We start from the raw sequence: 44,592 nt of genomic DNA, 5'->3' as shown, positions 1-44,592 counted from the left end.
ATCGGCTTTCTGTACTTTACACACCATACTATATGGTACTGAATATAGTAGACGTAACCTCTTCCTTTTAGTGCTTTTTTCACCATAATCACCTCTACATGTATTTTATCATATGTAGAAACAAAAAAACATGCGAAATCGCTTACTCACGACTAAAGTCACGAGAATGCGCTCATAAACTCTTCAATTAATTGAATAGACGGTAAGGCATCCTTAACAGTAATATAATCCGTTGTATCTTCACTAATCGCTTTGTAAAACCGATCAATTAAATACTTGTGACTAGCACCAAAGTAAAACTTGGCGCCGTCTAATTGCTCGTCTTCAGCTAATAGTTGTTTCTTACCCTCTTGATCCATACGATAGAGACAACTGTCTTTAATCGTAAACCAATCATGTTCAGTTATCACTTCTAGTTCAACGCTTGCGTTTGATACATTAGCATTTGTTGCATGCAAATACCCTTTGGCACCGGATTTAAATTGAAACGATGCACTCACTGTATCTTCCACTTCACTGTTCACGTCTAGTAGTTTGGATAAACTTGCTTTAACGGAGTCAACTGGACCACCTAAGAGTTGAATTAAATCTAGCGTATGAATTGACTGGCTCATGATATTACCATAACCCACTTCAGATTTTTTTACGGCGCCATGGTTTCGATTCATAATAAACCGGTTCTCTGAACCAGGTCACTAAACCTTTAATACCAGTGATAGTGCCAGTTTCTTCTTTATCTAACCAACGCAACAGTTCTAAAAAGGTTTGATTGTATCGATTTTGAAAACAGACACATATCTTAGCATCTAACCGGTCCTCTAATTCCTTTTGTAGCAAGCCTTCTTCGTAACTAATGGAAACAGGTTTTTCAAGAAGGACATGGATACCCTTCTCAACACAGGCTTTTGTTACAGAGTAATGGAGATGATGAGGCAGACAATTATGAATGACATCAAGGTCTTCCTTTTCAAGCATCTCTAAATAATTTGTATAAAAACTGACCCCTTCTACTTTTAGTTGAGTAGCTGGGTCTGTATCACAGACAGCCATTAGATCAGCCTCTTCATGCATTTCTATTGCTTGTATATGAAAAGAAGACACATCTCCTAGTCCTGTGATGCCAACTTTCAAGCGTTTATGATCACTCTTCATTCGTTTCACTCCTTGATCGGTCTGTTAAGTCGTGATTACATCATCTTCAAAGTTATCTACCGAACTTGACTTCTCATAAAAACGAGGGGCATGACTCATGACTCCTTCTTTTGTATAGAAAGGATGCGTTTCATTTAACGGTAAGGAAACTTTTTCACTTGATTGAGACGACGCATATATAGCCATAATCAATTCAAGCGTTTGTTTGCCTTGAATGCCGTCTACAACGAGTGTGTCTTTACCTAAAAGGAACTGAATAACATTGTTGATTTGACCCGTGTGACCTTCGTACGGGAGGTCTTCAAGTGAGTCGTGTAATGCTTTAATCTCATCTATTTTTTGAGTATTTATTTCTGGGAAACCATTTTCTCTTGAAGAAGAAGCGTCTACTTTAAAGGGCGCTGAAATTCGGCCCTCTTGACCTTGGAAAATGAGTTGCTGTTCTTCCCCGTGATGGATAACTGAACTTGTTAGCGTTGCTAAACCGCCTTCATTATATTTAGCAATAGCGATTGATAAATCTTCAACTTCTGCATTGTCATGTGCGACGTTACTCATGACTGCCGTGATTTCATCGGGGCGTCCATTTAACCAGTTAAATATATCCAAATGATGGACAGCGTGATTCAGTGTACAGCCTCCGCCTTCTTTTTCCCACGTACCGCGCCACCATAAATCATAGTAACTGTGACCTCTCCACCAAAATGAATCCACTTGAGTGTGCAAGACGTTTCCAATCACTTTTTGATCTAGCATGGTTTTCAATTTCCACATCGGGTTGGTGAATCTGTTTTGTGAAATAATTGATAGAGTCTGTCCAGTTTCTTCTGATGCTTTATTCATTGCATCGCATTCTTCAAGAGACGATGCCATCGGTTTTTCAACCAACGCATGTGCCCCTGCTTTCATTGAATTGATAGCTATTTCAGCATGGACATAAGGAGGCGTACAAACAGATACCAAATCGATGTCTTCTTTCTCTAACATATCTTCATGATTATCGTAAACTGTCACGTCAAGATTAAATCGTTTAGCTAGTTTCTCAGCTTTTTCTGGATAAATGTCACATAATGAGACGATTCTTACATCATCTGGAAAGGCTAAATACCCTTCGACATGAAGTGGAGCAATCCCACCTGTTCCAACAATGGCTACATTTAACATCATGATAGTCCTCTCTAGTGTGTAGTTGAGCGTATAGATAAAAAAGAGATTGGGTATCCTCTTCTTCCCTTAATATGTTATAAAGCATAATAATCAAACTATTATTTTTTATTTATAACGTTTATCAAGCGGAAAAGTAGTTTATCCAACCTCTTTCTTTTGCTTAAGCAGTAATTATTGAGTTTTTTTATTCACTATCTGATATTAATTTATGAGAAAGATCTTTAATTGTTGGGTAGACTTCTTTGTAGTTTGCGTAAACGGCTTCGTATGTTTTAACAGCTTCTTCGTTAGGTGTCACTTCAGATTTATAGTGAACAAATACTTTAGAACAGTCTTCAAAGTTATCAAACCAGCCTGCTCCAACGGCTGCAATCATTGCGGATCCCATTGCTGGTCCTTGTTCTGTTTCCAAAGTAACAACTGGTGTATTGAAGATATCTGCTTGCATTTGCAACCAGTCAGGATTCTTAGCTCCCCCACCAACAGAGACAATTTGACTGAATTCTTTATTCGAATGCTTTCTCATTAACTCAAGAGAGTCTTTTAATGAGAATGTGATGCCTTCTAAAACAGCTCTCGCGAAGTGATCTCTCGTGTGAGCGATGTCCATTCCTAAGAACGTCCCGCGGATATGACTGTCTGTATACGGTGTGCGTTCCCCTGAAATGTATGGGGCGAACAATAGACCTTCAGATCCCGGTGCAATATCTTTTACCCCTTTTAGCAATTCTTCAAAACTTTCATTAGGAGCAAATGTTTTCTTAAACCAGTTCAAGCTGCTACCTGCTGCTAAAGTCACACCCATTGTGTAAAAAGCGTTTGGTACAACGTGGTTGAAGTAGTGAAGGTTTCCTTTGTAATCTTTATCTCCTGTTTCTTCATAAGATAAGAAAACACCTGATGTTCCAATACTTGCCATGCCTTGGTCGGGTCTAACAATTCCTGCACCAACAGCAGCACTGGGGTTGTCTGCTCCACCAGAAAAGACAGGGACATCTACGTCTAGACCTAATTCTTCACCTAATGCTTTATCTAACATGCCAATTTTATCCTGTGATTGAACCAGTGGTGGGCATATAGATAGAGGGACATCCACTGATTCAGCGACTTCTTTACTCCAACTTCTGCTTTCCACATCTAATAATAATGTTCCGGCTGCATCTGAATACTCCATTTGTTTGTTTCCAGTTAAACGGTAGCCTAGATAGTCTTTAGGCAGCAAGAATGTTTTCACTTTGCTCCAAATAGCTGGTTCATTTTCTTTAACCCAAAGCAGTTTTGGCAGTGTGAATCCTTCCAATGCTTTGTTTTTAGTAATATCAATTAAGTTAGGTACTTTTTCTGTAATCGTGACACACTGTTCCGTTGTACGAACGTCATTCCATAAAATAGCATTGCGTAGAACATCGTCATTCTCATCTAATAGAACGAGAGAATGCATTTGACCTGAAAAACTGATGCCTTCTAATTTAGAAGTTGCATCTGGAGTCGATTTGAAAATAGCTTGCATGACTTCTTTAGCCGCTCTGAACCATTCAGTCGCGTCTTGCTCACTGTGACCACGCTTTGGTGTTAACAATGGGTATTCAGAAGATGCTTCGTCAACAATCTTTCCTTCTTTATTAACTAAAATTCCTTTTAGGCCGCTTGTGCCTAGGTCTAAGCCTAATACATAACTCATCAGAACACGTCCATTTCTTTTTATATGATTTTTAAAGAAAAGAGGAGACTGACCACATGTTAAAGCTCCAATCTGAAATCGATTATTGCTTTGCCATTGGAGTCGGTCCCCTCATTTTATCGTTTTTTAATTAGCTTTTTCCACGTTCACCGTAATTCACTTTGCCTTTTCCTTTTTGGCCTTTACCGTAATGACGAGGTAGAGTCCAGTGATCTCTCGTATCTTCCTCTTCTTCATAACGGAAGTATTCGAAATCAGCGTATTTACCCATACCACTGTTATCGATCACGCTCATACCAACGAATGCGCCAGTAAAGAAGCCGGCTTCTTGAATATATTCGTCAGATAACTTCCATGAATCGAAAGTAGCTGGAATCACTTCCCAGTTTTCGCCATCAAATGAATAGCTGAACTGGTAGTTGTATTGATCGACTTTGACTTTAAACCATACTGCTTCTGCGTCTTCTGGTACTGGAATCACGTCATCCCCTAGTGGGTTATACACGTTATTGCGTTCAGATGCATACAGATCAATGACTTTTCCTTTTTCTTCATGCATAGTCACGTGAAGGTTAGTCCAGTTTTTAGTGTTGTAGTAAGTGACTAAACCGGCTTGTTGTTGGAATGTTTCTGGTTCAAAGAAGACTTTTGTTTCTGCTTCGAATTCAAATGCCTGCCAACGACGAGCAACTAATGCTTGCTTGTGTAAGTTAGAATGTCCACCTGCACCATAAATTCGCAAGTGACCTGGGTTTTCTTTGATCGTTGCAAATTCTGTGTAAGGAATACGCAAGGTTTGCCATTGTTCGCTTAACTCTTCTGAATCGAATTGATCAACAACTGGGAAATCAGGCTCCCATTTTTGCTCAGGTAAATTTGGTGCTGGAACGGATACTTTTGGATAGTTACCATCAATAATGTATGGCCAACCATCTTTCCATTCCATCTTTTGAATAGCTGTCTCACGGCCCAATTGGCTATATCCACGGTCCATCAACAACACGTCACCCGGTGCTTTGGTTAAGCGACTTGTTAAGTGTGCGAAGTACCATTCCCCGCCTTGTGTTTCCACCATTGACCCGTGTCCAGCACGCTGTAGCGCTAGTCTTGGATTATAGTAAGAAGAAATAAGTGGGTTCTCTGGATGATCTTCATAAGGGCCATCAATGTTTTTAGAACGAGCCAATGTGGCATGGTGCTCAAGCATGGTTCCACCTTCTGCAGTAAGCAAGTAGTAGTAGCCATTAATTTTGTAGAGGTGTGGCGCTTCAACTAAACCAACATCTGTTCCGTGGTAAATGATTTTGCGCTCACCGATTAATTTTTGTTGCTCGTGATCGTATTCTTGTAACACAATGCCACCAAAGTCATGGTGACCAATACGGTGATCCCATACCATGTTGACGAACCATTTGCGGCCGTCTTCATCATGGAATAATGACGGGTCGAAACCAGATTGATTCATAAATACTGGATTGCTCCACTCACCATCAATTGTTTCACATGTTGTTAAGTAGTTGGTTACATCTTTATAAATACCGCCCGTTACTTTCACATCTGAATAGATTAAGAAGAATTGACCATCAGAATAACTTAATTGAGGAGCCCATACCCCACCTGAGTCTGGATTCCCTTTCATATCTAACAACTCTACTCTATTCAATGGACGAGCAACTTGACGCCAGTTTTTAAGGTCTTTTGAATGATAAATGACGACTCCTGGGAACCATTCGAATGTAGACACAGCGATATAATAATCGTCACCTACACGAACCATACTTGGATCGGGATTAAATCCTTTTAACACAGGATTTTTAATTGTTGACATATTGACATCCTCCTATTACGAATTAAAATAATTTTAAAAAAGAATAAACATTATTCTTCCTCTTTAACAAAGTTAGCTTTGACATCTTTCACTATACTGAAGTTATACAAAATCCAGAGAAAGGATAAAACTGCTGGGATAGCCAGTAGTAACCACTCTGATATGGTAAGCAGTAAAAAGATGACAATGAATATGACGAAAAAGTTTCCGATAGTTAATTTCATTTTTGTAAAGAAATAATAAGCACTTAGCTTTAATAAATCTTTGTATCGGAAGGAAAACTTCATCTGAATGATGAATACTGGTATCAAATACAGTGTTACCAATGCAGTCAACAAGAAAAATAGATAACCCAATAGAATATATTGGCTTTCTGCTAACGTAAAGTAGTAATTGATATTCACTGAAAATAGGTAGACAATGACTAAATAAGGAAGCCAGACTTTTAATGAGTCTAAAAAATTCTTCTTATAATACCGTCTAAAGTCTTTTCCAGGTTCAGAAAAGTCATCTTCTTCTATGACTCGTATAGTCGAACTAATTAAAGCGCCTATGGCTGGTCCTAAAGGAATAATCCCTACTAGATACCAGACGATATTAGCTAAGGTCGGCTCTAAAAATAAAAAGAAGAAGAACAGTGGGATAAAACTCAAGTTAAACCATAAGGTAATAATAAAGAACCATGATATATTTTGAGAAATTTTATACAACCGGTTATTACCGGCGTATTCATTGTAATCGTTTGACATATAAACTCCCTTTCCTTACACCGTTTTCAATTAGCCATTGAAACCGTGTATGTTGCTCTTCTTATTTTAACTGACATCAGATAAAAGGTTAAGCATATTAGAAGATTTGAAAAGGTGTTTTTAATCAGCTGAACAGTGACTATCCTTTGCCCCACCTTTATTATTGTATCTTTAATCATGCTAGCTGTCTTGGACCATCCTTTTAAACTTATGGATAAAAATCGTGTTTTTGTTCTATATGTGCTAATTCTAACCTATTTATTGTTTGATTTTTCACTATGTAAAGACAAAAGGTCGTCCTCTGATGGCCCCGAGTGAGTTTCACTTGGAAAGCCTGCATCATAAGGATAGCAAAAGTCTACACTCTTACTTATCGCTTATTCGTTCAGAGGACGACCTTTGTCTAAGAAACCGTGTATTCGATAATACAGACAGTCTCTAATTTCTATCTTCCATCAGAAATCTTAGTTAGCGTCTTCTAGATTTGCTTGGAATTCTTGGTATGCGTTGTTGATGATATCTAGATATTGGTCAACGTTTTGGTTTTCCAAATCAGCCATGAATTCATCCCAACGATCCAATTCGAGCTGACCAGTGATGAAGCGTAGAGTGTACGTTTCAGTTGTGTCTCCAAGTGGCGTACCAATCAATGCTAATTGTTCTTGATCAGCTTGAGCTAATGGGTACGCAGGGTTTGGTGTGGCTACTTCACGGGTTTCATTTGTCATATTTTGGAATTCAATTTCTTCTGCGTCCATTACAGATTGTAGTAACGCAGTTGGTCCACCAGAAGCAATGATACCGTTACGGAATCCGTGGTCTTCTTGTAAGTGCTCAGTACCATCAGGGTTTAATCCTAGGTAAGTGATTGGGTCAAGAGGCATAAATCCACCAGGAGCTTCATCTGTCAACTCGTAAGTTACGCCTTCTTCACCCCACCAAGCTAAGTGGTTTCCTTCATCACTGTAATATAACCAGTCAAGGAACTGTAGTAACGCTAAGAAGTCATCACGTTCTGCTACTTCAGATGAAAGCATGAATCCTGCTACAAAACGGCTTCCCCCAACAATCGGGCCAGCTGGTCCTTCAGGAGAGACAATTTTACCAATTTCGTATTCGCCTTCACCGTGAATTTCAGCCATAGATTCTCTTTGTCCAATAACAGTTTGAGAGTTAGCAGAAATAACGTAAGATTCTAGGTTGTTAAATGAGTTTTGAGCAGTTTCATCTTCTTGAGTGAATGATTCAGGATCCATTAAACCTTCGTCAACTAAACCTGCAAAGTACTCAACCATGTCACGGTAACCTTGTTCCATAGGTGCATACTTGAACTCCTCAGCTTCTTCATCGAAGATAACTCCGCCACCGAAGCCCCATCCAGCTACTGTACCAAACGAATGAGAAGCATAGTTTAATAATGCTTGCCCAGTCCATTGGTCATTAAATGGAACGTTTCCAGTTTCGTCACGTAAGATAACTAAAGCGTCTCTTAACTCATCCCACGTAGTTGGATCTTCAATACCATACTCGTCAAATACAGTACGGTTAATCATTAATGTGTAGTCATGACGAACGCTTTCTTCAATACCAGGTAAGATATAGTATTTACCATCTGCTTGACGGTTTTGGTCTAACTCATCTTGTACATCCCACTCTTCAATACGTTGAGACAAATGAGGCATTAAATGTACATAGTCAGAAATTGGTAGTAAAGCGCCTGAACCTACGAATTGAGCTTCTTCACCAGGATAAGCATTGGCAATAATGTCAGGTGCGTCCCCAGCAGCGATTAGAACGGAACGACGCTCAGCAAAGTCAGATAATGGTGCAACAACGTTGTTAAATGTCACGTTAGTTTTTTCTTCCAACATTTGATAGAATGTCCACTCTTCATCAAGTGGGTAGTTCGGGTGGTCACGGTATAAGAATGAGAATTCTAGTGGTTCTTCAGAATAGAATGTATCTCCCACACTGAAGTCTTCCATTGCGTTAACATTTCCAATATCGTCTGCAGTGATTTCTGCACTTTCTTCACCGTTTGTTTCTCCACCAGCGTCAGTTGATCCACCGTCGTCAGTTGAACCGCCTTCAGTGTCCCCTCCACAAGCAATCAATAATGTTGCTGTTGCTAGTGTTAAACCAGCTAATAATTTTTTCTTAAGTGATGATCCCATTTTTTTCCTCCTAATTTTTCCTTATTTTTATAAAAGGTGTGATATCTTTCCTTTGTTGCCGATCAAACTATTCTGTGGCATCGCCCCTTTAGTGTTCCAGAGAGTAGTTTTAGCAATAAGCTACGCAGCCCCATGATAGAAAGGTTAACTCCTATGCATATAGCGTAATCAATCATTATAAGTATATAGTCCTATTCTCATTACGTTGGCTTATTGCAGACAGTGATACAAGGACCTTTCTGTCAAGCGCTTACAACTTTTTTTATTAATCAAGCTGAAAGCATACTTAACTTTCAGCTTGATTGATTTACCAGGATTATTCTTTTACTGATCCTAACATGATTCCACTAACAAAGTATTTCTGTACGAATGGATAGACTAAGATAATCGGTAAGACAGTTAAGAACATCGATACTGAACGAACGTTTGAAGCTATTTGAGTACTTCCAGCTTCAGCTGCAGCTGCTTCTCCTGTTGCCGTTGCACCTGAGATTAAGTTTCTCAAGAACAAAGTAACTGGGAAGAGTGTCCAGTCGTTCAAGAACATGAACGCTTGCCACCATGAGTTCCAATAAGCCACAGCGTAGAACAAGATCATTGTTGCAAGAATAGGTTTAGAAAGTGGTAAAATAATCTTCAAGAAAATACCATAAGTTGACATGCCATCGATTGATGCTGCTTCTTCCAATGCTTCTGGAAGGTTTTCGAAGAATGATTTCATAATTAACATGTTGTAAATACTTAATGCCATAGGCAGAACAACAGCCCACATAGTATTCGTGATGTTTAACGTGTTGTTGTAAAGAATGTAAGTTGGAATAATCCCACCTGCAAAGAACATAGTGAAGACAGCGAATCCAACCCAGAAACTCTTACCTTTCAAGCGTGTTTTAGGTTTTGCCAATACATAAGCTAGCAAGGTTGTTAATACCATTGCAATGGCTGTTCCAACGACAGTGTACAAAATAGTGTTACGGTAGTGAATCCAGAATCGTTGGTTTCTTAAAACGGCTACATATGTTTCGACGTTAAATCCTTTAGGTAGAAGGAAAACTTCACCTGCAGTAATAAAACGTTCACTACTGAAAGATTGTGCGATGATATTTAAGAATGGGATAAAGGTAATCGCCACGATTAAAATCATTACTACTATATTGAAATACCTGAACACTTTATATCCTTTAGTATCGCTTAAATTCATAATGTTTTCCCTCCTCTTACCATAAACTTCTGTTTGTTAAACGTCTAGACAGTAAGTTTGCACCCATAACTAGAATGAAACCAATAACTGCCTGTGCTAAACCTATTGCTGTTGCATAAGAGAAGTTCGCACTTCCTAAACCAATACGGTAAAGGTAAGTTGAGATAACGTCTGCTGTTTCATAAGTTAACGGGTTGTAAAGTAAGAATACTTTCTCAAATCCAACGTTCATAAAGCTTCCGATGTTTAAGATAAGCAATGTAATAATGGTTGGCAAAATACCTGGTAAAGTAACGTGCCAAGTTTGTTTCAATCGTCCTGCTCCATCGATAGCTGCAGCTTCATATAAGTTAGGGTCAATGTTTGTTAAGGCCGCAAGGTATAAAATTGCTCCCCAACCAGTACGTTGCCATACTTCTGATGCTACATAGATAAATCTAAACCATTCTGCACGTTGTAGGAAGATGATTGGATCTCCACCCGCACGCATGATCAATTGGTTAACAATTCCGTTAGCAGATAACATTTCCATAATCATACCTGCAATGATAACCATTGAGATAAAGTGTGGAAGATACGATGCTGTTTGTACGAATCGTTTAAATTTCAAGTTTTTCAATTCATTTAGTAATAGTGCGAAGATAATTGGAATCGGGAAGTTAAATAGTAATGTATATCCTCCGATAATAATCGTATTTCTGAATACTCTCCAGAACGTACGGTCATTCCAAAACATTTCAAAATAGCGTAGTCCTACAAATTCTTCACCGAACATGCTTCCGCCTGGTATAAAACGTCTAAAGGCGATAGCATTACCTGCCATTGGCAAGTATTGAAAAACGAACAAGTAGATGACTGGCAAAATCAAGAATGTATATAATTGCCAATCTTTTTTCAGTGACTTCGTTACACTTTCAAACTTAGATACTCGTGTGTTACGTAACTTTTCTTTGTATTCATCCATACTCATTGTACTTGGCGCAGAAGCAATAGCTGTTTCGGGGTTATTACCGATACGGCCTATTTCTCCTCCTGATGCTTGGCTATCAAAATCCAATGGGATTCCTCCTTTTAATTGCTTTCATTATGCTACTGTCTTACGTCTTATACAGACGTCCCATTTTCCCTCGACTCGTTCTTCAGCTTATCCAACAGGTCCCAGGCGCCCATCATGTACATTATGCCCATAGCACGATCGTACAATCCATAGCCAGGTCTGCTCTCTTCGCCCCATACATGTCGACCATGATCTGGTCTCATGTATCCTTCGAATCCGATTTCATTATACGCTTTCATTATTTCCAAAATTGGAAGCGATCCATCTTGCTCTCTGTGCGATGTTTCAATAAAGTCACCATTGTCATATATTTTAACGTTTCTAATATGTGCAAATGGAATACGGTCTTTAAATGTCCGAATCATATCCGGTATGTCATTAGCCGGATTTGCTCCTAAAGCCCCACTACATAAGGTTAAACCGTTTGACGGGCTGTCAACAATATCCACTATTCGCTGTAAGTTCTCCTTAGACTGAACTATTCTAGGAAGGTCGAATACTGGATAAGGCGGATCATCTGGATGAATGGCCATCTTTATACCGACTTCTTCTGCAACTGGTACGATTTCTTTTAAGAAATATGCCAAGTTTTCGAATAAATCATTTTCAGAAATTGGTTCGTAAGCTTTAAATAGCTCTTCAATTTTACCTAGACGTTCAGGTTCCCATCCAGGAAGAGTTAAATCTTTTGCTGCATGTTTCATCTTTTCGACTAATTCGTAAGGTTCTGCACCATCGATTTTCGCTTTTTCGTAAAACAAAGCCGTTGAACCGTCTGGTAACTCTTTAGCCAAATCTGTTCTTACCCAGTCAAAGACTGGCATGAAATTATAACAAACAACCTTTACTCCACCGACTTTACCTAGGTTACGTAAGGTCTCTTTGTAATTCTCGATGTATTGATCTCTTTCTGGAGTACCTAACTTAATCGATTCGTGAATATTTACTGATTCAACGACATCGATTCCTAAATCATACTCAGCTGCCTGATCTTTTACTTCTTGAATGCGTTCGACAGGCCATACTTCCCCTGGTTGCATGTCATGTAAAGCCCATACAACACTGTGCATAGAAGGTATTTGCCTAATGTCTCCTAATGAGATAGTGTCGTTTCCTACTCCGTACCATCTAAAAGTAGTTTTCAAAAGTCTATTTCCCCCTTCTTTCATCTGACTTGCTTTAACATACTGGCGGGAGGGCTCTCCCGCCGTATGGGTAGTTAACTATAAATGGTTCTTCCGTGTGCGTCTTCTACACCTGACTTACGGTAATAATAGGTGTTCACTTGATCGCGCCACTCTCTTGCTACTCGTTTTTGTTCTTCTAAACGTTCTTTAACGTTTGTGTAAGTCGCTTCATCCACTTCATCTTTCAACGTTTCCCATTGTTCTTGGTAGGATAAAACGGTGTCATACCCTTCAAAGTGAGTATCGTAAATGTGTTGGATAATGGTCTTACCAGATTTCAACTCGTAGCTGTATGGTAGATGGTGGAAGAATAAAAGCAATTCTTCTGGACAGGTTTCTACATTTTCATACATTTCATAATTTTCATCATGGTATTGTCTAGTGTAGCCTGTACCAGATTTGACTGTGCGGTCCACACCTAGTCCATTACGATCTGAGAAGTGGTAAGTTCCCCACATATCATATTCGTAACCATCGATATTTGGTCCGTAATGGTGATTTGGCTGAACCATCCAACCGATGCCTAATGGTGATGTGTACTTCTCATAGGTATCCCAGCTTGTCATAAGGATTGACAACATCGTTTCCTTACCTTTTTCAGTTAAGGAGTACGTCGCATCTATCCACTCGCTAGCAATCTCTTCTGATGAGAGAGTTGGGTCCCAAATGAGTCTACCATATCCGAACAAGTTGGCTTGAGATAATTTATGGCCAGTCCAGTTGGCATCCATTCCTGTGTTAACTACTGCCGTGATTCCATTACGCTCCGGATTATTAGGGTACTTGACTAAAACATCATGAACCGTTGTATTTGGTCCGTCCGCATAAGTGTCAAAATCCAATACTTCCTTCCACATAGGAATCAAGTAACAAATATGTTTTTGCTGACCAGTGTATTCTTGTGCAATTTGGAACTCAAGTACCTGGTTCGTTTCACGTAGCGCTCCAAACATAGGAGACACGGCTTCTCTAACCTGAAAATCCATCGGTCCATTTTTAATCTGCAACACAACGTTATCAGCAAATTCGCCGTCCATTGGAGCAAAGTGGTCATAAGCTGCTCTAGCTCTATCTGTTGAACGGTCACGCCAGTCCTGGTGGTTATCGTAAACGAAACATCTCCAGAACACCGTTCCACCAAATGGTTTCAAGGCTTCTCCCAGCATATTCGCTCCGTCTGCGTGTGTGCGTCCATAAGTAAATGGTCCTGGGCGGTTCTCTGAATCCGCTTTAACAACAAATCCACCAAAGTAAGGGATGTGTTCGTAAATTAACTCAGCTGTTTGTTTCCAAAATGCTTGGACATCTTCGTTCAATGGGTCAGCTGTATCAACCCACTCCACTTCAATTGGTGCAGCATAATTCACACTTAAGTAAAGTATCAGGCCATATGATCTGAATATCTCAGCCAAATGTTTGACTTCTTTAATGTAAGCGTCGGTGATAAAGTAACTTTCCTTTTGGTGAACGTTAACATTATTTATGGTTAATGCATTGATTCCAACTGAGGCAAGCATTTTCGCATAGTGTTTGAACCGTTCATCTTGAAAACGAAACTCATCGTTGTTGAAGAATAATGACCTACCTGCGTAACCTCTTTCAACAGTTCCATCAAAGTTATCCCAGTGATTAATCATGCGGACTTTATTTTTAGGATTAGATAACTTGTCTATACGTGGGTTTTCTTCTTGTTGGAAAGATCTGATTAGATCGAAGAAACCGTAAACCAAACCTTCAGGCTTGTTAGCCGTTACGCTGATTTCATTTCCTTTATCTTCAATCTTAAATCCATCTAGAATAATTTCACTATTATCTGTTACATTTAATGATAACTGCTTATCTCCTTTAGAGAAATGTTCATTATAGTAATTAAATTCATTCCGTAATGTTTTCTCTAAATAATCAGCATTGTCTATCAGAACTTTATTAAATGGCCACGCCTTTAATGTGTCCGGAGATAGCCAACTTAAATCGAAGTCGAATTTGGTGGTCATACTCAATCCCCTTTTTCTATTCTATTATTCGGTATAGAGGTTAATAGCCCTTACAAAAACACATTCGTTATCTTATTGACTAATTATTACGTAAAGCTGTAATATGAAAATAAAGAAAACCTTTACATTTGTTGTTTTGTTATTTGAACTATTATGATACACTGTGTATACCGATAGTTTGTTAGTTGAATTAACTAACTTCTGGTATAACTATATCGAATCTCTTTTTATAAGTCAAGCGGTTTCAAAATCTTTATAAATTATTTTGAACAAGGCATGGCAGAGGTCTTCTTGGTAGGTATCTACCAATAAAATAAATAGTTACATGAATGGATTCAACCACTTTTAGAACATAAATACGACAATTTTAAGAAACGAGGAAAAGATTATGTTTAGAATGAAAAATTCAATTAGAGAAAATAATAGTATATTAGTTTTATCAGAAATCATTAACCGTCCTGAAATCTCCCGTGCGATGATCTCAGAACTAACTGGATTGAATAAGGCAACCGTCTCAGAAATCGTCCGACGTTTAATAGAAGATGATTACGTCATCGAAATTGGACCAGGTAAGAGTACATCTTCTGGTGGAAGACGCCCTATTCTCTTAACAGTCAATAAAAAAGCAGGCATTTCTATTAGCTTTGATGTCAGATACGATCGAATCAGCTACCTGATTACTTTCCTTGACGGGGAGAAAATTGAATATACTATAGAAGAGAAAAATATTGACAAAGAGAATATTGTTGATTTGATTACAGTCGTAGTGGAAAAATATAAAGCTGAATACTTAGATTGTCCCTTTGGTATTATAGGCGTCACTATATCTATTCACGGTATTGTTCATGAAAAACAAATTGATTTTACTCCGTATTTTAATTTGGATGAAATTGATTTAGTTGGTATTTTGGAAGAAAAGACCGGCTTAACGATTCATATTGAAAACGAAGCGAATCTGTCTGCTTTAGCTGAAGCCGCATTTGATTATGAACATCATAATATTGTTTCCTTTAGTGCACACACAGGTATTGGTGCTGGTGTCATCATGAACGATCAGTTATATCGAGGATTCCGAGGAAAAAGCGGCGAGGTTGGACATACGGTACTCTACCCCAATGGAACAGCCTGCCCATGTGGCAACCAAGGCTGCTTGGAACAATACTGCTCCACGACCGCAGTCATTAAAAAGTTTCGTTTATTGAAGGGTAACCCTGATCTCATGTTTGAAGATTTAATTGATGCCTACCATCAAAAAGATTCCTCTACATTAAATATGATTTTGCAGTTCGCAAAAGACTTTGGCATTGGTTTGATGAATGTCATTGGAAACTATGATCCGGAAGTCGTTTATATAAATTCTGAATTGTTGGAAGAAATACCAGAACTCATCAGTTTGCTACAGCATTATTTGAGTATGACTATCTATAAAAAAGTACCCTTAAAACAGTCACTGCTTGGAAGACAAGCTAGTTTATACGGCGCAACTGTGGTCAATTTAAAAGAATTCCTTCATGTCGATAATGTTGAATTCAACATGAATATTGAAAAAGTCTTGGAAGTCTAATTTTGTTTGACCCGCCCTATTGTCGCTTTTGCTATGTGCTCTTTTAGCGATCGTGATAGTCGGGTGGGTTTTTGATTACCATTCGAGTACCCCCTCTTCTTGAGTTGTAACCATTTAGCGTTTTGATTACAACTCGTGAGTTCAAGCTATCCTGGATTGTAATCACCACTTACACATTTATACGCAAAAAACCGTTCCCTCTTATTTATAGAAGGAACGGTTTTTCAATTAGTTAATTCAATGCTTTCTTCAATGTTTCTCTAACTGCTCCTGGACCTTGAATCAGTTCTTTAAAGTAAGCAACAACTTTATCGGCTAAACCGTGCTCGTATAAATCAATGCCAAAAATGTCTGTGCGAGATAAGATAGGCTGAACGATTTCTTCCAAGTTCTCTGTATCGCCTAAATTAACTTGAGCCATAATTGGAGTTAATTCATCCAACAATGGATCCGGACTTAATTCCATTACTTGGCCATCGTTATCGACTTTCATTAAATAACGAAGCCATCCAGCTAGGACAAGCGGAATGAATGTTAACGTCGTTACGTCTTTTTCCGAGTCATCAATATAGGCTTGCATTGTTTTACCATAACGGATAGACAGTTTTTGTGATGTGTCTGTCGCAATACGCTGTGGTGTATCCGGCATGAATGGGTTAGGGAATCTCACATTAATTACTTCATCGATAAAGGCTTTAGGGTCTAATATCTTAGGATCAACCACTACTGGAAGACCTTCATCGTAACCGATTTTTTCTACTAATGCTTTCAATTCTGTATCGTTCATTTCTTCATGAATCGACGTGTGCCCTAATAAGCAACCATAAATGGCAAGCGCAGTGTGAAGTGGGTTCAAGCACGTCGTTACCTTCATCGTCTCAGCTAGGTCTACCGTTTCACGGTCAGTGAAAATGACGCCTGCTTCTTCTAATGGTGGTCGACCATTCGGGAAGGCGTCTTCCACTACCAAGTACTCCGCTTCTTCTGCGTTAACAAATGGTGCAGTATACGTATTTTTTTCAGTGATAATCACGTCTGTATCTTCAAAACCATCTTTTTCAAGAATGCCTTGAACATCAGCATCTGGTCTGGGTGTGATTTTGTCTATCATACTCCAAGGGAAAGCGACCTTTTCTGGGTTTTTAATATAATCCATAAACCCTTCATCGACTAAGCCGTTTTCTACCCACTTTTGAACAAATTCGGTGACCGTTCCTTGTAATAAGGCACCGTTATGAGATGCGTTATCCATAGAAACTAATGCGATGGGATCAGCCTGATGCTTATAGCGCTCATATAAAAGAGCCGCTAATTTACCCATGTAGCTGACTGGTTTAGACGGACCGTTATTAAAGTCTTCTTGAACAGGTGCCATAATGTCTCCGCGACCATTAACTAAGCTGTACCCTTTTTCGGTTATCGTAAAGCTGACCATTTGTAGAGATGGCGCTTTAAAAATATCTTTCAAGCGATTAAACTCATCTTCATTGTCACTGTCCATTCTTAACGATTCGACAACTGAGCCTACTACAGTTTTATCAACCGAACCGTCAGCTTTCAAGGTTACTAATAGACTTAACTCTTCGTATGGACGGTAAGCTTTTTCAATAATCTCGTAGTCAAAACCTTCTCCAACTATGATGCCTGTATCCATTTTACCTTCATTAAGTAGACGGTGATTCAACATCGCAGGAAACGCTCGGAAAATATTGCCAGCTCCTAAATGAAGCCACTTAGGATTTTCCATGGTGTTTTTTGTTATGTCGTCTCGGTTATAGGTCGGTAGAGCATACCCTTTTTCTTCCCACTGACTCTTATTTTGTAATGCTTGATTAGATAATTTCATTTATTTCTCTCCTTTTTTAATTAAATTTAAATCCTTTAAAATCAAATTGACTCCCTGGCAAGAAGATAAATGTTAATGTTCCTCTTCCTATAAGAGGTATTAAAGAAAAACGCGCTTCAGACGTTTCGGTGGTTTGTATAAAGTCTACGACTTGTTCAACACTATTTCCCTCTTCTTCTTCAAAACGAACATGAATTGTATTTTTATCAATTGACGAATGCCCTTCAATTATCAATTCAGTTGCTTCTTGAGTAGAAAAATCCATGTCTTTAAAAACTAAGGAGACGTTATTTCCAATATGTGTCACCTGTTCATCTTTTATATCAAACGCATCTCCATAAATAAAGTCTGCATCGACCGCTTTATTATAAACAAAGGCTCTGTTTTGCTTCTCAAAGTAAAAGCCTTTTAAATGGACCTTCGCTTGCATGACGAAGTATAAAGTCGTCACACCTGTTAGCCGCTTCGGTAGTGTGTATGTTTCTTCTTGATAAGTATTCCAACGTGATTCTTTTTGGTAATGGGCTTCCAGTAACTTCGTGCTCGATTTATCTTTAGGGTCACCTTCCCAAATGTCAATTAGGTAATCCTCATCACTTAAAGCGAAAATAGGTAAGGTGATTCGGTCGGAACCGTATGATCCAAAGTCGATGTCATGGTAGCCAACCACTGTTTCCCCGTCTCGACTAGTAGCCACCCCCCTTTCATTCCCATTCGACAAGTCTCCTCGGAAATTATCGTATAAAGAACCGGATACTAATTCATAGGGGTCTTTGTAAGCCAAGCCCATATCGGTAATGACCATATCAAGCTCAGAAATGAGTTTAACTTTTTCTGTTCCATTTTTACTCGTGCATCTTACACGGAAAGGTCCATCGCCTTTGGCAATAATCGTTGCTTGACTGCCATCTGCTTTGATTTCTGCATGAGTCATGTCGACACCGGCATCATTGACGATACTCCATTCTACATCCTTGTATGTTGCATCTTCTGGGTAAACAACGGCCTTAACAATGGTTCGTTTAACCTCAGGATGCAAATGCTGCCCATGAGAGCTGGTCAATTCTATTTTTCTAACAGGTGTGTCATCCAAGCGACCCGTTTCAATAGGAAGATTAACGTTCGCAGTGTTTACACCAGTTGTTGGCGCATCATCTGCTTTTATTGATCTTAACGCCATGCGGGCTGACTCAAGGCCTTTTGAACGAATGTCTATGTTAATTGAGCCCTCTTCTCCAGTTGCTTGAATGATAGCCATCACTTTTCCACTAAACAAGCGGCGAGATACCCCTTTGTATTGGTCGTAATCCGTACTGTCTCCATTATCTAAACCGACTAAACGACCTGCACCCGTCACGTCAACTGTTACTCTATTGGTCGCATTTTCAACTGAATGGCCGTATTGATCTTCTGCCGTTACCTCTACAAAGATTAAATCTTTTCCATCAGCAATGAGTTCCGTTTTATCTGGATTCAGCTTGATTTTCTTAGCATCTAGAAAAGAATGCCTGATACTACGGCCGATTTCTTGGTTTTGTTCGTCGTAAGCAATAGCTTTCAATTCGCCTGGTTCATAAGCAACCTGCCAACTCGGAATGATGTCATAGTCTTCTTGATGATTGATCAATCGCTCTCCAATTTCTTTATCATTTAAAAAGAGCTTTACTCTAGGGGCATTCGTTGCTACGCGCACATCGATTGTTTGCCCAGGGTTAAAATCCCAATAGGGAAACAGATGGATCATTGGGTTTGTTTTGAATTCAGTCCAAGCTGCTTGGTATATATAATACGTATCTTTTGGAAAAGTTGCTGTATCCAACTGTCCAAAATAAGAGTTTTTAGTATGGTAAGGTGTGGGCTCTCCGATATAATCAAAACCAGTCCAGATGAATTGCCCGAGTGAATAAGGCGTATCTCTGTCTTCAGTTAATAACTGTTCTAGAGAATTCGCCCCCCAGCTGGTCGCACTGTTTCCTAAAGCAGAACATTGTTCATCATCATCAGCAAGAACAGATTGTTTAAGAGGGAAATGGTAAACACCTCGGCTTTGAACAATTGACCCTGTTTCGCTTCCGTAAATAACCCAATCCGGGTGCTCTTTATGTTGTTCTTCATAGTATTTCTCACCATAATTGTAACCAGCAACCTTTATAAAGTCAGCTACCTTTTGCGCATTTTCCCACGGCATATAGTTAGAGCCAATGGTTACTTTCGCATTCTCTTTTGGATCAAATTCTTTAATATAGGAGACCAGTTCTTTAGCAATCTCAAGTCCACGTTCATCTGCGTGCGTATCATAAATTTCATTTCCAATGGTCCACATCATTAAACTAACATGATTTCGGTCTCTCTTGACCCAACTCTTCACATCTTCATATGCCCATTCTTTAAAAAATCGAGCGTAATCATACGTTGTTTTTGGCCGTTCCCACATATCAAATGATTCAGAGACAATTAAAAATCCCATCTCATCTGCCAGTTGCATAAAGGCTTTTGCTGGCATATTATGAGACGTTCGAATCGCATTCACACCCATATTTTTTAGTAGGGTCATGCGTCTTCTCATAGCAGACACATTAAAAGCTGAACCTAAAGCGCCTAAATCATGGTGTTCGCAAACCCCTCTTAATTTCATCGATTGACCGTTTAAAAAGAACCCTTTATCTGGAATCATATCTACTGTTTTAAACCCTATCGCTGTGGTTTGTCTCTCAATGACTCGCTGACTCACCGGATCAACTAATGTCGTTTCCAAATCATATAACTTGGGATGATTGGGACTCCATTCTTCAACATCTAGTTGAGAGAACGTTGTCATTTTAGTTCCTGAACTATTTACTGGTTCTTCACTAGTAGCTATGGTTCTCCCTTTATCAGTAACTTTCTGTACTAAGATAAGGTCGTCTTCTACTTTAACACTTGTCTCAACATCAAGTTGATAAGACGTTGAAGCTACTTTCGTTGTTGTGATATACAAACCATTACTCTCAATATAAGATGGGCCACGTTCACTTAACCAGACATCCCTATAGATCCCTGCACCTGTATACCAACGGCTATTGGGTGATTGGTGAGTCACCTTCACTACCATTTCATTTTCTCCGATAGTCAAAGCTGATGTGATATCAAACTCAAAAGCAGAATAGCCATATTTCCATTCGCCTATCTTTTGGTTGTTCACGAAAATAACGCAGTCCATATACACTCCGTCAAAATAAATACTCACTGACGATGACTGTCCATCATATGTAAATACTTTCTTGTACCAACCAATACTATCTTGATATAAATTTAGCGTGTCTTCAATCAACCAGTCGTGAGGTAATTCGACTGGTAAGAATTCAGTTGGGTAGTCGCCGGATAAGCCCTTTACTTTTGCAAATTGCCATCCGTCAGTAAACACTTTATGTCTATTCATCTTTAAGCTCCCATTCCTAAAAAGCCTCGTTTTCGTTAAATCGTTTACACTTCATTGTTACATATAGTTAGTTTAATTTATACTCAAACAATCTCTTTAAGATTAAGCTTTTTTGTAACCGATGTCAACAGACGGCCCTCTTTATCACTCTAAATGACGTTAATTTCTGAAACAAGGGTATGGTAACTTCTGATCTGTCTATGATAAACTAAAGAAAAAGGATGTGATTGAGCGTGACCATCATAGTGGACGCTGATGCCAGTCCAAAAAAAGATAACATCATAAAATTAGCTGGTCAGTATGACTTAACTGTCCTTCTCGTATCAAGTATTTCTCACTACTCTACTACTGACATGCCTGAATGGGTTAAACGAATCTGGGTAGATAAAGGGAGCGATCTGGCTGATTTTAAAATAGTTGCTTTGGCCAAGGAAGGCGATATTGTGTTGACCAATGATTTCGGTTTGGCCTCTATGCTTCTTCCTAAACGGTGCCGAGTTCTTCATCACGATGGCTATGAATACACAGAAACCATTATCCAGCAACTGATTGATGGGAGGCATTTATCTGCAAAAGAAAGACGGACGAACAAAAGAAGTCGAGTAAAATCTTTGGCCCCTTTTGCAAGTGAAGATCAGCAGCCTTTTGAGGAGTTGCTTGAACGTATTATCAAAGAACAATTAATAGGAGATAATAATCAAGAAGGACGTGACGACATAAGGTGATTACGATTGGATTAACTGGATGGAGCGATCATGATTCTATACAACGAAATAGACAGCGCAAATTAGAGGAATATGCTAGTCATTTCCCAGTAGTTGAACTAGATACTAGTTTTTATGCTATCCCGTCCAAACAAAACATCGCTCAGTGGATTAAAAAAACGCCTAAATCTTTTACTTTTATACCTAAAGCTTACAGCGTCATGACCCTGCATAGATCTTTTGAAGAGGATTTTAATTCTATGGAAGACGTTTTTAGTATTTATACAGAAGCTTTCTCACCAATGATTGAATCTAAAAAAGTCAAAACCTTTCTCTTCCAATTCCCACCGGTTTTTGATTGTACACGAAAGAATGTAAATTATATTCGTTTCGTACGTAAGCATATGGGACGGTTACCTTTATCAGTAGAATTCCGCAATCAAAGTTGGTTTAGTGAGGTCAATAGAGATCATACGTTAAACTTGTTGACCCAGCTGGATATGACACATGTGGTCGTTGACCAGCCGCAAACGCCGAATAATAGCGTGCCTAAAATAATTGCAAATACAAGTAGTGAGCTTAGCTTTGTTAGACTGCATGGACGTAACTATGAGGGATGGCTCGGTGAAAACGTGACAGATTGGCGTGCCGAACGAACTTTGTACAATTATTCTCTTGAGGAATTAGAAGGTATGAAAGATAATGTGAACCAACTCGAAAAAGAATCAAAAGAAGTGTGTGTTATATTCAATAACAATTCTGGCGGACACGCCGCCCCTAATGCAAAACAGTTGCAGTCCCTGCTTGGTTTGTCGTTTGACGGTTTAGGCCCACAACAATTGGATTTGTTTTTATAACTAATAGAACTGCTTCCCTTAAAAAAGAGAAACAGTTCTTTGCTTCGTTTTGATTAACTGAAATAATCCATTTACCGAAGAATAGAGAATAATTCCAACGGTTGCTCCGGCTGTATCTATTATGACATCCATGACAAGCGGCATACGACCGGGAACAAAATATTGATGAATTTCATCGAAAACAGCATATAAAAAGCACAAGAGAATAGCTAACCCAATCGATTTCCATCCTTTTAGTCCAGATACGGTCAGCGCATTTTTTACAACGCCGCCTAAAAACAAATAGATAAAAAAGTGGGCGTATTTTCTTAAATAGCGGTGGATGACCCACCTGTTCATCTGAAAGATGCCAAAAGAATCGACTCTAGGTAGGATGACTCTAAGAATGACGTATACAGCAGATAGAGACATCACCAAGAATAGTAAAAACAATAAAATTTTGATGATGTAATGTGACTTCATTCGGACTACCCAGACTAGAACGATATGGTAAATGATAATAAAAGAGAGAATACCGATCCCTTCCCAATGACTAACAAATCGTCTGCCTACTTCCATTACACCTATACTTAACTGGGCAGATTCTGTCGCTGGCTGTGATGAAAACCAAAATAGAATCCCCATCCACAAAAGAACTAGTCCCCATGACAGAAACATAGCTAGTGCATTCTTTCCATTATGTCTTAGTACCATCATCCACTTCCTTTGGGTGTCTTATGTCTATAAATTAATCAGCAACTTGTCCATTTTCCATCACTTTTTTACCATCTATCCATACAGTAGGTGCTTTTACTACGCAGTCAATGTGAACACCAGCTTCTGTTTCTCCACCGAATGGTTTATTTGAGCCGAAAGCGATGTGAATCGTTCCAAATACTTTCTCATCCTCTAATACGACTCCAGTGATCCGAGCAGCGGGATTTGTACCAATACCAAATTCAGCGATGAGACGGCCTTTATCTTTTCCAAGGAGAGTTAAGAGGTCTTCCCCTTGGTCGCCCGTTGCCTCTACTAATCGCCCATTTTCAATAGTTAGGGTTACCACTTCTGTCACTTTACCGATTTGAGCAATGGATCCATCAACGACTAATTTTCCATTTGCAGATGTTTCTAGTGGAGCAATAAACGCTTCCCCAGATGGAACATTCCCTGATTGACCTTTCTCGCGGAAAATACCCGTACTGGCAATACCTTTTCTGTTAGCTATTGAAAAGCTAAGGACTTCTCCATCTTTCTCAATTGTGACGTCAGAGGCTTGGTCTAGTAGTGTTGTAAATTTAGCAGTCAGCTCTTCCACTACTTTAGGATCAGCTTCGATAGCCCCTTTTTCTAACATGGACAATGTCATACCTGGCATGGTTCCAATTCGGGTGCCTGTTGCAGCAGCCTCTTTTTTTGCATGAGTATGTGTCAGACTGGCTGATGTCACACACAAAGCAACATCGGCGTCTTTCATAGCTTGAGCAATGATTAGGGGTGGTTCTTCTCCTGATTTATAATTAGCAGGAAACTGTAGGAATACAGTCTCGTTCCCTTTAATACAGGCAGCTTCATAAAAAGGCATGGCTTCGCGTCTCATACGATCATCAGTGATAATAACTACTTTTTCATCTTTCTTCAAATTGAAATTGTTCTCAAATACTTTAATCGCATTATCGATATAATTAGTCATCTTGTCATCCTCTTTCTAAGCTTATCTAACCGACCGCTTTTCATGTCCATTATTATTATGTAAGTCTAACTATTCTGAAAGGGTCATTCATCTATTCTATCGAAAATTAAACCATTTTAAAATGGCATATTAATGAAATGTTAAAAAGAACGCTTGTCATTGCCATTTAACCTTGAAATCGCTAGACTAAACTTACACAACAAAATGAAAGGATGGAAAATATGAAAAAGAAGATGACACAATTTGGATTCACCGTTCCACAACTGGACCAAGACCTTCCTACTTTTGAAAGAAGAACGGTACCAGTACCCGAACCAACAGGTCGCCAATTGCTGGTAGAAGTAAAAGCAGTTTCAGTAAACCCAACTGACTTAGCTACACGAGCAATGAAAAAAGAGAACGATAATTCCTTTACTGTTTTAGGTCGAGATGTGTCGGGAACTGTGGTAGCTAGTGGTCCAGATTCCGATTTGTTTAAAGTAGGCGATGATGTATTTTATCCAGGGTCAACCAACCTTGAAGGAACGATGGCAGATTATCATGTGGTGGATGAACGCATGGTGGCTATGAAGCCGAGGAATCTGACCCACGCTGAAGCAGCCGCTTTACCTCTAACTGCTCTTACTTCCTATGAGGTCTTTCATGACCGACTATCATTATTTGAAACGGGACAAAAACCCGAAGAGACCACCCTTTTAATCGTTGGTGCTTCTGGAGGCGTCGGTTCAATAGCCAGCCAAATTGCTTTAAATTATGGCTTTCGAGTTATAGGGACAGCCTCTCGCGAGGATAGTATAAATCATCTGAAAAAAATGGGCCTCAAGCACGTCATAAATCACAAAGAAGCCTTTAAAGAGCAACTCGAGGAACTTGGTATCGAATCAGTAGATGCTATTTTACTAGCTGCTAAAGCGGATGACAATAGTAAAGAAGCGGGAAAAGTTATTAAGCCACAGGGACGTATCTGTTCCTTACTCCCCTTGAAGCAGCCTCTTCCGATGAGTTATTTCGGCAAAAGCATTCAGTTCAGCTATGAATTGATGTATACCCGTTCTGTGTATGAAACGCCAGATTGGATCAAGCAGCACGAGTATTTAACCGAGTTGAAAAATCAAGTCGAACAAGGCTTGATTAAAACAACGCTGTCCAAATCATATTTAGAAATGAATGAAGACACCATTACAGATGCCTTCACAGCCTTGAAGACTGGTCACACGATCGGAAAAATAGTATTGAATCATTCAAAATAGGGTAGCCGTAGTTAATTAACAAAAAAACCTTGCTCAGTTGATTTTAAGTCAACTGGTCAAGGTTTTTTATACGCTCCCCTACCCTTTGATAAACAAGGGTAAAGCAAAAGGCAGGAAAACTTAAACTGAAGAAAAAGAGTAAAGGAACAAAATATAAACTTAGAAGGACTTGAGATAACAGTACCGCTACTAGTCCTAAAGAATATAAAGGGTAACGGCCAGTATAGACTATTGCCGTAAGTAGTCTCTCTTTCAATGATTTTTTCCTATCTATCACCCCTGCATGGTGGTAAAAGAAGAGAAAAATAAAGACAATAGATAAAACGATCAATGCTCCCATCAGAAAAGGCCGTATTGTATTGGTACGTGGCATGACAGATACAACGATTGCATCCACTAGCATCACTAAACCTAAGATAAAAAATGGCGCTCCACGTCCAATACTCGACCACAAGTTAGCTTTAACATAGTCTTTAAATGTCTTCCAAATAGGAAAAGGTTGTTTTTTAATTAATAGAGTGACGCAATAAAAAACGGCTTCCGTCGCAGCGAATAATGGCAAGATTAGAAGAGAAGACAACAGCCAAAGCACATTTAGTTGAGCCAATCCAGAAACGTATTCTGTAAAGGTCACCACAACGGATTGTCTTTTCCCGTTTTGTGTTTCTCTGTTATCCATCTCTTCTCTCATCTCCATTATCCTTTCGTCCCTCCCGTTAAATCCATTCCTTGAATAAAGTATTTCTGTGCAAAGAAGAATAACAATACAGTTGGTATCATAACCAATGTCGCTCCCGCCATCAGATAATTCCATTGGGTGGTTGATTGGTTTTGAAAGCTCTGTAATCCAATTTGCAAGGTATACATATCTTCTCTTGTAATGTAAAGCAATGGTCCTAAGAAATCGTTCCATGCTCCATTAAATGACATGATGCCAACCGTAATTAAAGCCGGCTTTGTCAGAGGAATCATCAAACGACTCCAGATATATAAATGGTTGGCCCCGTCAATTTGTGCTGCCTCGGTTAATTCATTATTGATTGACATATAAAACTGTCTGAGTAAAAAGATATTAAAGGCACTTCCGAAAAAGGAGGGCACAATCAATGGTAAATAGGTTCCAACCCATCCAATTCTGGTGAACAAAATATATTGCGGGATCATAGTGACAAAGCCTGGTACCATCATCGTAGCCAGAACAAGTGCAAACAAAACATTTTTACCCGGAAAGTCAATTTTAGCAAAGCCATAGGCAATAAAGGAGTTCGATAAAATATTACCTAATACAACGAATACAGTGATGAACAATGTGTTTCTCATGTATTTGAAAAATGGGAAAGCTTGAACGGTCTGAGCATAGTTCTCAAACTGAATAGTCTCGGGTATAAAAGTTGGTGGGAATCGAACAATTTCCTCCATCGGTTTTAAAGAGGTACTGACCATCCACCATAAAGGAGCCAATAATATAACACTAACTAAGATTAGCACAATATAGACTATGATTTTACCAATCAGTTGCTGCCTTTTTTGACTTTTAAAATGCTCTCTTTTAACCTTAGGCTGGGCTTTGTCTCCCGCCAATACGTCTGAAGTAGCGATATAAATTCCTCCTTTCCAAAAGAGTCGCTCCATTATTAGTCTTCATCATTAGTAATGCACCCATCTTGGAGCCAACTTCAAGTTAATAAAAGTCAAAACGAGGACGATAATGAACAAGATCATGGACATGGCCATGGCGTATCCCATATTACGGGCAACGAAAGCCTGGTTCCACATGTGTAAATTGTAAAACAGCAAGGAGTTTGCCGGTCCGCCGGTTCCACCTTCTGTCATAACGTAAGCTTCTTGGAATATTTGAAATGCGCCAATGGTTGAGGTTACCACATCATAAAAGATGATAGGGGTAATCATAGGCAAGGTAATATTCAAAAATTTCTTAAAGGATCCTGCTCCGTCCACCTCAGCTGATTCGTATAGCTGACGCGGTACATTTTGCAAAGTGGCTAGATATAAGAGCATGGCTCCACCGACACTCCACATCCTCATAAGAATCAGTGCTGGTTTTGTCCACTGCGGATCAAACAACCAAGCAGGTCCGCTGATGCCAACCCATGATAAAATAGTGTTCACTAAACCTGACGAAGGGGATAATAATTGCATCCATAAAACATATACCGCAACCCCTGACAAAATCGATGGTAAGTAGAATATTGTTCTAAAGACTCGAATACCTCTAATTTGACGATTTAGTAAAACGGCTAAAAACACCCCTCCAGCGGTAGTCAAAGGAACGTTGAATAAGACATAATAAGCAGTGTTATAAAGCGATGTTGTGAATAGCTCATCTTGTGTAAACATTCGTCTAAAGTTGTTTAAACCGATAAAATCCATTCGGTTTGTAACGTTATAGTTAGTAAAACTTCCGACAAAAGAGAACAGCATTGGTAAAAACATGAAGCCTAAAAAACCAATAATAAAGGGCGATACAAAAAGCAAGCCCCATAAAGCCTCTTTCTTTTGGCGTTTTGACCATCTTCTTTTCTTGAGTGTTTTAAATTCACTCATTGCTTTTCTCCACTGAGACTGCTGGGTATTATCCATACTACACCTCCTCGTAAAACAAGGTCGAGGGGACGGAAAAGTCCCCTTTCCCTTTAATTAATACTATCAATTTATTGATACTGTTCAACCAAGTTCTCAACAGATTCTTGAGCATCATCCAATGCTTCTTGTGCTGTTTTTTGTCTAAGGAAGGCAGCATCGATTTGAGTATTTACCAATGAAATATAATCAGGTGCATTCAGTGGGACTGGAGTAATGACGGTCGACTCAAGGTTTTGGTGAGCCATCTCATAAACCATTTGCCCTTCTTCATCCAATTCTTCATGAGTCATTAAGTTTTCGTTAGCTTCCATATTTGCCATAATATCAAAACTGTTTAAGCCAAAGCGTTCCTGAACCTCTGGTGACGTCAAGTATTTGATAAATTCATAAGACTCTTCTGGGTGAGCGGTGTTTTCAGGAATTTCTAACACAAACCCACCTCCCCAAGACCAGTTGCCATTGCCTTCTTCAAATTCTGGAAGAGGCGCAATACCAAAGTTAAAGTCTTCAGGTGCATTCTCTTTTAAGTTTGTATAGTAGTTAATGTTTTGACCTCTCATAGCTACTAAACCAGAAATGAATGGGTCAGCTACCCCTTGACCAAACTCTGCTTCATATTGATTAATGGTATCTGTGCCATAATAATCTTGCCATTCAAGCAACCATTCCAAAGCCTCAACTTTTTCAGGTGTATTAATGGCTACGTTACCCTCTTCATCGAACCAAGATACCCCACCATCAGCATTTAAAGCCCAAACGTCGGCTCCTATGTTCCATCTTGGGTAAAAGCCAATCGTTTCCCAATTTCCTTCAGAACCTTCATCTAATGTTCGAGCGGTTTCTTCTATATCATCCCAAGTAGCCAAAGCTGTTTCAGGATCTAGACCTGCTTCTTCCAAGGCATCGACATTATAAAAGATCACTTGAGTATCTGTATTAAATGGAATGGCATAGGCTTCGTCTTCATAAACAACGGTGTCCCATAATTGCGGGTAAAAATCGCCTGAGATATCATCTTCATCTATAAATGATTGTAAATTAGTCGCTTCTTGTCCTTCCGCTCTTTGTCGGACACTATTAATATCTTGAACAATAACATCTGGAGCATTTCCACCTGCGATAGCAGCTAATGCTTTTGTCCAAATATCTCCCCAAGGTTGATAAACGTATTCGACCGTAATCGTATCATGAGACTCATTGAAGTCTTCTACAATCGCTTCAATGGCATCTCGTCTAGGACCAGATCCCCAAAATGACCAGAATTCCAAAGAAACTTCTTCACCAGATTCGTTGTTAGTATCTCCATCGGTTGCTGGCGAATCCCCACCACCTTCATTGGCCGTGCCGCCATCTCCACAGGCTGCTAATAGTAAAGGAGCCGCTGTTAAAACGAGACCGTAACGCATCTTTTTTCCCCAACTTATCTTATTCATTTCTTTTCATCCTCTATTCCTATAGGTTTATTTTTGAAAAAACGAGGGTGGTATGTAGAGTTGTTTTTTCACTTTAAATCATATCTAATTAAATCACTTCTCGCAAATAAAAGGACTTAAGCACTGCTAAAATATTAGAAGTAATTAGAGAAGCACTTCCTTTAAAATCAACATTCCTTCATTTTGGATAGCCATAATTATGATTATGTTAACATTGCATTTTTAGTCAAAAATCAAAAAGAACGAGAGAAGAAGTCCTTCTCTCGCTCTTTTATCTCTCATTATCCTTTTCCAACAAGTTAAAATATTTTCAATATAGTTCAATTTCTATGCTCTTTTATTAACAAATAGGTTTTCGATGACCTCTTCCAATAATCCTCCGACTACGAAGATTAACCACGTCCATCCCCATCCATTAAACACGTAGCTTAGAATAAAGTAGGCGATAACGATTATTGGCCAGTATATCTGCTCAATAATATGTTGGGCTCTCTCTTTACGTTTATGAATCATTAAGTCTTCATGGATCGTTTCCATCGGTTTGCCATTACTTAACAAGACAGTGAAGGCATTCCAGTAATTACCGCTATAAACAAAGAATAAAACACCGAGGCCGGCCATAATGGCCATCATCCCTACCCCTGCTAATACAGAAAAGCGAGGGCTTTGAAGAATGATACTTAAAAATAATGGACTGAATGACAAGATACACAAGGTGACGCCCGCTACTATACTAAAGGAATACGACCGCTTATACAGCTGTCTATTTTCTTCGAGCCAGTTTTTGTCCTCATCTCTTAAAACAAATGGCTTGTGATAATGAGTGGTATCGCTTAATCGCATACCCTCAACAATAAATAAACCGACTCCTAAAGCGATTAATACAATGGCAAACAATAGACCCGCATATAAAGGTATTCCTCTTAAATTAAATTGGCCCCGCAAAAGGAGTAAACTGCCTAGTCCTGTTAAACAAGATAAAATTCCAAGGCCTATATTCATCCCTGCTTTTCCTTTTATCATGAGATAGTTGGACAAATCTTCTTGTTCCATAACTTGAAAGCTTGGTAAGTCATCCCCACTAGAAGAATGCCCTATCCCCATTTCCTCCAACAGTTCATCCACATTTCCAAATTCAGCAATGACGACGCCGATTGCTTCATGTTCTGAAGCCCCTTCTTCTTTTAATGCCAAGTATTTATCTTCCATATTGGCGAGCATATCTGTTTTTAACTGCAAGGTCTCTTTGGTAAGCGGAACTGTCTTAAAGATTTGCTCGATGTAGTCTCTTATAGTATTCACCTTTTTTCCCTCCAACTAATTGATCAACCACAATTTTTGTGATTTCCCATTCCTTTTGTTTTTCTTTTAAATAATGAATGCCGTCTTTAGTAATTCGGTAATAGGTTCGTTTTCGTCCTTGCGTCTCATCCCCCGGATAAGCTTCTATGAAGCCGTTTTTCTTCAGCCGTGTAAAAGCTGAATACAGTGTCGTTTCTTTGATTGAATACTTGCCATCCGTTCGGTCCTTAATTTCTTTTGACAAGGCATACCCATATGAATCTCCTTCGCTCAGTAAGGACAGTAAAAACGTGTCATTATACCCTCTAATTGTATCTGAACTAATCACATGTCCCCACCTGCTTTCCTTTCTATCTTTACTACGTCTGTCGTTGTACTTAGTATAGCATATCTTTTAAAATTTACTACGCCAGATGCAGTAAAATAGAAAAAATCAGACCAAAGACTGATAGGTCTTCGATCTGACTTTAATTAATCTGTATCTCTCTTCTTAAAGCCAACAATCCCTAGAACAGAAAGCAAGGCAGCAATAGCTGTTAAGACTAGAAAAGCTTCCCAACTAAAAGCATCCATCGGTATATCTGGTACGGCTTCATAAGGAGACATGAGTCTAAACCATTCAGGTAGTTTAAATAGTTCCGCAAAATATAAAATGAAAAACGAGAAGGTCAAATACAGCCATATCATAGGTGTTGCTTTTGGTATCCAACCGATTAGACATGCAGCTAGTCCAGTCAATACCCATATGGCTGGCAAGTAACTGATGCCTGCTAAGATTGGATCGATAAAGGAAATATCAAAGCCCATCGCTACAGCTGCGCCAGAAAAAGCGGTCATTTGGATGAGTTGCATCCATACACTAGTCAACACACTGAGGAATAAAAATGACCCCATAATCTTTGTTCGACTGCGTGTCCCTGATAATTGATGCGCCAAACGCCCTTTCTTTTCTTCTCCTCTTAGTTTAATTAACGCCTGAATACTTGGAATCGTAGCTGCTAGTGATAAAACCCCAATGATCGTCACCATAAACTGTTCTGTCATATTAGTGGTTTCATCACCTCCTAGAACTTGCTGAACGATCTCGTTGCCTTGAATAATCTCTTCTACATCCCCAATAACCGAACCATAAGTTACACCTAAAACGGCAAGAGCAACGGTCCAGACAATAAAAGGAGTTCTGATTAAACGGAAAGCAAAGCCAACCGGTGTTTTTATAAAGGCAGACGCACCACTTTTTCCAGCACGGTCAGGTAACAGACCGGAACCTAAATCCCTTTTTTGTTTAAGGTATAAAGCGAATAAAATCAATAAGACGCTAACCCCTAAGCCGACTAAAACTGGCCACCAGTGATTATTAACAAAGGGTTCTGTTCCATATAATAAGCCTAAAGGAGATACCCAGCTCAATAACTCAATGCCACCATCTCCTATGATTCTTAAAATAAAAGCGAATCCTAGTAAAGCGAAGGATAGTGTCAATGTGCCTCTTGCACTGGAAGATAACTGAGCCATTACTAAGGTTAACGATCCGAATAACAAGCCAGCTAACCCGTATATGAGGCCAGTCAATACTGCACCTTCAAGTGTGATGCTAGCGTCTCCAAATATGAGTAATACGACAGCTGAACCAATGGCTGAAGCACCGTTTACCAATAGGAGCAATAGAATGGTTGACGTTGTATGAGCCAGCCTCCCAGTAGGAAGAGCTTGCAACATTTCGACCACGCCATCCTCTTCTTCTGCCCGCGTATGCCTTACAACCAATAGAATCGATTGTATAGAAAAAAGAATGAGAGTCATAATTGTCATCATATGAGAATACATGGCTCCAATAGTATAATTGTCACTGCCAATCATGCGACCAAATATAGCTTCCATGGCTGGATTTGCCATTGCCATCGCCATCGCTTGTCTTTCCATCGGGTCATAATAAATCTCAACGAAAGCGAATATCCCAATGAATACAAAAAGTAAACAGCCCAACCACCAGAGAAACAGTTTCAACCATTCTTTTTTTAGTGAAAAACCAAACAGTCGGTTCGTTTGTTTAAATGCGTGGGTAGCCATTAAGAGTCACCTACAGTCTCGTAATGACGCATGAATAAATCTTCTAACTTAGGCGGCGCACTCTCCAGTTTAACGACTGAATAAGGCGTGATGAAATGTAAAAAGTCATTCATGTAGTCACTGTCTAACTGGAAGGTATAGGTTCCCGACTTTTCTTTGACACGATGAGCCCAAGCTTGGTCTTTAAGAGTAGGCACAGCCTCTTTCGTTTTGACCGTCATCAACGTACGAGTCAAGTGTCTTAAATCATCCAAGTTACCTTCTTCAACTATTTCACCTTGCCTGATAATTGCGACTCTATCACAGATTTGTTCAACTTCTGATAATATATGACTGGATAAAAGGACACTAGCACCTCTAGCTTTCACTTCTTTTACGTAGTCCTGAAACACTCTTTCTTGTAAAGGATCCAAACCGGAAGTTGGCTCATCGAATATATAGACGTCTGCATCCGCTGCAAAAGCGGCTATCAACGCTACTTTTTGACGGTTTCCTTTTGAATACGCCTGGCATTTTTTAGTTGGATCGAACTCAAAGCGTTTAATTAATTCTGCTTTTCTTTCTTGATCGACTTTTTTCCCTCTCATACTCAAAAATAAATCGATGACTTCACCGCCCGTCAATTGCGGCCACAAGTTCACATCGCCAGGAACATAGGCCACCCTTTCGTGAATCGATACAGCTTCTTTCCAGACGTCTTGACCAAAAATAGTAGCCGTTCCCCCATCTGCTTGAATCAAACCTAATAAAATGCGTATGGTCGTCGATTTACCCGCTCCATTTGGACCAATAAATCCAACGACTTCTCCTTTATTGATCTTAAACGTGACCTCTTTTAAAGCCTGTGTTTTCCCGAACGTTTTTCCTAACTGATTCATTTCTATAACTGTTTCCACTTGTTTGCCTCCTCTACTCATTGTAATAAATTGTCTTCAGTGTTTCTAAATAGCCATAAAACTCTTCATAATAGGGTCTCAAATCTTGGTTTTCCATTGTCTCAAACTGCAGCTGTTTCATGCGTGCTTCCAATTCTTGTCTATACCCTTCGACGGTCCACCGTATCAAGTTAAAGGCAGTTTCTTTTGGAATATCTTCTCTGAATTTTGAAAAATCAATGTTTTGAGTGAGTACTCCTGCCCACTTTGCTTCAGCTTCTTTCCTTTTCACACTCAGCTCGTCAGATAAATCCGTTTCCTCTGCATGCATCATTGCAAAAGCCAAGAACTTGAGCGCATAGGGATACCGCTCGTACACTTCCCACTTGAGTTCGGTGGTTTGCTTGATGCGTTCGAAAAAATCTTTGGTTTCAAAATTGATTTTATTCAAGTATTCTTCTTGAGCAATGGTGAACGCTTTCTCGATAAGATAATGAAAAAGAGACTGCTTTGTGTTGAAGTAATAGAAAAGAGTCCCTTTTCCAATACCCGCTTCTTTTGCGATGTGATTCGTAGAAGCTTGTTCGTAGCCCTTTTCGCAAAATTCTACAAATGCTGTATTGACAATCCTCTCTTGCTTTTCTAAAGGAATCCGTTCAAACGCTTCACTCATGTTTCTCCTCCTTTTTGCTGTTAAAAGCAAATTGACCACCCTGGTCGATAAGTTGAGTTTACCTCATCTGACCAGGGTGGTCAATATCCTATTCTATTTAAATACTTCTTTTTTCGGTGACTCTTTCCATGAGGTTCATGCCTATGCCCATAAACAAAACACCCATCAATAATAATGCGCCAATCGGTTCTCCTAACTGAGTTAAGGACCTTTCTTGAATGACTGCGCCCATCATGCCTTGAATGCCGTATTTAATAGGCATTAAGTCTGATAAGAATAAGAGGATGGGGTTACTGACAATCTCCAGTGGCCAAAACGCACCACCCAACATGGCTTGTGCTGTTGCGACAATGGGTATGAGAACTTGTAACTGTTGCGTTGTTTGAACAATACCCATCAACAGCATGCCTAATGCAACAATGGCAAAAGTAAAACAACTGACGACGACTAGGATAGATAACCAATTGTGACCCAAATCAATCCCCGTTAGATAGCTCAAAATGAGAAATGAAAGTGCAATTTGAAATAGACCAGCTAGAAAATAATGGAGCAATTGTCCGGTATAGATTTTCGTTTTACTGACTGGCGAGAAAATCAATCGATTCCAGGTTCCCATTATTTTCTCTTCTAATATATTTTCCATCAGGTAGAAAATGGAATAAATAACAAAATACAAGGTCATGCCGACTAATACTGCTACTCTATAGGCTTGATTAGTGGATGCGGTCTCCGTGCGAGCGCTCGTGTTTAATTCAATGATTGGCAGCCATTCGAAGGACTGAATCATACCACTCTCTTTCACTGCCTGTATTCTCATTTCCGTTGCATACACGTCCTCCACATATTGAACCAAAGTGGATAATTCAGCATCTTCACGACCAGAAATGAATCGGTAACTGTCTTCCTTTAATTCTAAAGCAAAAGGGATTTCGTTCATTCTCAACTGATCGATCACTTGCTCCCCTTCAGCTTCTACGAACAAGAAAGTCTCATCCTCATTCAAGGTGTCGAGCCACTCATTGACTTCTTCCGTCGGTAACTCATCACTAAAAGTAGAAACAGTGATTTGACTAGCCCCTTGGGAGCCACCCATGAAGTAAACAAAAAGAATGGTCAAACCTAGGAATGTCATGACCAGAGTTGGTTGCCTGAACAACCGTAACCACTGATGTTTAAATATCGTCCACATCTAAGTCAACCTCCTTTTTGGAAACAGGGCAATGCTAATGATGACAAATACAGTAGACATAACGGCTAAACGAATAAGTAAGGGCAAGACCTCTGGGATGGAAAATCCTTGCATTAATTGTAAATAGGTCGTCATAGCCGCCCCATTAGGTGTCCAGTTTCCTACTGATCTGAGTACTTCTGAGAACTGCTCGACTGGCGTAAAGCTTCCTCCTAAAAAGGCAAAGACCGTCACCAACAACCCGCTGAATATGCCAGAAGCCGCATCGTTATTTGCATAGAGACCAATGGACGTTAACAAACTGGCAACTGATCCAACAGCGATTGAAAACACTGCAGAAACCAAAGCGATAGCCATCCACAAAGACAAATCAAATTGGCTAAAGGTTCCAAAAATTAAGGTGCTGGAACCGAATAGAATGACTAATTGAATAAAAGTAATGAAGGTACTCGACACCATTTTGCTCATTAAATAACTGTACGGTTCAGTTCCAGATAGCATCATTCGCCCAAAAATATGTTGTCGCTTTTCTTTGTAAGCGAGACTCGATATGGTGGGGGCAACATATAAAGCAAACATCACAGCCATACCGATTGTATAATATTGAAAGGAGCTTACAGGGTCATTAGTGGTCAAGGTATCTAAACTCCCATAAGTCGTCGCCTCCACCTCTGGCAAGGCTTGACCTTGCGCTGCTATGGCAATAGACGCTTCTAAATTGTATCGATTAACGAAAGTAGATAAGACGCTTCGAATAATATCAGATGGGATGCTTTCGTAGTCATTTACAATAAGCTCTAATGACGATGAGTCAACAGTATGATCGTCAGGAGTCACCGTATTTGTCCAAATGGTTGACGAAAACCCTTCTGGTATCACAATAACGCCTCGAACGTCTCCTTCGTCTAAATCAGCCATGGCTTGTTCTCTTGAATCATAAGTTTCAATCGTCATCCACTCAGCTATGTCGTCGCTTAAAAGGATGGATTGAAGACTGTTACTAGGCTCAGTCATTTCGGTTATCATGAGCCTTTCATTAAGCTGTTCTTCTGGCAGCCCTAGATCTCTAAGGCTTTGTTCGAACGTGTCTCTTTCTTCTGAAAAATTTTGCTCAACAACCATTGCGACAGGAAAGGCATTAATCGAAAACCCTCTCATTGTCAAGTTCCCTAAAGCTAATCCAAGAATCGAGATGAGTATGAAGGGCATTAACAATAAAGAAATTAATTCTGAACGATCTCTCCTCATTAGAGAGAAATCTTTTTTTACAAGATGAAACATGACCCCTCTCCTCCTTAGTCTCTTAATTTTCGTCCGGTTAGATGCAAAAAGACATCCTCTAATGTCGGCGTTTGAATATACACACCGGTAATTTTTGTTCGAACGTCTTTAGCCATGTCAAAGACATCACTCAACAAGTTGTCTCCTTTGGCAGCAATCACTTTATAGCCTGTCTCTGATTCAGCCACTCGTTGTACAGATGGGTGGTTATTCAGTTTGTTTTCCAGTTCAGATGAAGCAGTCAGTACATCTATATAAATCGTCTCTTCATTAGCTAAAATAGCTTTCAATTCCGCTGTCGTCCCTGAAGCAATGATTTCGCCATGGTCCATGATATAAACTCGGTCACATAACTTTTCAACTTCTTCCATGTAATGACTCGTATATAAGATTGTTATATTCTTTTTTCGGTTCAACTCCCGAATCATATCTAAGATATAATTTCGTGACTGAGGGTCGATTCCCACTGTCGGTTCATCCATAATCAAAATCTGCGGTTCGTGAAGAAGAGTGACACCGATATTGATGCGTCGTTTCATTCCGCCAGAATACGTTTCGATACTGTCTTTTTTCCGATCGGTCAAGCCAATTAGATCTAGAACTTCTTCTATTCTTTTTTCCAGCTTCTTCCCTCTTAACCCGTATAATTTTCCGAAAAACTTCATGTTTTCATAGGCACTCAATTCGGTATACAGAGCAATTTCTTGAGGAACTACACCAATGATATCTCTTAATACCCCTGGGTGTTTTAACACGTCTTTTCCGTTATACCTGACTTCGCCCGAAGTTGGTGGCAAAAGGGTGGACATCATTGATATGGTCGTCGACTTCCCTGCACCATTAGGACCTAATAATCCAACTGATTCCCCTTCTTCTAAATACAGACTCACACCTTGGACAGCTACGGATGATTTAAATGTTTTACGCAATTGCTTTGTTTCTAACATGTTTAGCCACTCCTCTCTCTTTGTATTCTTCGTATTTCTTGTAACATTAGTCTACAAAAAAAGAGACAGCACAGACACTGTCTCCGGTCACCAAGTCTTATGACTTTAGTCACTTATTTAACTTCTGTGGGTTAGAGCATAAATCGCAATTTGCGTTCGGTCTCTCAAATTTAATTTATCTAATATTGTGGTGATATGGTTCTTAACTGTCCCAACTGATAAAAAGAGTTCAGCTGCGATTTCTTGATTCGACTTGCCTTCACTTATTTTTTTCATAATGCTCAGTTCTCGTTCAGTTAAGGAGGGGTCAACCTTTGTGACTTCCTTCTTCTGTTGTTGAAGCAAGGTTGGCATGAGTTTGGCCGCAACTTGTCCTTCTATCATGAGACCTCCCTCTAAACAGAGGCGAATCGTTCGGATTAATTCATCCGCATCGCCATCTTTAAGTAAGTAGCCGTTCACTTGGTTTTTCATTGCCTCCAGTGCATACTCTTCATCATAAAACGTCGTGAGAATAAGTATTTTTATATCTGGCCAATTCTCTCGTATGAGACGACTGGCTTCTAAACCCGTCATCTCTGGCATGCGAATGTCTAATATAACCAAATCGAAGACTTGCTTAAAACAATAGTCAACTGCCTCTCTTCCGGTACTGGCTTCCGCTGTCACATTTAATTCACGGTCGGTCTCAATCATCATCTTCAAGCCTTTTCTTACCAACGCCTGATCTTCGGCTAATAAAATAGATACCATTTACGATTCTCCTTTTGTAAGTCCTTCACTGCTTTTAATAGGCATCGTGCCACTAACAGTCAGTTGGCCATTGTCTTGCGAAATAGACAGATAACCTCCTAATTCTTCCAGCCTCTGCCTCATACTCCCTAAACCAAAACCTTCTTTGATGCTTATTTTCTCATCTATGGCATGACTGACTTTGAATTGAATGACTTGTTTTCCTAAAATAGCGAATTCCACAGTTCCTTTTCTTGTTTTACCATGACGCATCATATTCGTTAACGATTCTTGAATCGAGCGGTAAAGAACAACTGACTGTTTATTGGATAGGCTCGTATTTAAGACGCCTGCTTGAATAACGAAACTTATTTCTAAATGGCTTTCTGTTTCTAATTTTCTAATTAATTGTATGATCGCTTGCAAGCCAGCCGTTTCATCCGACCTTAGAGCATAGACTGCTGTTCGCGTGTCTTTTAAACTTTGTTGAGCGAGCTCTTTTAGTTCTTTGAACGTCTCTTCTTCTTCAGTATGTTTCGCCTTTACTCTTGCTACTTCCAAATGCATCAACAAGGCTGTTAAGCGGTGGCCAACAGAATCGTGAATATCTCTTGCGATTTGTGTACGTTCTGCCTGTCTCGCCATCTGCTCACTACTTAAGAGCTGCCTTTTCGTTTGAGATAATTCGTCAGCCAGGTGTGTCGCTCGGTATTCATAGTGGCGACTGAGACTATCCGTAGTTAGGGTTGAATATAAGAGACTCATAAAAAAAACAAATAAAATAAGAGAGGCTAATACCGCAACCCATAATCCTTTAGTAATTAAAGAAATAAGTAAGAGAGCATACACATATGAACCATAGTAAAGAAGGTTTTTGATGCTTTTAGAATAACTATAATCAGTTATTAGTACGAGAAGAATCAGCCAAAGGAATAGTGAAGAGGTGGTTTCCCAAAAGGCGAAGACAGATAAAAAAGGTAAACTGATCAACACGGTATCTTCTGGCCATTCCTTTAACAAGGGTAAGCTAAAATACATGAGGAAAAAAAGAACACTCAAAACAAGGAGTGTATTGCTTACACCGACAGTTAATGCACCCATCATCCAACTTGCCAATAGTATTGAAACCTTCATCCAAAAAGTCATTGACCATTCACCTTCTTCATAATTAACTGGGCTTTGTATTGACTTAACTATACCATATCGATGCCTTTTTCTAATACTTGAAAAAAGATGTAAGTGATTAACAGCTAAGCACCCGAATGAGTTAGCATCATCCTATTACAACTATCTTGTATTTTATCTTGATTTTAATGTTCTAATAAGAGTAAAATAGAAAATGGCTCAAAAAACATTTCTGTTTCGATAGGTTTCAGTTGAACCTCAACCGATTATTCGTTATGATTTACAAGTGGAACATCCTTAAATTATTGTAAACAAAGAAACCAGCGGACTACCCAGTGAGAGGAGGAACCCCCTTGAGTTTCTATGAGAATATAAAGGATTTTATAAAGAAACATTCTGGAAAATCCAATCAACTCATTAATTTTAAATCTCTTAAAGATTTTACTCAACAACGTCCCTTAACTATAAAATATAAATTTAGAATACATGCTAGTGAGTTATCTTCTGATCAATCAACTATTAATGATATCGTTAATAAAATTATTAGAAACGACTCGTCTAAACGAGCCTTTGCAGGAAAAACCGATAGTGAAATTGGCCATATCAATGGGCCCATTTATCAGTTCGAAAGTTACCGTACCCAACAAGTCAATTTAGTTCCATCTGGTGATAAAGAATTAGATGTGTATGTGGAACAGATTCACTTAGGCAGCTTGCCAACAGAATTTTATGAAGATGCCATTTATCATTTGCAGTCGACCATATTTATGGCTTTTGCTTACGTAACAGGTGGTCCTTATAAATATTTCGATGAAGAAAAAGGCCGCTTGGTTGTTGATAAAGAGCCATTCGATTTAATCATCTATGTACAATTTAGCTAAATAAAAACCCGTCCCTTAATAAAAGGTGACGGATTTTTATGTTTATAGGACGGTTGCCCCTAATGTATTGGTAAAATGAGTTAATGACCAGTCATGACCTATTTGATTAAAGCTAGCTACTGCATCTTGGTGAATAACAATTTTGAAGCCTTTGTTATAGGCATCAACAGCTGTATGCAAAATACAAATATCCGTGCACACTCCAACCAAGTGCAATTCTTTAATATCTCGTTCTCTTAATTTGATTTCCAAATCGGTCCCTTGAAACGCACTGTATCTCGTTTTATCTGTATAATAGACTGTTTTTTCATCTTTGATTTTTTGATAATACTCTTCTAAATCACCGTAGAGGTGTCTACCTTTTGAACCTGCTTCATTGTGAGGTGGGAACAAGGTCGTTTCTGGATGATAGTCATCACCTGCTTCATGCTTATCAATGGCAAAAACGATATAATCCCCCGCTTCAAACATTTCTTTTGTTAGTTTCAAAACTGTATCATGTATCGCTTGACCCGGTTCTCCTGCAGTCAACGCCCCATCAGACGCCACGAAATCATTCGTATAGTCGATGTTGATTAATGCTTTTTTCATTTTATCCCCCTGCCCTTTATTTGAAAATAATAAACTTGCTTACTAAAAAATTTGTCGTCGCTACAAGAATTTCTACACAGACTTTCGCCCAATTCGAATTCATCCCAAACCACTAGACAAGTATAAAGAGGCCGCCCATATCAATCGAAGCCGATACTAAACGCGAACCGGCAAATAAACTGAACTCACGCCAAATAACCTTTTTATCTTGTGAAACGGATTTAAACACAAACTTTTTGTTAACATAAAAGGAAAACAGAATGGCTACAGAAATTGATAGCGCATTGGCCAATAGATAATGAAGGCCAACGATTTCATTTAATATAAAGTACAAGCCAACGTTAAGCGTTGCCGTTACAATACCAAAGAGAAAATAATCTATAAATTGTTGAAAACGATTATATAATTTTCTCACTATAGACAATCCTCTCTAATCTTTAGTTATAGTCTAATCTAAACGGTCGGCCATCATGTGCTGCATGAATTGCCACACACCGTTTGCTAAAAAGAGTTCCTCTCGTTCTTCAGAGGAAACCGTATAGCGAATGAGATGTTCTCTTCCCGTCACTATTTTATTAACGATATGTGGATCGGCCAAAATAACTCGTCCTAAAGCAACGGCATCACTGTGTTTCAGGGCTTCTTTTGCGTCTGCTCCATTTCTAACGTCACCTACTGAAATGAATGGAACTCTGCCGTTAATGTGTTCATTTAAATAAGCTATCATGGGTTTTTCTTGATAATCTGTTGATTGAGATACTTGATTGAATTTGCCTAAAGACACATGTAAATAATCAATCGGCATTTTGGCCAACTGATCCACGAGGTACAAGGTGTCATTAAATCGTATACCAGGCGTTTCATATTCTTCCGGCGAAAAGCGGTAACCTACAATAAACGGACTGGTGCTTTCACTTTCGACCGCATCAGTGACTTTTTTTACTAACTCTTTAATGAAGGTGAACCGTTTCTCAACACTTCCGCCCCACTTATCGTCACGTCGATTAGAATGGGGAGAGAAAAATTGTTGTATTAAATAGGTATTTGCTCCGTGAATTTCAACACCGTCAAAACCTGCTTTTATCGCACGAATTGTTGCTTCTTTGAAATCATCTAAGATGTCGTAAATCTCTTTTTCTTCTAATGCTCGTGGTTCTTCTGCAGTTGGCCTCTCCGCTTTAATCGCACTGGCTGAAACAGGTTGCTTGCCTCTTAGTATAGAAGAATTGGTCACGCGTCCACCATGGAAGATTTGAAGAATCGCTTTGGTTCCATTGGTTTTTATTGCTGAAGCGAGTTGAGCTAGACCTGGTATATGACTATCATCATAAACACCAAGTTCTCCCTCCCAGCCTTTTCCGCCTTCGGATACATTCGCAGCTGCAGTTATAATGGCCCCTGCTTCTTTTGAACGAATACGGTAATAATTTAACTCGTTTTCCGTGATGACTCCATCAAAAAAACTCATTTTATTAGTCATAGGCGCCATTAAAAACCGATTTTTGATCTCAACCCCATTTGGAAATGTTAAGGGTTGTGCATACACTTGATTCGTGTCGATCGTCATTCATGTCATCCTCTCTATATTTCTTTCATTTTAGCCTCTTATGTGACAAAAAACAATTTTAATGTTGCAAGGTCACTAAATCATCATAGTTTGGTTTGATTAAGAGGTTGTAATTCCAGTATGAATCGATTAGTTACGTATTGTGACTAGTTCAGTTTGATTTTCTATTTTAACTTCTCACCAAACGGGTTTTGATACAACTTCTATTTGATTTTCTGTTTTAACTTGCCACCAAACGGGGATTGATACAACTTCAATTTGATTTTCTATTTTAACTTGCCACCAAACGGGGATTGATACAACTTCAATTTGATTTTCTATTTTAACTTGTCACCAAACGAGATTTTCGATTAAAGTTCTCCATTTTATTTTAAAAAACATAAAAAAGCCAGATGGTGGGTATCCATCTGGCTAAGGTAAGGGAACACATTAGGAATGCGTTGCTGTTAGTTGAGGGTAAACCTGTTCAACTGTTCTTTCTGGGTCTATGACGATATATAATTTGTCTTCGTATAGGCTTGATGTTTGGTTTACGTTATCGTTACCGTCAGTATCCAATGCTTTATATGGGAAGTAAATACGGTCTTTTTCGACGTTCATTCGTTTGTCACCATTTACTCGGTCACGGTATAAAATATCCATCATTTCAATATCACGGAATTGAGTGACTCGGGCAAACATCCCCGCTTCTAAACCGCCTTTGTTAATGTCGTTTGAGTTAACATGATCCGCTTCACTAGATAGTTCGATTTTTAAAGATTCGCACGGATGGATTTCTTGGAAATCATCTCCTAAGCGTCCAAAGCTAGTAGTTACTTGTTTAATCCACAAATCCCCAATATGTTCGCGTTTAACTGTCCACGTTTCACCATTTCTAAAAACAAAGCGTAAGGCGCACATAACTTTTTTCATTTTAGTCTCTCCTATTGGTTGGTATGTGAATAGTTTAACAAATTAACAAGCAAAAGGGAATAGCTTTGACCAATTATTTTTGTCTTAATTGTGTCTGTTTGAACAATCAGTGACGGTAACAAAAAAGAACAACCCGGAGATCCTACCACTCTCTCCAGATTGTTCTTTCATTTATCTTCCGATATTCCATCCGCCATCCATGAGTACGGAAGATCCATGCATGTAATTGGACTCTTCAGATGCTAAAAAGACAGCTAATTTTGCAATCTCTTCTGGTTTGCCTGCTCTTTTTGCAGGAATATCTTTCAAGCGTTCTTCTTCAGACCCTTCAGTCATAGGTGTTTCTACATATCCCGGGGCCAACAAGTTCGCTTTGATACCTTTTTCTCCAAAGTCAAATGCCAATTGTTTCGTGAATCCTTCTAAGGCGTGTTTCGATGTGACATAAGCCGAGCCACCTGGTCCCGCAACAAAAGACCCTTGTGAGCCAACGTTTACAATGGTTCCTTTGCCTTTTTCTAAGAATGTAGGAAGAACCGCTTTAGTTGCCAAATAAGGACCTTTTAAATTGACTGCCATTAACTGATCGTACTCATCTTCTTCCAATTCCAGAGCGTTTTGGTACTCATCGTGAATGCCTGCACCATTGTAAAGTATATCAATGGTTCCATATGCATCGAGTGTCTTCTTCACTCCTTCTTTCACATCAGCTGCGTCCGAGACGTCCATTTTGACAAATAATGCTACATAACCTTGATTCTTTATACTGTGAACCTCCCATCACTACAGTGACGGGCTTCTTGGGTCGTAGTCACTTTTACTAGCTGACCAAATATACCAAGCTCAAAGGGGTGAACCCTCCCCGTTGTTTTTTACCTTACTAAATTGAGTAAGTTCTTACTGGCATTA

39 protein-coding genes are annotated in these 44,592 nt (G+C 39.2%); 5 read left to right on the top strand and 34 right to left on the bottom strand.

The window, feature by feature from the left end; all coding sequences use genetic code 11:
- Positions 1 to 158: 158 nt before the first annotated feature.
- The 11 genes from C3945_RS11860 to C3945_RS09235 form a co-directional block, all read right to left on the bottom strand.
- Positions 159 to 668 carry a Gfo/Idh/MocA family protein gene (locus C3945_RS11860; RefSeq protein WP_202623338.1) on the bottom strand — a complete coding sequence of 170 codons (510 nt, stop codon included), beginning with the start codon at positions 666 to 668 and terminating at the stop codon, positions 159 to 161.
- Positions 634 to 1,152 carry a Gfo/Idh/MocA family protein gene (locus C3945_RS11855; protein ID WP_202623337.1) on the bottom strand — a complete coding sequence of 173 codons (519 nt, stop codon included), beginning with the start codon at positions 1,150 to 1,152 and terminating at the stop codon, positions 634 to 636. The genes C3945_RS11860 and C3945_RS11855 overlap by 35 nt, the downstream gene beginning before the upstream one ends.
- A gap of 24 nt (positions 1,153 to 1,176) precedes the next feature.
- A complete protein-coding gene (locus C3945_RS09275) occupies positions 1,177 to 2,319 on the bottom strand; it encodes a Gfo/Idh/MocA family protein (RefSeq protein ID WP_202623336.1) in 1,143 nt (380 codons plus the stop codon).
- Positions 2,320 to 2,503: 184 nt separating this feature from the next.
- Positions 2,504 to 4,000, bottom strand: coding sequence for a xylulokinase (gene xylB, locus C3945_RS09270; RefSeq protein WP_161879417.1), 1,497 nt, complete (start codon positions 3,998 to 4,000; stop codon positions 2,504 to 2,506).
- A 130-nt stretch (positions 4,001 to 4,130) separates the two neighbouring features.
- The gene (locus tag C3945_RS09265; RefSeq protein WP_161879416.1) at positions 4,131 to 5,828 is read right to left on the bottom strand and encodes a glycoside hydrolase family 43 protein; all 1,698 of its coding nucleotides are present in this window, start codon (positions 5,826 to 5,828) and stop codon (positions 4,131 to 4,133) included.
- Between the two features lie 50 nt (positions 5,829 to 5,878).
- Positions 5,879 to 6,577 (bottom strand): YesL family protein, encoded by a 699-nt coding sequence (locus C3945_RS09260; protein ID WP_161879415.1) that lies wholly within the window; start codon positions 6,575 to 6,577, stop codon positions 5,879 to 5,881.
- Between the two features lie 464 nt (positions 6,578 to 7,041).
- Positions 7,042 to 8,751: an ABC transporter substrate-binding protein gene (locus C3945_RS09255; RefSeq protein WP_161879414.1), complete on the bottom strand. Its 1,710-nt coding sequence runs from the start codon at positions 8,749 to 8,751 to the stop codon at positions 7,042 to 7,044.
- Positions 8,752 to 9,067: 316 nt separating this feature from the next.
- The gene (locus tag C3945_RS09250) at positions 9,068 to 9,952 is read right to left on the bottom strand and encodes a carbohydrate ABC transporter permease (RefSeq protein ID WP_161879413.1); all 885 of its coding nucleotides are present in this window, start codon (positions 9,950 to 9,952) and stop codon (positions 9,068 to 9,070) included.
- A 16-nt stretch (positions 9,953 to 9,968) separates the two neighbouring features.
- Positions 9,969 to 11,009, bottom strand: a complete 1,041-nt coding sequence (locus tag C3945_RS09245; protein WP_237585533.1) for an ABC transporter permease — start codon at positions 11,007 to 11,009, stop codon at positions 9,969 to 9,971.
- Between the two features lie 47 nt (positions 11,010 to 11,056).
- A complete protein-coding gene (gene uxuA, locus C3945_RS09240; protein WP_161879412.1) occupies positions 11,057 to 12,154 on the bottom strand; it encodes a mannonate dehydratase in 1,098 nt (365 codons plus the stop codon).
- A 74-nt stretch (positions 12,155 to 12,228) separates the two neighbouring features.
- Positions 12,229 to 14,190 carry an alpha-glucuronidase gene (locus tag C3945_RS09235; RefSeq protein ID WP_161879411.1) on the bottom strand — a complete coding sequence of 654 codons (1,962 nt, stop codon included), beginning with the start codon at positions 14,188 to 14,190 and terminating at the stop codon, positions 12,229 to 12,231.
- Positions 14,191 to 14,578: 388 nt separating this feature from the next.
- Between C3945_RS09235 and C3945_RS09230 the strand changes: the two genes are divergently transcribed.
- Positions 14,579 to 15,754: an ROK family transcriptional regulator gene (locus tag C3945_RS09230; RefSeq protein WP_161879410.1), complete on the top strand. Its 1,176-nt coding sequence runs from the start codon at positions 14,579 to 14,581 to the stop codon at positions 15,752 to 15,754.
- 232 nt (positions 15,755 to 15,986) lie between these two features.
- Here C3945_RS09230 and C3945_RS09225 read toward each other — a convergent pair whose 3' ends face one another.
- Both C3945_RS09225 and C3945_RS09220 read right to left on the bottom strand, forming a co-directional pair.
- A complete protein-coding gene (locus C3945_RS09225) occupies positions 15,987 to 17,600 on the bottom strand; it encodes a mannitol dehydrogenase family protein (protein WP_161879409.1) in 1,614 nt (537 codons plus the stop codon).
- Between the two features lie 16 nt (positions 17,601 to 17,616).
- A complete protein-coding gene (locus C3945_RS09220; protein WP_161879408.1) occupies positions 17,617 to 21,018 on the bottom strand; it encodes a glycoside hydrolase family 2 TIM barrel-domain containing protein in 3,402 nt (1,133 codons plus the stop codon).
- A 233-nt stretch (positions 21,019 to 21,251) separates the two neighbouring features.
- Between C3945_RS09220 and C3945_RS09215 the strand changes: the two genes are divergently transcribed.
- Together C3945_RS09215 and C3945_RS09210 are read left to right on the top strand one after the other, a co-directional pair.
- Positions 21,252 to 21,743, top strand: a complete 492-nt coding sequence (locus tag C3945_RS09215) for a DUF188 domain-containing protein (RefSeq protein ID WP_161879407.1) — start codon at positions 21,252 to 21,254, stop codon at positions 21,741 to 21,743.
- Entirely contained in the window at positions 21,740 to 22,579 is an 840-nt protein-coding gene (locus C3945_RS09210) for a DUF72 domain-containing protein (protein WP_161879406.1), read from the top strand. Before C3945_RS09215 ends, C3945_RS09210 begins: the two co-directional genes overlap by 4 nt.
- An 18-nt stretch (positions 22,580 to 22,597) precedes the next feature.
- On the opposite strand, the gene C3945_RS09205 is transcribed toward C3945_RS09210, so the two are convergent.
- Complete coding sequence (locus C3945_RS09205) at positions 22,598 to 23,272, bottom strand: VanZ family protein (RefSeq protein WP_202623335.1); 675 nt, start codon at positions 23,270 to 23,272, stop codon at positions 22,598 to 22,600.
- 34 nt (positions 23,273 to 23,306) lie between these two features.
- Positions 23,307 to 24,251: an aminopeptidase gene (locus C3945_RS09200; RefSeq protein WP_161879405.1), complete on the bottom strand. Its 945-nt coding sequence runs from the start codon at positions 24,249 to 24,251 to the stop codon at positions 23,307 to 23,309.
- Between the two features lie 221 nt (positions 24,252 to 24,472).
- On the opposite strand from C3945_RS09200, the gene C3945_RS09195 reads away from it, so the two are divergent.
- Positions 24,473 to 25,501, top strand: coding sequence for a zinc-binding alcohol dehydrogenase family protein (locus C3945_RS09195; RefSeq protein ID WP_161879404.1), 1,029 nt, complete (start codon positions 24,473 to 24,475; stop codon positions 25,499 to 25,501).
- Between the two features lie 43 nt (positions 25,502 to 25,544).
- Here C3945_RS09195 and C3945_RS09190 read toward each other — a convergent pair whose 3' ends face one another.
- The 14 genes from C3945_RS09190 to C3945_RS09125 form a co-directional block, all read right to left on the bottom strand.
- Positions 25,545 to 26,198, bottom strand: a complete 654-nt coding sequence (locus C3945_RS09190) for a DUF624 domain-containing protein (protein ID WP_161879403.1) — start codon at positions 26,196 to 26,198, stop codon at positions 25,545 to 25,547.
- Entirely contained in the window at positions 26,198 to 26,944 is a 747-nt protein-coding gene (locus C3945_RS09185) for a carbohydrate ABC transporter permease (RefSeq protein WP_442862174.1), read from the bottom strand. The genes C3945_RS09190 and C3945_RS09185 overlap by 1 nt, the downstream gene beginning before the upstream one ends.
- 204 nt (positions 26,945 to 27,148) lie before the next feature.
- Entirely contained in the window at positions 27,149 to 28,066 is a 918-nt protein-coding gene (locus C3945_RS09180; RefSeq protein WP_161879418.1) for a carbohydrate ABC transporter permease, read from the bottom strand.
- A 107-nt stretch (positions 28,067 to 28,173) separates the two neighbouring features.
- Positions 28,174 to 29,538 carry an ABC transporter substrate-binding protein gene (locus C3945_RS09175; protein ID WP_161879401.1) on the bottom strand — a complete coding sequence of 455 codons (1,365 nt, stop codon included), beginning with the start codon at positions 29,536 to 29,538 and terminating at the stop codon, positions 28,174 to 28,176.
- Positions 29,539 to 29,865: 327 nt separating this feature from the next.
- A complete protein-coding gene (locus C3945_RS09170; RefSeq protein WP_161879400.1) occupies positions 29,866 to 30,840 on the bottom strand; it encodes a permease prefix domain 1-containing protein in 975 nt (324 codons plus the stop codon).
- Positions 30,803 to 31,168, bottom strand: coding sequence for a PadR family transcriptional regulator (locus C3945_RS09165; protein ID WP_161879399.1), 366 nt, complete (start codon positions 31,166 to 31,168; stop codon positions 30,803 to 30,805). Before C3945_RS09165 ends, C3945_RS09170 begins: the two co-directional genes overlap by 38 nt.
- 143 nt (positions 31,169 to 31,311) lie before the next feature.
- On the bottom strand, positions 31,312 to 32,910 hold the full coding sequence (locus tag C3945_RS09160; RefSeq protein ID WP_161879398.1) for an ABC transporter permease: 1,599 nt from the start codon (positions 32,908 to 32,910) through the stop codon (positions 31,312 to 31,314).
- Positions 32,910 to 33,806 carry an ABC transporter ATP-binding protein gene (locus tag C3945_RS09155; protein ID WP_272928093.1) on the bottom strand — a complete coding sequence of 299 codons (897 nt, stop codon included), beginning with the start codon at positions 33,804 to 33,806 and terminating at the stop codon, positions 32,910 to 32,912. Before C3945_RS09155 ends, C3945_RS09160 begins: the two co-directional genes overlap by 1 nt.
- A 13-nt stretch (positions 33,807 to 33,819) precedes the next feature.
- A complete protein-coding gene (locus C3945_RS09150; RefSeq protein ID WP_161879396.1) occupies positions 33,820 to 34,458 on the bottom strand; it encodes a TetR/AcrR family transcriptional regulator in 639 nt (212 codons plus the stop codon).
- A 97-nt stretch (positions 34,459 to 34,555) separates the two neighbouring features.
- Positions 34,556 to 35,647 (bottom strand): ABC transporter permease, encoded by a 1,092-nt coding sequence (locus C3945_RS09145; RefSeq protein ID WP_161879395.1) that lies wholly within the window; start codon positions 35,645 to 35,647, stop codon positions 34,556 to 34,558.
- Positions 35,648 to 36,928 (bottom strand): ABC transporter permease, encoded by a 1,281-nt coding sequence (locus C3945_RS09140; RefSeq protein ID WP_161879394.1) that lies wholly within the window; start codon positions 36,926 to 36,928, stop codon positions 35,648 to 35,650.
- Between the two features lie 14 nt (positions 36,929 to 36,942).
- On the bottom strand, positions 36,943 to 37,875 hold the full coding sequence (locus C3945_RS09135; protein ID WP_161879393.1) for an ABC transporter ATP-binding protein: 933 nt from the start codon (positions 37,873 to 37,875) through the stop codon (positions 36,943 to 36,945).
- A 117-nt stretch (positions 37,876 to 37,992) separates the two neighbouring features.
- Entirely contained in the window at positions 37,993 to 38,628 is a 636-nt protein-coding gene (locus tag C3945_RS09130; protein WP_161879392.1) for a response regulator, read from the bottom strand.
- Entirely contained in the window at positions 38,629 to 39,753 is a 1,125-nt protein-coding gene (locus tag C3945_RS09125; protein ID WP_161879391.1) for a sensor histidine kinase, read from the bottom strand.
- Positions 39,754 to 40,085: 332 nt separating this feature from the next.
- Between C3945_RS09125 and C3945_RS09120 the strand changes: the two genes are divergently transcribed.
- Positions 40,086 to 40,613, top strand: a complete 528-nt coding sequence (locus C3945_RS09120) for a hypothetical protein (RefSeq protein ID WP_161879390.1) — start codon at positions 40,086 to 40,088, stop codon at positions 40,611 to 40,613.
- Between the two features lie 42 nt (positions 40,614 to 40,655).
- Here C3945_RS09120 and C3945_RS09115 read toward each other — a convergent pair whose 3' ends face one another.
- The 5 genes from C3945_RS09115 to C3945_RS09095 all read right to left on the bottom strand — a co-directional run bounded on the left by C3945_RS09115 (position 40,656) and on the right by C3945_RS09095 (position 44,448).
- A complete protein-coding gene (locus C3945_RS09115) occupies positions 40,656 to 41,204 on the bottom strand; it encodes a cysteine hydrolase family protein (RefSeq protein WP_161879389.1) in 549 nt (182 codons plus the stop codon).
- A gap of 112 nt (positions 41,205 to 41,316) precedes the next feature.
- On the bottom strand, positions 41,317 to 41,619 hold the full coding sequence (locus C3945_RS09110) for a GtrA family protein (protein WP_161879388.1): 303 nt from the start codon (positions 41,617 to 41,619) through the stop codon (positions 41,317 to 41,319).
- A gap of 33 nt (positions 41,620 to 41,652) precedes the next feature.
- Positions 41,653 to 42,771, bottom strand: coding sequence for an NADH-dependent flavin oxidoreductase (locus C3945_RS09105; protein WP_161879387.1), 1,119 nt, complete (start codon positions 42,769 to 42,771; stop codon positions 41,653 to 41,655).
- A 429-nt stretch (positions 42,772 to 43,200) separates the two neighbouring features.
- A complete protein-coding gene (locus C3945_RS09100; protein WP_161879386.1) occupies positions 43,201 to 43,683 on the bottom strand; it encodes a hypothetical protein in 483 nt (160 codons plus the stop codon).
- Between the two features lie 171 nt (positions 43,684 to 43,854).
- Positions 43,855 to 44,448 (bottom strand): SDR family NAD(P)-dependent oxidoreductase, encoded by a 594-nt coding sequence (locus C3945_RS09095; protein ID WP_272928094.1) that lies wholly within the window; start codon positions 44,446 to 44,448, stop codon positions 43,855 to 43,857.
- Positions 44,449 to 44,592 lie beyond the last annotated feature (144 nt).

The organism is Alkalibacterium sp. MB6 (assembly GCF_009935905.1).
Taxonomy (GTDB): domain Bacteria; phylum Bacillota; class Bacilli; order Lactobacillales; family Carnobacteriaceae_A; genus Alkalibacterium.
The sequence above is the reverse complement of the archived record's forward strand: the minus strand, read 5'-3'. Positions and strand labels throughout refer to the sequence as shown.

Coding starts and splice junctions, on each gene's coding strand:
- C3945_RS11860 (WP_202623338.1), bottom strand. CDS start 668: ATGAATCGAAACCATGGCGCCGTAAAAAAATCTGAAGTGGGTTATGGT.
- C3945_RS11855 (WP_202623337.1), bottom strand. CDS start 1,152: ATGAAGAGTGATCATAAACGCTTGAAAGTTGGCATCACAGGACTAGGA.
- C3945_RS09275 (WP_202623336.1), bottom strand. CDS start 2,319: ATGATGTTAAATGTAGCCATTGTTGGAACAGGTGGGATTGCTCCACTT.
- xylB (WP_161879417.1), bottom strand. CDS start 4,000: ATGAGTTATGTATTAGGCTTAGACCTAGGCACAAGCGGCCTAAAAGGA.
- C3945_RS09265 (WP_161879416.1), bottom strand. CDS start 5,828: ATGTCAACAATTAAAAATCCTGTGTTAAAAGGATTTAATCCCGATCCA.
- C3945_RS09260 (WP_161879415.1), bottom strand. CDS start 6,577: ATGTCAAACGATTACAATGAATACGCCGGTAATAACCGGTTGTATAAA.
- C3945_RS09255 (WP_161879414.1), bottom strand. CDS start 8,751: ATGGGATCATCACTTAAGAAAAAATTATTAGCTGGTTTAACACTAGCA.
- C3945_RS09250 (WP_161879413.1), bottom strand. CDS start 9,952: ATGAATTTAAGCGATACTAAAGGATATAAAGTGTTCAGGTATTTCAAT.
- C3945_RS09235 (WP_161879411.1), bottom strand. CDS start 14,190: ATGACCACCAAATTCGACTTCGATTTAAGTTGGCTATCTCCGGACACA.
- C3945_RS09230 (WP_161879410.1), top strand. CDS start 14,579: ATGTTTAGAATGAAAAATTCAATTAGAGAAAATAATAGTATATTAGTT.
- C3945_RS09225 (WP_161879409.1), bottom strand. CDS start 17,600: ATGAAATTATCTAATCAAGCATTACAAAATAAGAGTCAGTGGGAAGAA.
- C3945_RS09220 (WP_161879408.1), bottom strand. CDS start 21,018: ATGAATAGACATAAAGTGTTTACTGACGGATGGCAATTTGCAAAAGTA.
- C3945_RS09205 (WP_202623335.1), bottom strand. CDS start 23,272: ATGGTACTAAGACATAATGGAAAGAATGCACTAGCTATGTTTCTGTCA.
- C3945_RS09200 (WP_161879405.1), bottom strand. CDS start 24,251: ATGACTAATTATATCGATAATGCGATTAAAGTATTTGAGAACAATTTC.
- C3945_RS09195 (WP_161879404.1), top strand. CDS start 24,473: ATGAAAAAGAAGATGACACAATTTGGATTCACCGTTCCACAACTGGAC.
- C3945_RS09190 (WP_161879403.1), bottom strand. CDS start 26,198: ATGGAGATGAGAGAAGAGATGGATAACAGAGAAACACAAAACGGGAAA.
- C3945_RS09185 (WP_442862174.1), bottom strand. CDS start 26,944: ATGGTCAGTACCTCTTTAAAACCGATGGAGGAAATTGTTCGATTCCCA.
- C3945_RS09180 (WP_161879418.1), bottom strand. CDS start 28,066: ATGAGTGAATTTAAAACACTCAAGAAAAGAAGATGGTCAAAACGCCAA.
- C3945_RS09175 (WP_161879401.1), bottom strand. CDS start 29,538: ATGAATAAGATAAGTTGGGGAAAAAAGATGCGTTACGGTCTCGTTTTA.
- C3945_RS09160 (WP_161879398.1), bottom strand. CDS start 32,910: ATGGCTACCCACGCATTTAAACAAACGAACCGACTGTTTGGTTTTTCA.
- C3945_RS09150 (WP_161879396.1), bottom strand. CDS start 34,458: ATGAGTGAAGCGTTTGAACGGATTCCTTTAGAAAAGCAAGAGAGGATT.
- C3945_RS09145 (WP_161879395.1), bottom strand. CDS start 35,647: ATGTGGACGATATTTAAACATCAGTGGTTACGGTTGTTCAGGCAACCA.
- C3945_RS09140 (WP_161879394.1), bottom strand. CDS start 36,928: ATGTTTCATCTTGTAAAAAAAGATTTCTCTCTAATGAGGAGAGATCGT.
- C3945_RS09135 (WP_161879393.1), bottom strand. CDS start 37,875: ATGTTAGAAACAAAGCAATTGCGTAAAACATTTAAATCATCCGTAGCT.
- C3945_RS09130 (WP_161879392.1), bottom strand. CDS start 38,628: ATGGTATCTATTTTATTAGCCGAAGATCAGGCGTTGGTAAGAAAAGGC.
- C3945_RS09125 (WP_161879391.1), bottom strand. CDS start 39,753: ATGACTTTTTGGATGAAGGTTTCAATACTATTGGCAAGTTGGATGATG.
- C3945_RS09115 (WP_161879389.1), bottom strand. CDS start 41,204: ATGAAAAAAGCATTAATCAACATCGACTATACGAATGATTTCGTGGCG.
- C3945_RS09105 (WP_161879387.1), bottom strand. CDS start 42,771: ATGACGATCGACACGAATCAAGTGTATGCACAACCCTTAACATTTCCA.
- C3945_RS09100 (WP_161879386.1), bottom strand. CDS start 43,683: ATGAAAAAAGTTATGTGCGCCTTACGCTTTGTTTTTAGAAATGGTGAA.